This is a genomic window from Enterobacter cloacae complex sp. P47BA (assembly GCF_014930485.1).
GTDB lineage: Bacteria > Pseudomonadota > Gammaproteobacteria > Enterobacterales > Enterobacteriaceae > Enterobacter > Enterobacter bugandensis.
Window position 1 is genome coordinate 1 of the sequence record NZ_JADBRF010000013.1, and the last position, 56,612, is coordinate 56,612.

Sequence of the window (56,612 nt, forward strand, 5' to 3'; positions counted from 1 at the left end):
CCGGACTCGGAATCGAACCAAGGACACGGGGATTTTCAATCCCCTGCTCTACCGACTGAGCTATCCGGGCAACGGAGCGCATTAAACCGCAATCGCGCCTTATCGTCAACATTATTTCAGGAAAAGCTGTTCAACTGCTTAAGTTTGCGGCAATCTGTACGTTTTCACCGTGAAAATGCACAAATCTTCCAGACAATACCAGGCCGTGCGGCAATGCTGATGACAACAGGAGGGCAGTATGGCAAACGACTGGCTTGAGCTCCGTCAGCATGCGGATACCGGCATTGAAACGATTAAAGCGCACTTCGAAGGCCATGCCTTCGATCCCCACTGGCACGATAGTTATCTGGTCGGGATTACCCTTTCAGGCACCCAGCAGTTCCACTGTCGTCGCGAACGCCACCGCAGCCATCCTGGTGATGCGTTCTTACTGGAGCCGGGTGAAATTCACGACGGCGACGCGCCTGTGGAAGGAGGCTTTACCTATCTCACCTTCTATCTTGACGAGCAGTGGCTGACGCGTACCCTCCGTGGATTATATGAAGCCACGCCGGATCGCTACTCGCTTCACTTTGCTCAAACGCTAACGCGAGAACCTCAGCTGGTCCGTTCTATCGGCGAGACGTTTAACGCATTGCATAGCGATGAGATGAAAATTGTTCAGCAGAGCACAATGGATAAGCTGCTCTCTCAGATCACCTCCCATTGCCACTGGCGTAAGAAACTCCCGTCGCAGCTACAGAGCGCTGCCGTGGCGCACCGCGCACGCGACTATCTTTATGCGCATATCGGCGAGAACGTGGGGTTGTCAGACCTTGCGCGCGAGACGGGCACGGATCGTTTTACGCTGACGCGCTGTTTTAAGCGCGAGTTCAACCTGGCACCGCACGCCTGGCTTATTCAGCTGCGTCTGGCAAAGGCGCGACAGCTGCTGGCGCACGGCGAACAGCCTGTTAATGTGGCTACAGCGCTCGGTTTTGCCGACCAAAGCCATCTGGGACGCTGGTTCCAGCGTGCATACCGCATTTCCCCTGCCCACTACCGCCGGTTGTGCACAAACCTTCCAGACGTTTCCAGAAAATAGCGGCACAGTAATGGCTCTAATAAAAAAGGAGCCATCTGTGAGTCTGATGCCTTATCTGCTGTTTGCCTTTGTCGCGTCGATAACGCCCGGCCCGACGAATATCCTCGTTCTCACTAACAGCCAGCACTTTGGTGTGAAAAATACCATTCCCGCCATTTTGGGGGGATGTATTACGGCGAGTCTGATTGTGCTGATATCGGGTGCCGGCGCCGGGGAGGTGCTGCGTCAGTTTCCTCTGATACGCCAGGCAATGAGTTGGGCGGGCGTGCTGTGGCTAACCTGGATGAGCTGGCAACTGTATCGGGCGCCTGCGGCGAATCTTTCTGAGAAGACGCCTCATCGCTTCACCGCGCAAGCCGCAGCGCTGCTGCAGATGGTGAATCCGAAAACGTGGATGATGGCGCTGGCAGTAGTGAGTCTTTTTGCTCCCGCGAGCATTCATCCGTTAAGAGATATTGCGCTGATGACGCTATGGTTCTTACTGATTTCTGTGATGTGCCTGATGTGCTGGGCGTGGCTAGGGAAGGCGGTAAACCGAGTGTTTCGCACCACCGTGGCGATGGTGCGGTTTCAGCGCCTGATGGCGCTATGTTTGCTCGTCTCCGCCTGGGCGGGCATGCTGGTCTAGGTTAACGCCCCGCCCATACGACACTGGGCAAAGCGCAGAATGTCTTCCGCCAGGCGGTGCGCCGTATCCACATCGGCCTGGCTACGGTTCACCAGCATGCGGCTCAGGCAACCCTCCAGTACGAGCTCCATCTGCTTAGCGACCATTGCCGGGTCATCCACATCAAGCGTTGTCAGCAGTTCGTGGGTGAAGTCATGCGCCGCACGTTTTTGCTGATCCGCCAGCTGGTGTATTGGATGGCCAGGATCGGGATAAAACGTACAGGCAGCAATAAACAGGCAGCCTGGATAACGATTGTTGCTGACGCACTCTGTCAGGGCGGTGTAGCGCGCTAACAGTTTTTGCTCGGCGGTCAGCTCTTCATTCAACATTAGCTGCCTGCGCCAGATATCCACCTGCTGGCTAAGATAGCGTAGGGCATCATAAAGCAGCGCCTCTTTATCCGGCCAGAAGCGCTTAAGCTCATCCAGAGGGTAATCGATACGGTCGGCTACCATCTCAAGCGTGGTGCTGGCGATCCCTTGAATCTCAAGTAGTTGCAGGGCTTGTCCCAGTACGTCTTCGCGTTGCACGGTTATCTCCTCCGCTATTCCCAACGGTATGTCCCGTCTAAAGTGTTGTTTACGGTTGGCGATTGCGCAAATGCGCGCTGAATGCCGGTGCGTCCATAAACCCGGTTACACGCTGTTCTGGCAGCTCTTCCCCCTGCTCATTGAAGAACAGAATGGTTGGTAGCCCGAGTACGGTAAGGTGTTTAAGCAGGGCCTTATCCTGCGCATTGTTGGCTGTGACGTTTGCCTGAAGGAGTACCGTCTCTTTCAGGGCATTTTGCACCAGAGGATCGCTAAAGGTGTATTTTTCAAACTCTTTGCAGGCAACACACCAGTCGGCATAGAGGTCGAGCATCACCGGTTTGCCTTTTGCCTGCGCCAGCGCGCTGTTGAGCTCATCGACGTTCTTAACGTGTATAAAGTTTAAATGTGCCTGCGTCTGGCCCACAGGCGAGCCGAACGCCCAATCCTGAAGCGGGCGCACGCTCACCAACGCGGCGGCGAGCAGGAGAATTTGCACCAGACGCATCCACGCTTTTTTTGCCCCCAGGCTGACGATAAACGCCCAGGAGAAGAACGCCACGCCGAGCATGGCCCACAGGCGCAAACCCCACGCGTCACCCATGATGCGCTCCAGCAGGAACACCGGGAGCGCCAGGATGACAAAGCCGAACGCGGTTTTCACCGTCTCCATCCACGGGCCGCTCTTCGGCAGCAGGCGGTTGCCAAACACCGTCACCAGAATCAGCGGCAGGCCCATCCCCAGCGCGTAAAGATACAGCGTACCCCCGCCGAGCCACATATTACCGCTCTGGGCGATGTACAGCAGGATAGCGCTCAGCGGTGCTGTAGTGCAGGGGGAACAAATCAACCCGGCGATGGCGCCCATTGCGAACACGCCGCCCGCAGAGCCACCCTGCTGGCGATTGCTCATCAGCGTTAAGCGGGTTTGCAGCGAAGAGGGCAACTGAAGCGTGAACAGGCCAAACATCGACAGCGCCAGCAGAATAAATACGGCTGACAGGCCGATTAGCACGTAAGGGTGCTGGAGGGCTGCCTGGAACTGCAGTCCGGCCGCGGCGACCACGAGGCCGAGCGCGGTATAGGTGAGCGCCATGCCCTGCACATAAATAAACGCCAGGAGCAGCGCCTGGGCGGTAGAAAGACGCTGTTTGCCGCCCAGAACAATCCCGGAGATAAGCGGGTACATCGGCAGGACACAAGGGGTAAAGGCAATGCCGATACCAATCAGTAAGGCCCAAAGTGCTGAGAACGGCAGATCGGAAGCAGCTTTGGCTTCGCCTTCATCCCTCACCCTGTCCCTCTCGCCTGAGGGGAGAGGGGAGGCAGCCGCTTTAACTTCAGTAAGCGGAACGATCTTCGTTTCAGGAGGGTAGCAGAAGCCCGCGTCGGCACAGCCCTGATACGTAACCGTCAGCGTGGCATCTTTATCCGCCTGATTCACCGTAACGGGCACGCTTAAGCGCTGGCGATAAATTTCACTTTTACCGTAGAACTCGTCCTCATGCCATTCGCCAGCGGGCATCTGCAATGCGCCAACGTTAGCCTTTGCCGGCATGATGCTGACCTGCTTGCGGTAGAGGTAGTAACCCTCTTTCACCTGCCAGGTCAGATTGAGATCGTGCTGGTTTTGCTGAAAGTCGAAAATGAACGCCTGGTCGGCGGGAATAAAGTTCGAACGGCCGGGCGCGTCAAACAACCCGGCAAATACTGACGTGCTGCACAGCAGCAGGATCAGCGTAAAGAAGCGTTGAGCCATGAGAGATAGTCGTTATCGCCGTGGACCACTGGCAGCACCAGCAGCTCCGGGGTTTGATAAGGATGATGAGACTTGAGGCAGTCAAGGAGCGCCTGCTGATTCGCCAGATTGGTTTTGAGCAACATCTGGACTTCATACTCCTGCTCCAGCTTGCCTTCCCAGTAATAGAGGGAGGTCGCGCCGGGGAGCAGCGTGACGCAGGCTGCCAGTTTTTCGGCCAGCGCTTTGGCGGCGAGATCCTGGGCAGAGGCTTCATCAGGGGCGGTACACAGTACGACAACAGCATCAGGCGTGTTCACAAGTCGACCTCCTCATCACGAAAGTCTTCACTATATCACGCCATGCGATTGGTCATTAATGAAACGGGCCGCAGAGCGGCCCGATTTTAACTATTTTTACAACGGCTAACCGTTTACAGCACAATGCCACCGATGATAAAGCCGAGGACGACGCAAAGCGTAATCGCCACCACGCCCGGGATCAGGAACGCGTGGTTAAACACGTACTTACCGATGCGGGTTGAGCCGGTGTCATCCATCTCAACCGCGGCCAGCAGGGTTGGGTAGGTTGGTAGCACGAACAGGGCGGAAACGGCCGCAAAAGAGGCAATCGCCGTCAGCGGCGTCACGCCCAGCATCAGTGCCGCAGGCATCAGCGCTTTGGTGGTGGCAGCCTGAGAGTAAAGCAGCGTCGCGGCAAAGAACAGTACCACGGCCAGCAGCCACGGATAGTTGTGCAGCAGGTCGCCGGCAACGGTCTGGATGTCGCTGATGTGTGCTTTCACGAAGGTGTCACCGAGCCACGCCACGCCCAGTACGCACACGCAGGCGCTCATACCGGATTTGAAGGTGCTGGCGTTCAGCACTTCGCTGGTGTCGATTTTACAGGTGATGCTAATCAGCGTGGCGATGGTCAGCATGAATACCACAATCGCTTCGTTACGCGGCAGCACCGGGTTCTGGATCAGCCCCACGGTGTCGCTGATGGCGGTCGCGTAGAACATCACGGCGACGATACCGATCAGGAACAGCAGCACGGAGCGTTTCGCGTGCGGCTTCAGCTCGAAGACCTGGCTACCGCGCAGGCTCACTTCACCTTTTGCCAGACGCTCCTGGTAAACCGGATCGTCTTTCAGCTCGGCACCGAGGAAGTTACACAGCACGGCGGTAATCATCACCGCAATCAGCGTGACTGGAATACAGATCGCCAGCAGCGTCAGGTAGCTCACGCCCATCGGCTCAAGGATACCCGCGAAGAAGACTACGGCGGCTGAGATTGGCGACGCGGTGATCGCAATCTGCGACGCCACCACGGCAATAGAAAGCGGACGAGACGGGCGAATCCCCTGTTCTTTTGCCACCTCGGTGATCACCGGCAGCGTGGAGAACGCCGTGTGGCCGGTTCCCGCGAGAATGGTCATAAACCAGGTCACCAGCGGGGCAAGGAAGGTGATGTATTTCGGATGGCGGCGCAGCATGCGCTCCGCCAGGCTCACCAGGTAGTCCATACCGCCTGCCACCTGCATGGCCGCAATAGCGGCAATAACCGCCATGATGATTTCGATAACGTCAAAAGGGATTGCGCCGGGTTTAATCTGAAAGATAAGGGTAAGTACGAGCACCCCGAGACCGCCGGCAAAACCAATGCCGATACCCCCGAGCCGCGCGCCCAAATAAATCGCCAACAGGACGATGACGAGTTCTGCTCCAAACATAAAGACCTGCCTTGCTTATTAACAAGTTGATATTGAATTGTTGTATTTAGGTAACGCCTAAAAAGAAAAAAGGCACGTCACAAGTGACGTGCCTTTCGGAAGCCTAGCCTGAACTGTTACTGTTCGCTTTCATCGGTATATCGTTTTGCTTTATATGCCGGATGCATCAGGTTCTGGGCCGAGAAGATATCGTCCAGCTCGGCTTCGGTCAACAGTCCACGCTCCAGCACGACTTCACGCACGCTCTTACCGGTTTCGGCGCAAATCTTACCAACGATGTCACCGTTGTGGTGGCCGATGAACGGGTTGAGGTAAGTAACGATCCCGATGGAGTTATAAACATAGCCTTCACAGACTTCTTTATTCGCGGTGATGCCGTTAATGCATTTTTCCAGCAGGTTGTAACAGGCATTAGTCAGGATGTGAATGGATTCAAACATCGCCTGGCCAATCACCGGCTCCATCACGTTCAGCTGCAGCTGACCGGCTTCGGAGGCCATGGTCACGGTGGTGTCGTTACCAATCACCTTGAAGCAAACCTGGTTCACCACTTCTGGCACTACCGGGTTAACTTTGGCTGGCATAATGGAAGAACCCGCCTGCAACTCTGGCAGGTTGATTTCGTTCAGGCCAGCGCGCGGGCCGGAGGAGAGCAGGCGCAGGTCATTACAGATTTTGGACAGTTTCACCGCCAGACGTTTCAGGGCGCTGTGTACCATTACGTACGCGCCGCAGTCGGATGTGGCTTCAATCAGGTCTTCCGCAGGCACCACCGGCAGGTTAGACACTTCCGCCAGCTTCTGAACCGCCAGCTGCTGATAGCCATCCGGGGTGTTCAGACGCGTACCGATGGCGGTTGCGCCCAGGTTCACTTCCAGCAGCAGCTCGGAGGTGCGCAGCAGGTTTTTGGTCTCTTCGTTAAGCAGCACGTTAAACGCGTGGAATTCCTGACCCAGCGTCATTGGCACCGCGTCCTGCAGCTGGGTACGGCCCATTTTCAGAATGTCCTGGAACTCAACGGCCTTACGCTGGAAGCCATCGCCCAGCTGGTTGATCGCGTCGACCAGTTTGACCACGGAGGCATACACCGCGATACGGAAGCCGGTTGGGTAGGCGTCGTTGGTGGACTGGCATTTGTTAACGTGGTCGTTCGGGTTGAGGTACTGGTATTCACCTTTCTGGTGGCCCATCAGCTCAAGGCCGATGTTTGCCAGTACTTCGTTGGTATTCATGTTGACGGAGGTACCCGCGCCGCCCTGATAGACGTCAACCGGGAACTGGTCCATGCATTTGCCGTTGTTCAGCACTTCATCGCAGGCAGCGATAATCGCATTTGCCGCGCTTTTAGGAATGGTTTGCAGCTCTTTGTTCGCCAGCGCTGCGGCTTTCTTCACCATCACCATGCCACGGACAAACTCAGGGATATCGCTGATTTTGCTGTTGCTGATGTAGAAGTTTTCAATCGCTCTCAGAGTGTGAACACCATAGTAGGCATCCGCTGGAACTTCCCTGGTACCCAACAAGTCTTCTTCGATACGAATGTTGTTTAACATGTGAACCTTCTTTTCAAGCTGCCGATGGATTGTACTAAACACACAACATATATGTGGTTTTGAATATTTTCTGACCGACGATTATTCCCTCAATCGGCCAGATGTTCGAGATCATATGCTGATGATAGCGAATTGCCGTAAGCTGGATCACTTATTATCGACCCGATTCCATGATAATTATTAATCTGTGAAATGTGTCACCGCTTTAATATTTCCGAAAAAAATATCCGTGCAAACCGATTGAATTTTGGCTAACCGTCTCCATCTCTTACAGACGCGCGACGCGAACACATTCAGACAGGGGCCAGATGGCACCTGCCACACAGGAGATGCCAGTGCGCTGGATACCGTTTATAGCTTTCTTTCTCTATGTTTACATTGAGATTTCTATTTTCATTCAGGTAGCTCACGTGCTGGGCGTCCTGCTGACGCTGATTCTGGTGATCTTCACCTCCGTCATCGGCATGTCGCTGGTGCGTAATCAGGGTTTCAAAAATTTCCTGATAATGCAGCAGAAGATGGCCGCAGGCGAAAGCCCGGCAGAAGAGATGATCAAAAGCGTGTCGCTGATTATTGCTGGCCTGCTGCTGATCCTGCCGGGGTTCTTTACCGACTTCCTCGGCCTGCTGTTGCTGTTGCCGCCGGTGCAGAAGCACCTGACCATTAAGCTGCTGCCGCACCTGCGCTTCAGCCGCATGCCGGGCGGCGGGTTCAGCACAGGGCCAGGCGATACCTTCGAAGGGGAGTATCAGCGCAAGGATGAACAGCGCGACCGTTTAGACCATAAAGACGATCGATAATTTTTTTGCCCGGTGGCTTCGCTTACCGGGCCTACGGATTTTTCCGCTTCGGTAAAAACGCCCACAGCCCCGCCAGCATGACGATGGCGTACACACTCTTCCATCCCACCATCGCCAGTAGCAGCAGGCACAGCATGCCCCCGACGACCGCCAGTGCTTTATAGCGACCTTTCAGCAGACGACAGCCCGCCAGCATGCACAGCAGGTAGATCATGATGAAAATACCGTTGGCGTAGATAATTAGAGCATCGAGGTTGATGTCGAGAAGATAAATACCCAGCGAGCTCAGGACGCAGCAGCCCAGCACAGCATTCAGCGCATTCATAGGGAGTTGACGTTTAGACAACCGTGCGAGGCGGCTCTCAGGTTTGTAGCGCGCCTGTGACCACACCAGACGGGCGAAGCTCTGGATATAAATGTTGAGGCTGGCAAAGCAGGCGAGATAGCCAATCACACAGGCCACCCATAGCGCCTTCACGCCGAAAAGTTTAACCACGATACCCGGTAGCGATGCGGCGGCGGCTTTATCTTCGCCGAACGCGTTGAAGTGCAGCACCAGCACGGTACAGGCCCAATATACGGTGCCCGCCAGCAGTAAACCAATCATCAGAGCGCGGGGAAAATCACGCTCGGGCTGTTTAAACTCGGATGCCAGGTGAGCGAACGCTTCAAGGCCAACAAAACACCAGAACATGACGGATAACGCAGCGAAAAGCTGTGAATGGTCGATATCGTTTATCGCAGGGAAGGGGATATCTGCTACGGTAATGTTACCCGCAAACCAGATGGCGACGATCAGCACGACGATTAACGCTGCAACCAGCGTTTGCAGATTCGCGCTTGAACTGGCTCCGCGCGAGCCCACCCACCAGACGATCGCCAGCGTACCCAGCTCAGCCAGCAGCAGTTGCTCGTCGTGCCAGCCAAACAGCGCCTGTCCAAAGCCGGTGGCGATATGCAGGGCTGCCGGAAGGCCAACGGGTATTACCGACAAAAACAGCCAGCCGGTTACGCGCTCCATGCGCGGACCAAACGCCATGCCGACAAAATGCGCCACGCCGCCCGCGCTGGGGAAGTGCCGCCCGAGTATGGCAAACACAATCGCCACCGGGAACACCAGCAGGATCAGCACCGGCCATGCCCAAAGACTGTTATTTCCGGCGACCAGCGCTGCCAGTGCCGGTACGGCAAACACGCCCGTACCTAACAAGGAGGTTGAAAGCAGGCCAATGCCCTGCGCCAGCCCCAACTCCTGCCTGAGTCCACTCATTTACCTTGCCCTGCCACCATCAAAAGAGAGTGGATGGTAACACTTTCGCAAATTTTTTTTCGATTCCCCCTTGAAGGGGTAAAAAGCTATCCCCATCTCTCAGGGCACTAGTCGGAAAACCGCATGCGGGCCGGCGTCATCCATAACTGATAATGACTTTCTCAAAGGAGAGCTATCAATGAGTATTCGTCCGTTACATGATCGTGTGATCGTCAAACGTAAAGAAGTTGAAACCAAGTCTGCTGGCGGCATCGTTCTGACCGGTTCTGCAGCAGCCAAATCAACGCGTGGCGAAATCATCGCTGTCGGTAAGGGCCGCATCCTGGAAAACGGAACTGTGCAGCCGCTGGACGTTAAAGTTGGTGACATCGTAATTTTCAACGATGGCTACGGCGTGAAATCCGAGAAGATCGACAATGAAGAAGTGTTGATCATGTCCGAGAGCGACATTCTGGCAATTGTTGAAGCGTAATTTACGCACGAGAATTTGAGGAAATAAGAACATGGCAGCTAAAGACGTAAAATTCGGTAACGACGCTCGTGTAAAAATGCTCCGCGGCGTAAACGTACTGGCAGATGCAGTTAAAGTGACCCTGGGCCCGAAAGGCCGTAACGTAGTGCTGGATAAATCCTTCGGCGCGCCAACCATCACCAAAGATGGTGTTTCCGTTGCACGTGAAATCGAGCTGGAAGACAAGTTCGAAAACATGGGCGCGCAGATGGTGAAAGAAGTTGCCTCTAAAGCGAACGACGCTGCAGGCGACGGTACCACCACCGCGACCGTACTGGCGCAGGCTATCATCACGGAAGGCCTGAAAGCCGTTGCTGCGGGCATGAATCCAATGGATCTGAAACGTGGTATCGACAAAGCTGTCGCATCCGCTGTTGAAGAACTGAAAGCGCTGTCCGTACCGTGCTCTGACTCTAAAGCCATTGCTCAGGTTGGTACTATCTCCGCTAACTCCGACGAAACCGTAGGTAAACTGATCGCTGAAGCGATGGATAAAGTCGGTAAAGAAGGCGTGATCACCGTTGAAGACGGTACCGGTCTGGAAGACGAACTGGACGTGGTTGAAGGTATGCAGTTCGACCGCGGTTACCTGTCCCCATACTTCATCAACAAGCCAGAAACTGGCGCTGTTGAGCTGGAAAGCCCGTTCATCCTGCTGGCTGACAAGAAAATCTCCAACATCCGTGAAATGCTGCCAGTGCTGGAAGCCGTTGCGAAAGCAGGCAAGCCGCTGGTTATCATCGCTGAAGATGTTGAAGGCGAAGCGCTGGCGACCCTGGTGGTTAACACCATGCGTGGCATCGTGAAAGTGGCTGCGGTTAAAGCACCTGGCTTCGGCGATCGCCGTAAAGCAATGCTGCAGGATATCGCTACCCTGACCGGTGGTACCGTGATCTCCGAAGAGATCGGTATGGAGCTGGAAAAAGCGACCCTGGAAGACCTGGGCCAGGCGAAACGCGTTGTGATCAACAAAGACACCACCACCATCATCGACGGTGTGGGTGAAGAAGCCGCTATTCAGGGCCGTGTTGGTCAGATCCGTAAGCAGATCGAAGAAGCCACTTCCGATTACGACCGTGAAAAACTGCAGGAGCGCGTAGCGAAACTGGCTGGCGGCGTTGCGGTAATCAAAGTGGGTGCGGCGACCGAAGTTGAAATGAAAGAGAAGAAAGCACGCGTTGACGATGCCCTGCACGCGACCCGTGCTGCGGTAGAAGAAGGCGTAGTTGCTGGTGGTGGTGTCGCGCTGGTGCGTGTAGCCGCTAAGCTGGCTGGCCTGACCGCTCAGAACGAAGACCAGAACGTGGGTATCAAAGTTGCGCTGCGCGCAATGGAAGCTCCTCTGCGTCAGATCGTTTCCAACGCCGGTGAAGAGCCGTCTGTGGTTGCGAACAACGTGAAAGCGGGTGAAGGTAACTACGGTTACAACGCGGCAACTGAAGAATACGGCAACATGATCGACTTCGGTATCCTGGACCCAACTAAAGTGACCCGTTCTGCTCTGCAGTACGCGGCATCTGTAGCTGGCCTGATGATCACGACCGAGTGCATGGTAACCGACCTGCCAAAAGGCGACGCGCCTGACTTAGGTGCTGCTGGTATGGGCGGCATGGGTGGAATGGGCGGCATGATGTAATCATGTTGTTCTGAACCTCTCAGAACGAACCCCGGGCAGAAATGTCCGGGGTTTTTTATTGCCGCTACTCAAATGTTCCCTTCACGCATGCTGCGCCCTCGCACACCATCTGGCGGCCTTTCGCCCAGACCTCGCGGATCTTCAGGTCATCCGTCAGCACCAGGAAATCGGCATCGCATCCGGGCGCGAGCCGCCCCTTATGCTCCAGCCCGAGAAACTCCGCTACGTTACGCGTAAACGGCAGAAGCGCCTCCTCCAGCGGCAGGTGATACCGGCTGACCAGTTGCTGCAGCGTCTGAGGCAGAGATTCGAACCCGGCTACGCCAATGCCCACCAGATTACCGTTCGCGTCAAAATTCGGTTGGCTGCCGTTACCGTCCGAGCTGAGCGTAAGCCGGTTAAACGGCACCTGCGCTTCACGGGCCGTCGCGATGGCGGTGGCGGCATCAATGGGCTCACTGATGCTGGTGGTGATGTCGATATAGCCCCCATCGCGGGCATAATCCAGTGCGGCGAGGAACAGCGCCTGGTCGCGGTTAACGTGGGTTGGCAGCAGCTTCGTGCGTGGCACGTCGGCGTTTTTCAGGATGTTAAGCAGGGGCTCAAGCAGCTTCGGGCTGTTGCCGAGGTGAAACACGGATATGCCCGCTTTAGCGCCCAGCAGCCCGCCGACGCGCGACTGAGCGGCCATATTCGCGAGCTGGTCATTCGCTGGTGCGGAAGAGCGGTGGTCGGAAATCGCGCATTTCACGCCGATGATTTTATCAATCAGCGCCACATCCTTTTCGATGCTGCCGGTAATCGTCGGAGAAGGCAGCCCGTATGCGCCTGTCAGCATCCACGCGCTGATCCCTTCATGCTCAAGCGCCCGCGTTTTTGCCAGCAGAGATTCGGGATGGCGGGTCACGCCGTCGGTACCCAGCAGGCCAACAACGGAGGTGATGCCCGCCGCCACCAGCGCGGACAACCGTACCTCCGGCGTCCGGGTGTGCGGACCGGCTTCACCGCCGCCGCCGATCAGGTGTACGTGCTGATCGATAAAGCCCGGGCAAACCACCGCCCCGGCGAGATCGGTTTCAGGACAGTTAAGCCGCATTGCTGCGCGATCCGTTTTTTCAATCGCGACGATTTTTCCCCCGGCGATGAGCAGATCGCAACGTCCCCGATCCTCCGGCGCGTAAAGGTGCACATTGCGGAAAAGATGGGGTTCCAGCACTGAAAAATCCATTTTTATCTCCTCAGAAGAGTAGCTGCATTACCCACATTGAGAGCAGGGCGTTAATGACGCAGACGGTAATGATGTGCGGATAATACTTCGGGTTAACGCCTGCGGTGCCCAGGCAGCGGCCGGTGTTTTGCACCGGATTGCCCATCAGATAGATGGCGGGCAGCAGAACGGTGGCATCGTGGCCGTTGAGCGTGCCGGCAGCCACCAGGCTGGCGCAAACCCCCACGCCGCCGCCCATACTCATCACCGAGGCCAGCAGGACAGTTGCCGCCGCGCCCGGAAGCCCCCACAGGGCCATAATTGGCTCGCAAATATTGCCAACAATATCCAGCAGGCCGGTCACCTTGAGCGCCTGAATGATGACAAACGCCATAACCACGTTCGGCAGCAGGCTGGTAGTGGCGATGGTAAAGCCTCGGCGGGCGCCATCGATAAACATGTCCATGATATTTTTACGCGGCTGGGCGATCATTTTTTTCCTCCTGAATACGACGATCTTCCATGCGAGCGATCCACAGACGCAGGAGGTTCGCGCCAACAAATTTGAACATCAGTATGACGGCCAGCGGCGTGATTACCGGGACGGTAATAAACGTGAAGAGTGCGGCGCCGGAAGAAAAATAGTTGGTAATGATGGCGCTACCGCTGGTCTGGAAGGTGGCGAAAATGGCGCGCTCGCGATCGGTAATAGCCCCTTCGTCTGTCAACTCTTTGGTCATCCCTGCTGCGGCATCGGTATTTTGCAGGTTGGCGATGAGGGCCAGAGAGCAGACGCCCGGTACGCCAAGCAGCGGGCGCAAAATGGGCGTCATCAGCTGTTGCGCGGCACGCAGCCCGCCGAGCCCCTCGGTGACGGCAATGATCCCGAGCGATAAAATGACCGAAGGCGCCAGTTCAAGGGCAAATAAGAAACCGTCTTTCGCCCCCGTGCCGCCCTCACCGCGAAACGTGAGCGTGCCGTTCACCGGACCGAAGCTGCCGTTTAGGACGGTAAAATCCAGCACGCGCCACCATTCGGTACTTTTGGCGAAAAAGCCTGAGAAAAATACGATGGTGAGCACAAACGCCAGATAGCCCACCCATGTTACCTTTTCATCTCCTGAGGATGATGCACTCATGAAACCCCCTGTTTTAATCGCGTACAAAAGTTGTACGTCGCAACACTAAAAACGATCGAGGGCTAAAACACGATATCCCAAAGGGCATTATCAGAATTCATTTAAGATGTCGGAGGAGTGATGTACGGAATCCGGCTCGCAGAAATGCGCGGGGATTTTTCTTTTAGTCATCTTTTAGGTATAAGATTTACACACGGACAATTACTGTCCAGCTTATTGAAAACGAGGAATAACATGCGCGTAAAAGTCTGTGCAGGGATCGTAGGAGCAGCGTTGCTGCTGGCGGGTTGTAGCTCCAGCAATGAACTGTCGGCAGCGGGCCAGGGCGTTCGCTTTGTGGAAGATAAGCCAGGCAGCGAATGCCAGCTGTTAGGCACGGCCACCGGTGAACAAAGTAACTGGATGTCGGGTCAGCACGGTGAAGAGGGCGGCTCTATGCGCGGCGCGGCGAATGCCCTGCGTAACCAGGCTGCTGCAATGGGGGGGAACGTGATTTACGGCGTGAGCAGCCCGACGCAAGGAATGCTCTCCAGCTTCGTGCCAACGGCCAGCCAGATGAGCGGCCAGGTCTATAAGTGCCCGAACTGAGTTTACTTGCTGATGGCGCTGCGCCCCACCTCGTAGGGCAGGTAAGCGTAGCGCCACCTGCCTTTTAGCGCTGCCGCAGTTGCAAATCCAGCGGCGTCTTACTCGGCTCTCCGCCAATCTCGCGTGCCAGCTTCGGCACCATATAACCTGAAACCAGCGTTAACAGCTCGCGCATAATTTGTCGGGCTTCTTCATCCGTCACCATGAAATGCGCCGCGCCCTGCACGCGATCCAGTACGTGCAGGTAATAGGGCATCACGCCTGCGTCAAACAAGGCATTGCTGAGATCGGCCAGCACCCGGGCACTGTCGTTCACGCCGCGCAACAATACGCTCTGGTTGAGCAGCGTCACGCCCGCCTTACGCAGACGCGCCATTGCCGCGCGAAATTCATCGTCGATCTCGTTCGCGTGGTTGATATGGTTTACCAGCAGCACCTGTAGACGGGACTGCTCCAGGCGCGTGACCAGGGCGTCGGTAATACGCGCCGGGATGACAATCGGTAAACGGCTGTGAATGCGCAGACGTTTGATGTGCGGGATGGCTTCAAGCTGCGTCAAAAGCCAGTCCAGTTCATGATCTTTTGCCATCAGTGGGTCACCGCCGGAAAAAATAATCTCATCCAGCTCTGGATGGGCGGCGATATAGTCCAGCGCAACCTGCCAGTTGCGCTTATTTCCCTGGTTTTCGGCATACGGGAAGTGCCGACGAAAGCAGTAACGACAATTTACCGCACAGCCGCCTTTTACCAGCAGCAGGGCGCGATTGAGATATTTGTGCAGTAAACCCGGCACCACGCTGTTTTGCTCTTCCAGCGGATCGGTGCTGTAGCCCGGCGCTGTAATAAACTCATCCTGCGACGTAAGGGTTTGTTTTAATAAAGGATCGTCAGGGTTGCCTTTTTCCATGCGCGCAACAAACGCGCGGGGAACACGCAGGGCGAAAAGTCGCTTTGCCTCACGGCCAGCAAGCAACTCCGGATGCTGATCGAGGTCTAAAAGACGCAGCAATTCATCAGGACTGGTGATTACATCGGCAAGTTGCGATAACCAATCTTCTCTGGATGGGGTGTTTAGGGTTACAATATGCGCCATTTTGTGGCTTAGCTACCAGTTAACAAATTTAGAGGGCCTTATGGCAACGTACTATAGCAACGATTTTCGTGCTGGTCTTAAAATCATGATGGACGGCGAACCGTACGCGGTTGAAGCCAGCGAATTCGTTAAACCAGGTAAAGGCCAGGCATTCGCACGCGTTAAGCTGCGCCGCCTGCTGACCGGCACCCGTGTTGAGAAAACCTTCAAATCTACTGACTCCGCTGAAGGCGCTGATGTTGTCGATATGAACCTGACTTACCTGTACAACGACGGTGAGTTCTGGCACTTCATGAACAACGAAACCTTCGAGCAGCTGTCTGCTGACGCGAAAGCGATTGGCGATAACGCGAAGTGGCTGCTGGATCAGGCTGAGTGCATCGTGACCCTGTGGAACGGCCAGCCTATCGCCGTTACCCCACCAAACTTTGTTGAGCTGGAAATCGTTGAAACCGATCCAGGTCTGAAAGGTGACACCGCGGGTACTGGCGGCAAGCCAGCAACGCTCTCCACCGGCGCTGTGGTGAAAGTACCGCTGTTCGTACAGATCGGTGAAGTGATCAAAGTGGATACTCGCTCCGGCGAATACGTATCCCGCGTGAAGTAATTTACGTCATGATTCGAGGCGCAGCGCCCGCTGCGCCTGATTTTTGCAGGCAGGGATGATGAAACGTACCGTTAAAATTCTGCTTCTGTTAGCGCTCTCCAGCGTACTGCTTTCCGGCTGTAACACCGCCCGTGGCATGGGGGAAGATATCCAGGACCTCGGTCATATCATTTCTCACGCAGCCAGCTAAGTCCGTCTAATTTTCCTAAAATTGCTTCCTTTTCCGTCAATCGGCGGGATCTTGTCTATTCTTAAGTTGCTATACACAAAACAACTTTGGCTATAAAAGGAAGATATTATGGTTAAGAAAACAATTGCAGCGATCTTTTCTGTCCTCGTGCTTTCCTCCGTGTTGACTGCATGTAATACCACCCGCGGCGTAGGGGAAGATATCTCCGACGGTGGTAACGCGATTTCTGGTGCAGCAACTAAAGCTCAGAACTAATGAAGCATGGACGGTACGGCACGTGAGTTTCACCGTACCGTCAATTCTCTGCTTCCTGCAGGGATAAAAACGGTGAAAAGCGTGTATCCATATGCAGCTTCATGCGGATATTGCGTTTATAGGTATAAACCGTTTTTCCGTTAATGCTCAGGTGAGCGGCTATCTTTTGGTTGCTCGCGCCGTCCATCCATAACGTCAACACTTTCTCCTCCTGTCGTGTCAGCAAGGGGGCGGCCACCGTCGGGCGGTACGTGCTTGCGCGCGAAATTAACGCGTCATTGATAACCGTCGCGATTTCCTCAAGAGGGGCATTTTTCATTAGCGAAGACCAGACCGGGAAGTTCCCGAGCCAGATCGCCAGGTCCTTGTCCTCTCCCGATTGCAGCATAATAAAAGGTAATTTTTCGCTGGCGTTCAGCAAGGAAGAGAGTTGCTGGAAATGGTGAATATCCTGCCTGAAACCATGCAGGTCAGCGATGACCAGCTCAGGTTTCCATTGCAGAATGTGCTCCCTGGCGAGGAATAGATTGTTCAGCCCGGTCACAACGTAGTGCCCCGGGAACAAACCGGAATGATTGAGCCATGCTTCAAACCCGGTGCGGGTGAAGTGACAACGGTCAATCAAAAGAATCTTGAACATATTTTATTCGCAGTCGGCTAGTGGTTTGGCTTCCTGCCATCAGAAAGCACATCATCATAGAGAAGTCCGATGAGCTATAAATGCCTGAACTCCGCGCCATACTGCGGCTATTTCTGGGCTTAACGCATTCATCAGAAAATGATTGAAAAAAAATCACACGCTAACCAAAATATGGGGTGTTATCTGCCTTGCGGGACGACCCGTAAGTGCTTCCTTCATCGGGGACGGCCCCAACTGTTTTTAAGTTAAGGAGCCCGAGATGTCCTGGATTATTCTCTTTATTGCTGGTCTGCTCGAAGTGGTATGGGCGATTGGTCTCAAGTACACCCACGGATTTACCCGCCTGACGCCCAGCGTTATTACCGTTACGGCGATGATCGTGAGCATTGTTCTGCTATCGTGGGCAATGCGTTCTCTGCCCGTGGGAACGGCCTATGCCGTCTGGACGGGGATCGGTGCCGTAGGCGCGGCGATTACCGGCATTCTGCTGCTGGGTGAGTCAGCGAGCCTGGCGCGCATTGCCAGCCTCGCTCTGATTGTTGCCGGTATCATTGGGCTGAAGCTCAGTACCCATTAACGGGGCTGTTTTACCCAAATAAGTTTCGACACATCAAACCCCTGTCGGGTCGCGACGTCCAGCATCTGCTGTTTCATTTCTGACGAAATAGTTGGCGTGCGGGAAAGTATCCACAGATAGTCGCGATCCGGCCCGCAGACCAGCGCGTGACGGTACTCTCTGTCGAGTGCTATCACGTTATAGCCGCCATAAAACGGGCCGAAGAAAGAGACTTTGAGCGCGGCCCGTCGCGGGTCGCCAGTGAAGTAGGCTTTCCCGACCGACTGCTGCCACATCTCCCGATCGGGATTATAGCCCCTGTTGATCACCTGAATACCGCCATCATCCATTGGGCTGTAATTTGCAGTAACCTTCTCTAAGCCCTGCTCAAACCGATGGTCGAGGCGCGCGATTTCATACCATGTTCCGAGGAAGCGTTGAGCATCAAAAGGCGTGACGACGGTAACGCCAGGAGGTGGGGTAGGGGAACTGCAGGCCACCACTAAAAACGCGGCTGTCACCGCGGCGATAACAGGCAAAATGCGCATAGGAGTTTCCTTACTGTTTTTTGTTAAGTGTAGATGACGGCAAGGAAAATGTGGTTTTTGTGCGGTGTGTTTCGCCGGGTAAGCGCAGCGCTACCCGGCAATGTTTTACTGCAGCGCGTCGAGGATACGGTATGCCGCCTCAACTCGCGCCGGGTTCGGATAGCTTTTATTCGCCAGCATCACAATGCCGAGCTGCTTTTCAGGAATAAAGGCCACGTAGCTGCCAAACCCGCCGGTTGAGCCCGTTTTGTGCACCCATGAGGCCTTAACCGGGGGAACGGGTGGATTCACTTCTCTCGCAGGCAACGGTGCCAGCGCCACCTTGTTATCACTGCCTCCGACGACGGTTTTGGCATCGACCGGCCAGTTAAGCATCTCCCAACCTAACCCCTGATACATGGCACCCACGCGCCAGTAGCGAGACTGCGCCAGCGTAATGCCTTGCTTCAGGGGCGTATCCTGCAGTGCGTCAGGGGCCATATTGACCATCACCCAGCTCGCCATATCCTGCACGTTGGTTTTCACGCCATATGCCTCTGCGTCCAGCATGCCCGGTGAAACGTGGACCGCTTTACCGTCACGATATCCCCAGGCGTAATGCGTCTCCTCCGCTTTCGGAACGTTAATCCAGGTATGATCCAGCTTGAGCGGCTTAAAGACCCGCGTCGTCATGGCCTGCTCATAGCTCATGCCGGAAGGTTTGACCGCCAGCGCGCCAAAAAGACCGATGCTGGAGTTGGCGTAAAGACGCGTTGTGCCCGGCTTCCACTGAGGCTGCCAGTTTTGATAGAAGCGCAGCAGAGAAGCGTTATCTGTGACCTCATCGGGCACCTGTAAAGGCAGGCCACCGGCGGTGTAGGTTGCCAGATCCAGCATGCGAATCCCTTGCCACTGCTTGCCGGTCAGATCAGGCCAATATTTGGTTACCGGATCGCCCAGCGAAATTTCGCCGCGGGCAATAGCATCGCCCCCCAGCACGCCGGTGAAGGTTTTACTTATAGAGCCCAGCTCGAACAGGGTTTGCGGGGTGACGGGTTTGTTCGCCGCGATATCGGCCTTTCCAAAGGTAAAGTAGTGTGACTGGCCCTGATAAATCACGGCCACCGCCATGCCTGGAATACCCTGCGCTTTCATCAGGGGCGTAACGTTGCGTTCTACCACGTCAGCCAGCTGTTTTTCCGACATCGGCGCGGCGAGTACAGAGCAGGATGTGCTGAGCAGCAGGGCGCAGCAAAGGAATTTTTTCATCATCAATTATCTTCCATAATAGCAGGTCAAGGGAGTGTCCGGGCCCGGCAGACCGCTGTAGTCTGTTGGATTTGACTATGGCTGACAAACGGTTAAATTTAGCATGAGCTGTTAATTTTTCTAACGGATGGAACAATGACCCGCAGCTATCTTCCGCTTAATTCGCTTCGCGCCTTCGAAGCGGCCGCCCGGCACCTCAGTTTTACGCATGCAGCGATAGAGCTGAACGTTACCCATTCTGCCATCAGCCAGCACGTTAAGGCGCTGGAGCAGCATCTGAATTGCCAGCTGTTTGTCCGCGTCTCGCGCGGCCTGATGCTGACCACTGAGGGGGAAAATCTGCTGCCGGTGCTGAATGATTCATTCGATCGTATCGCCGGAATGCTGGATCGCTTTGCTAGCCAGCGCGCTCAGGAGAAGCTAAAAATTGGCGTAGTAGGGACTTTCGCCACGGGTATCCTGTTCTCTCATCTCGCGGACTTTCGCCGCTATTATCCGCATATCGATCTTCACCTTTCCACCCATAACAACCGCGTCGATCCGGCTGCTGAAGGGCTTGATTATACGATCCGCTACGGCGGTGGGGCGTGGCACGGCACCGAGGCGCAATTCCTGTGCCCTGCGCCGCTGGCGCCGCTTTGCTCGCCCGAAATCGCCGCCGTGCTCCAGTCTCCGGCCGACATCCTGAAGTTTACCCTGCTGCGCTCTTACCGACGCGACGAATGGTCGGCGTGGATGCAGGCGGCAGGCGAGCATCCTCCGTCGCCAACGCACCGGGTGATGGTGTTTGATTCGTCTGTCACCATGCTGGAAGCCGCACAGGCAGGTATGGGCATAGCCATTGCGCCTGTCGATATGTTTACCCATTTGCTGAACAGCGAGCGCATCGTGCAGCCGTTTACAACGCAAATTGATCTGGGCAGTTACTGGTTAACGAGACTGCAGTCGCGGGCTGAAACGTCCGCAATGCGTGAATTTGCCCAGTGGCTGGTGGGAAAGATGCAGAAATAAAAGGCCCGCCGGATGGCGGGCCAGAAGCGTCAGATAGTGACCACGGCAATCAGCGTCACCACGGTCAGGATGGTTGCCAGCCCGTAGAACACCCATTTACCGCTCGGCACATGGATTTTCAGGTCATGCATCGCATGGTGAATGCGGTGCAGGCCGCACCACAGCGGCAGGACGATCATCAGGAAGATGAACACGCGGCCAATAAAGCTGCTCGCAAACGCCAGCACGCGCTCGTAGCTCAGCGCATCGCCCGGAAACAGCCCCAGCGGCAGCATAATGCCGACCAGCAGGATGATCACCGGGGCGATGATGGCACTCCACATGCCGCCTGCGCCAAACAGGCCCCAGAAGACCGGCTCGTCTGAACGTTTTGGATTTGGATTGATCACAGTAGTCTCCTTACCAGAACAGTGCGACAAACAGAATGACAACAGTGACCAGGATCGTCACTGCCCATAGCCCTTTAATGACTGGCTCCGGCCCCATTTTTTCGTCTTTAATGATGATGTTTGCCGCTTTTGGCGCCAGTTCAAACCAGGTTTTTGTATGAAGTAGCGCCGCCGCGAGCGCGATCAGGTTCAGAACCACGATGATTGGGTTTTGCAGGAAACCGACAAAGTTCGCCCAGGTTTCCGGCCCGTGTTTAAGGGCAAAAACGCCATACATTAACTCAAGGCTGAACCAGACCGCCGGTACCGCCGTGCCTTCACGCAGCATATAGAAGCGATAAAACGGCAGGTTTTTCCACCAGGTGGACGGCACAGGCCGCACGTAGGCTTTGCGTTTAGTCGTCATCATGCACTCCTTAGCGTGGTTTCAGGGTAGCGATAAGAAAGTCTTTCGAGCTTTCCACTTTACCCTGCTGAATTGCGGCGGCCGGGTCGACGTGCTTCGGACAGACTTCGGAGCAGTAGCCCACAAACGTACAGGTCCAGACGCCGTTCTGGCCGTTTAGCTGCGCCATACGTTCTTTTTTGCCGTGGTCGCGGCTGTCTTCGTTATAGCGGTGCGCCAGGGTAATGGCGGCCGGGCCGATGAACTCCGGGTTCAGGCCAAACTGAGGACAGGCGGCGTAACACAGGCCGCAGTTGATGCAGCCGGAGAACTGATGGTATTTCGCCATCTGCGCCGGCGTCTGGGTGTTCGGACCCTGGTCCGGCGTGCGCGGGTTGCCGATGATGTACGGCTTAATCGCTTCCAGGCTTTCGATAAAGTGGGTCATATCGACCACCAGATCGCGCTCGATTGGGAAGTTGCCCAGCGCTTCAACCTTAATGCCCCTGGTGTAATCACGCAGGAAGGTTTTACAGGCCAGCTTCGGCACCTTGTTGACCATCATGCCGCAGGAGCCGCAGATCGCCATGCGGCAGGACCAGCGGTAGCTCAGGTCCGGCGCCAGGTTGTCTTTGATATAGCCGAGCGCATCCAGGAGGGAGGTTTGCTCGTCATAAGGCACTTCGTAGAAAGCGCTGTGGGGGGCGGTATCCACTTCCGGGTTGTAGCGCACCACTTCAACTTTCAATTTTTGCATCTCAGCCATTCGCCTTCTCCTTCTTCTCGGCGGCTTCTGCTTCTGCGCCATACACGCGTTTAGCCGGTGGCAGCGTGGTGATTTTCACGTCGCTGTAGTCCAGACGCGTGGTGCCATCCGCATCGCGCCAGGCGAGAGTGTGTTTCAGGAAATTGACGTCGTCACGTTCGGTGCAGCCTTCGTCCAGACGCTGGTGGGCGCCGCGAGACTCTTTACGCGCCAGCGCAGAGTGCGCCATACATTCCGCGACGTTCAGGCCGTGGCCAAGCTCAATGGTATAGAGCAGGTCGGTGTTGAAGACGCTGGAGGTATCGGTGATGCGCACGCGCTTGAAGCGCTCCTGAAGCTCCGCCAGCTTGTCGACGGTTTTCTGCATCAGTTCCGGCGTACGGTAGATACCGCAGCCTTCTTCCATCGACAGGCCCATCTCGTCGCGGATCTTCGACCAGTTCTCGTTGCCTTCCTGGTTCACCAGATCCTTCAGGCGTTTTTCAACGTCTGTGACCTGCGCATCCAGCGCCGCACCGTTTGCTTCGCCTGCGGTTGCCGCACGCTCCATGGCGCGCTCGCCCGCCATGCGGCCAAAGACGACCAGCTCTGCCAGCGAGTTAGAGCCCAGACGGTTGGCGCCGTGCAGGCCGACGGAGGAACACTCGCCCACGGCGAACAGCCCTTTAATGCGGGTTTCACACTGCTGGTCGGTTTCAATCCCGCCCATGGTGTAGTGCGCGGTTGGGCGTACCGGTATCGGCTCTTTCACCGGGTCGACGCCCACGTAGGCTTTTGCCAGTTCGCAGATAAACGGCAGACGCTCCAGCAGTTTCTTCTCGCCCAGGTGACGCAGGTCGAGATAGACCACGTCGCCGCGCGGCGTTGAGATGGTGTTGCCCTTGCGCCACTCGTGCCAGAAGGCCTGAGAAACTTTGTCGCGCGGGCCGAGCTCCATGTATTTGTTCTTCGGCTCGCCGAGCGGGGTTTCCGGGCCCATGCCGTAATCCTGCAGATAACGGTAGCCGTTTTTGTTGACCAGAATACCGCCTTCACCGCGGCAGCCTTCCGTCATCAAAATGCCGGAGCCCGGCAGGCCGGTTGGGTGATACTGCACAAACTCCATATCGCGCAACGGCACGCCGTGGCTCAGCGCCATGCCCATCCCGTCGCCGGTGACGATGCCGCCGTTGGTGTTGTAGCGATAGACGCGACCTGCACCGCCCGTTGCCATCACCACCGCATTGGCGCGGATCTGGACGAGCGTGCCTTCCATCATATTCATCGCCACCAGGCCACGTGCATGACCGTCGTCGACCAGAATGTCGAGTACAAAATGTTCATCGAAGCGCTGAATTTGTGGGAACTGAAGGGAGGTCTGGAAGAGGGTGTGCAGCATGTGGAAGCCGGTCTTATCGGCGGCGAACCAGGTGCGTTCGATCTTCATGCCACCAAAGCGGCGGACGTTAACGCTGCCGTCCGGACGGCGGCTCCACGGGCATCCCCATTGTTCCAGTTGGGTCATTTCCGTTGGGCAATGGTGCACGAAGTAGTCAACGACATCCTGTTCGCAAAGCCAGTCGCCCCCTGCAACCGTGTCGTGGAAATGGTATTCGAAGCTGTCATGATCCTGCGCGACGGCGGCGGATCCTCCTTCTGCTGCCACCGTGTGGCTGCGCATCGGATAGACTTTTGAAATCAATGCGATTTTAGCGTTCGGGTTGGCTTGTGCCGCAGCAATTGCAGCGCGTAATCCAGCCCCGCCAGCGCCTATTACGGCAAGATCGGCTTGAAAAGTTTGCACGACATTCCTCCAGATTTTTGTTTTCCCGCAATGCGATGAACTAAAGGACGTTCACCTGCCCGAACGGGCGATTGCGGAAGCGATTCCACTGCTCCTTTATGGGTATAACAGTATAACCGCGTAGTTGTGAGGGAAATTTGACGTGTTCGATTTTTTTGCTGTTCTGTGCGGTGATTTATCATCGTGATTGATGAATCGCATCACAAAATAATCCACGTAAATGAAATACGCGTTTTTACTGCGCAAAATTTGTCTCTGCCACTGCTAACGAGTAGACTTCGTGCCCTTGTCTGAAATCGGAGAAAAACTCATGAGCGAAACGGCCACCTGGCAGCCGAGCGCATCCATCCCAAATCTGTTAAAACGCGCCGCAATTATGACGGAGATCCGCCGTTTCTTTGCCGACCGCGGCGTCCTGGAGGTGGAAACCCCGTGCATGAGTCAGGCAACGGTAACGGATATTCATCTGGTCCCGTTTGAAACCCGTTTTGTTGGCCCAGGCCACTCCCAGGGCATGAATCTGTATCTGATGACCAGCCCGGAATATCACATGAAGCGCCTGCTGGCGGCGGGGTGTGGTCCGGTGTATCAGCTGTGCCGCAGCTTCCGTAATGAAGAGATGGGGCGTCACCACAACCCGGAATTCACCATGCTGGAGTGGTACCGCCCGCACTATGATATGTACCGCCTGATGAATGAGGTGGACGATCTGCTGCAGCAGGTACTGGACTGCTCAGAAGCCGAAACGCTCTCCTATCAGCAGGCCTTCCAGCGCCATCTGGAAATCGATCCGCTGTCGGCGGACAAAGCCCAGCTGCGTGAAGTGGCGGCAAAACTGGATCTGAGCAACGTGGCGGATACCGAAGAGGATCGCGACACGCTGCTGCAGCTGCTGTTCACCTTCGGCGTGGAACCGCAGATTGGCAAAGATCGCCCGACGTTTGTCTATCACTTCCCGGCAAGCCAGGCGTCACTGGCGCAGATCAGCACAGAAGATCACCGCGTGGCAGAGCGTTTTGAGGTTTACTACAAAGGCATCGAGCTGGCGAACGGCTTCCACGAGCTGACCGACGCGCGCGAACAGCAGCAGCGTTTCGAGCAGGATAACCGTAAGCGCGCCGCACGCGGTCTGCCGCAGCAGCCGATTGATGTTAACTTGCTGGAAGCATTAAAAGCCGGTCTGCCGGATTGCTCCGGCGTGGCGCTGGGCGTGGATCGTCTGGTCATGCTGGCGCTGGGCGCCGAGCAGCTGGGCGATGTGATTGCCTTTACGGTCGATCGCGCCTAAAGAATGGCCGGGTGGCGCTGTCGCTTACCCGGCATATAGTATCTGTGGCAATATTCCTTTCCATTTCTTCTCCGCAACATTAAAAACTGCCATTTTCTCTGTACACGGGTCTTTTTCTTAAATTGCCTCGTATAGCCACAATGTTAGTCTGGTCATCTGCTACCATCCGCGCAGTTTAATTCCTCTTCGGATGGTTATATGTCCCAGTCACTCAAAAAGATGACCCTCACCGGGCTCATTCTGATGATTTTTACGTCAGTTTTTGGCTTTGCCAACAGCCCGTCGGCTTTCTATCTGATGGGCTACAGCGCGACGCCGTTTTATATCGTTTCTGCTCTGTTCTTCTTTATCCCGTTTGCGCTGATGATGGCGGAGATGGGCTCGGCTTACCGGAAAGAAGAGGGCGGTATCTATTCATGGATGAACAACAGCATCGGCCCGCGCTACGCGTTTATCGGGACGTTTATGTGGTTCTCCTCCTACGTCGTCTGGATGGTCAGCACGGCGGCCAAAGTCTGGGTGCCGTTCTCCACGTTTCTTTTCGGCGCGGATAAAACGCAGGTCTGGTCTTTAGCCGGGCTGAGCTCCACGCAGGTGGTCGGAATTCTGGCGGTGTGCTGGATGGTGGTGGTGACGCTGGTGGCGTCAAAAGGCATCAACAAAATTGCCCGTATCACTGCCGTTGGCGGTATTTCCGTGATGTGCCTGAACCTGGTGCTGCTGCTGGTGAGTATCGCCATTCTGTGCCTGAACGGCGGACACTTCGCGCAGGAGGTGAACTTCGTTTCATCGCCTAATCCGGGCTATCAGTCCGGGCTGGCCATGCTCTCCTTCGTGGTATTTGCCATTTTTGCCTACGGCGGTATTGAAGCGGTAGGTGGGCTGGTCGATAAGACCGAGAACCCGGAAAAAAACTTTGCCAAAGGGATTATTTTTGCCGCCATCGTTATTTCCATCGGCTATTCGCTGGCGATTTTCCTCTGGGGCGTTAGCACTAACTGGCAGCAGGTGTTGAGTAACAATACCACTAACCTCGGGAACATCACCTACGTGCTGATGAAAAGCCTGGGAATGACGCTGGGTAACGCCATGCACCTGACGCCGGAAGCATCGGCCACCCTTGGGATCTGGTTTGCGCGCATTACCGGCCTGTCGATGTTCCTAGCCTATACCGGCGCGTTCTTCACGCTAATCTACTCGCCGCTGAAAGCAATCATCCAGGGTACGCCAAAAGCGCTGTGGCCAGCACGCATGACGCAGCTCAATACCGCAGGCATGCCTGCCAACGCCATGTGGATGCAGTGTCTGCTGGTGTGCGTGTTCATTCTGCTGGTGTCATTTGGCGGTGATACCGCGTCTGCGTTCTATAACAAGCTGACCCTGATGGCGAACGTGTCGATGACGCTGCCGTACCTGTTCCTGACGCTGGCGTTCCCGTTCTTTAAGGCGAAGCGGGATCTTGAGCGTCCGTTTGTGATCTTCAAAACTCGCGCGGCAACGCTGCTGGCGACCACGGTGGTGGTGCTGGTCGTGGCGTTTGCCAACATCTTTACCGTTATTCAGCCCGTGGTTGAGGCGAACGACTGGAACAGCGCGCTGTGGATGGTCGGTGGGCCAGTCTTCTTCTCGCTGCTGGCGATGGGGATTTATGAGAATTACCGCCGGCGCTCAATGGCGTACGTCACGGAAGTGGCGTAGCGGTAAAATGCCCCTCCCGAAAGGGAGGGGAGAACGATTACAGACTTCCCGCCGGGCGCGATCTTGCCGCCGACGTGAGCGTTTTACCCATCTTGCGTCCGTCCATGCTTTCCAGACGCATCTGGAACGGTGGGAACGGCATATCAATACCATGCTCGCGGAAGCCCGCCAGAATCAGCTGGTGGATCTCATGGCGCAGCGGCATGCGGTGTCCCATTTCGGCGGCGTAGATACGCAGTTCGAAAATCTGGATCCCCTGCTGTAAATCAACCAGGAATACTTCCGGCGCAGGGTTATCGAGCACCAGCGTACAGCGTTCAGCGGCGGTGTAGAGGATCTGCGTGACCTCTTCACTGTTGGCATCCGACGGCGCCGGTACCGTCAGCACCACGCGCGTGACGGAGTCCGACAGGGACCAGTTGATAAACTGCTCGGTAATAAATGCCTTGTTCGGCACGATGATCTCTTTACGGTCCCAGTCGCTGATCGTGGTGGCGCGGGTGTTGATCTTCGTTACGCTCCCGGTCAGATCGCGGATCGTCACCGTATCGCCAATGCGAATTGGCTTTTCAAACAGGATGATCAGGCCGGATACAAAGTTAGCGAAAATCTCCTGCATGCCAAAGCCAAGGCCAAACGTCAGCGCGGCCACCAGCCACTGCAGTTTAGACCACTCAATACCAATCATTGAAAACCCGACCATTCCGCCAAACAGCAGTATCAGGTATTTCGTAATGGTCGTAATGGCGTATCCCGTGCCGGGGGTTAAATCCAGATGCTGCAGCAGCGCCAGCTCCAGCAACGCCGGGAAGTTACGCACCAGCTGGGTGGTGATGATCAGCACCAGAATGGCAATCAGCACCGCGCCTAAGGTGATCGGCTCCAGGCTTTCAACGCCCTGCACCGTGGACGTCACGTCCCACAGAGAGATGTTCTCCAGGAAGCCAAACGCGGAATGAATTTCCGACCACAGGAAGATCACCGACAGAAGGGCAATCAGCATCAGGAGGGAGCGCACCAGGCGCAGAGACTGGGTACTGATGGCATCCAGATCCAGTTCGACCTCGTCCGCATCCATCGTGCCTTCCGTGCTGTTGACATGGGTTGGCTCTTCCTCGCCACGGGCACGCTGAGCGAGGATCTCTGCCCGGCGATGCTTGGCGCGGTCAAAGGCCAGACGGCGGCGCTGGATCAGCATCCCGCGACGGATCACGTGATACACCACCAGCAGCAGGAACCAGATCGCCACCGACGTTTCCAGTCGCGCCAGCAGCGCCTTCGAGGTTGCCAGGTAACCTACCGCCGCTGCCAGCATCGCAATCAGAGGAGCGCTCAGCAGCAGGTTCCAGAGCAGCCGGTTGAACATGTTATCGCCGCTGCCGGATTTATCCAGATAGAGCGGTATCCCCGCGCGTTTCAGGCTGAGCGTGACGATGGCCAGCGCGCCGCAGATCAGCATAAAGCAGAGGCGGCCCAGCGAGCCTGAGAATTCCCGGTCGTTGAGATTATCAAACATGATCAGCGCCATAATCAGCGGCACAATCAGCCCGATGCTCATCAGGTAATAGCGCATGGCCCGCGCCACGCGGTTACGAGGCCAGCCAAAGTGGGCGATGAACAGGCCGTTGGGTCGCGCGAACGTCGCGCAAATCATCACAACCCACAGCAACGGTACCGTGGCGGTGACGCCATCGCCAATGGCGACCGCGAGCGGATAGGGCCAGGCTTCCCGCAGGCCATAGCCAAGCGTCATCCACAGCACCGGTAGCGGAGAGGCGACGAGAATCGACCAGAACACGGTGCGCAGCGTCAGCCAGAAGTGATCCTGAGTGACTTTCCCCACCCGCGCGCTGGAACGCTCCAGGAAGCGGGTGAAATGTCTGCGCGAATAAATGCTGAAGCCCACCAGAACCAACGCGCCCAGCAGCGGGAAAATCGTCTCTTTACTGGTCAGCATCATCACGCTGGCCTGTCCGAGCTGGCTAAAGGTGTCGAGCGAAATCAGGCGGCGCAGATCCTGAACGATCTCAATTGGCCACGAGAAGGTCATTGGACGTACGTCGGATGTCCAGAAGAGATAACGGTGCGTCGCCTCGTTCACCTCTTTCAGGGCATCTTCCAGCTGGCTGTTGGACACTTTTAGCTTGGTCAGCTCAAGAATCAGCGTATCCCCGCCCTGGAGCAGTGAGTTCAGCAGTTCGCGCTGGGTGCGCAGCTGGGCTTCCAGAATACGGTTTTGCTCGCTGGTCAGAGGTTGTCCGTCAGCCTGACGGATCTGGCGTATTTGCGGCTGCTTATTGAGAAGATCTTCAAAGTGCAGTCGCTGCACGCGCAGCTGGGCCATCTCGGTATCCAGCTGCTGCGGTTTCGGCATTTCCGGCAGGCGCGCGACCTGGGCGCGTAACGCTTCGCCCAGCAGGTTTGATGACCCGAGCCACTGGGACTGCTCGCGCAGGGTGTTGAGCGCCTGGCGCACCTGCAGGGTTTGATTCGTCGCCTGACGCTGCTGGGAGGCAACCAGATCCATACGCTGCGCCTGCTGATTCAGGGCGGCAGAAAGCTCGCGGTTGACCTTAAACTGATCGACGATACCTTCCGGCAGATTGGCGCTGTTTTCCGCCAGCAGCTCGGTGCTTTCAAGCGCTCGCTCGGCTTCGCGCTGGCGCTGGCTGTTAAGCAAATTACGCAGGGCCTGAAGGTACGCATCCAGCTGCTCGCTCTGCTTCTGAGCGAGTTCAGAGCGCATCCGCGCCAGCTCCTGGCGGTTGTTGGCGGAAAGCTGCGCCAGCTCCAGCTCATCCACAAGGGCCTTCAGACGGGCAGATTCCGCCTGCAGACCCAGATTTTGCGCCTGAGCCTGCGGCGTGTTGCCGCTTTGCGTACCCACGCGGCGCTCAACGTCGTTAAGCTGGCGGCGGGCGTCGGTTTGCTGCTGCGGAAGCTGGCTGAGGGAGTCGGCAATTTCACGCGCTCGCTCCTGCTCCTGCTGAGCCTGGCGGCTCTTTTCCAGGAGCTGGCTGCTGACCTGCAGGATTTCCTGGTTCAGGGCGTCGGTGGTCATGCCTTCCGGCACTTCGCGGGGCTCATCGCGCAGATTAGCGAGCTGCGCGCGCAGCGTTTGCGAGAGTTTAGGGAAGTTGTCGATAACCTGCTGATACTGCTGAGCGCGCTCAAGCGAGCCTTTCCGCTCTTCAAGCGCGTTCAGTGCGGACTGGAGTGACTCAACGGTCTCTGGCTGAGCGGGTTTAGCCGCTTTCGCCTGCTCCAGCTCCTGGGTTATCTGTTTGGCGTCGGGGGCTGTCGCTGCGTACGCCCCCATGCTGAGGCACCAGGCCATCAGTAGAACGATAATCGGGCGCACGTCAGCGATCCTTCTGTTGTTAGCCTTCGTCTTTTTTGTCGTCAACCAGCGGACTGGCGTCGTGCTCGGCGTCGATCTCTTCTTGCGGCAGCGGAGCAGGTTCTGCATCCGGCGTCACGAAGGTTTCGGTAGAGACCGCCAGCGGCTGACCCAGTTTGGTGACCGACAGGCTTTCGAGCTGCTCAGCCAGCTTCACTTTGCCCGGCGCAAACAGGTTGATGACGGTAGAGCCCAGCTTAAAGCGACCCATCTCCTGGCCTTTCAGCAGGGCGACAGAGCCTTCTTCTTCACCGGCAGGCCACGTCCAGCGCTTGATCACGCCTTCACGCGGCGGGGTAATGGTGCCAGCCCAGACGGTTTCGATGCTGCCGACAATGGTCGCGCCCACCAGAATCTGCGCCATAGGGCCGAATTCAGTATCGAACAGGCAGATGACGCGTTCGTTACGGGCAAACAGGTTCGGTACGTTTTGCGCGGTCAGGTGGTTCACGGAGAACAGATCGCCCGGCACGTAGATCATCTCACGCAGGATACCGTTACACGGCATGTGTACGCGGTGGTAGTCGCGCGGTGACAGATAGGTGGTGGCAAAGGTGCCGTTGCGGAACAGGTCCGCCATCAGGTAATTGCCCGCCAGCAGCGCTTCCAGGCTGTAGTTATGGCCTTTCGCCTGCAGGATTTTGTCGTCTTCGATGTTACCCAACTGGCTGATCACGCCGTCTGCTGGCATCACCAGGACGTTAGGGTCGGTGTTCAGCGGGCGCACTTCGTCGCGCAGCGGGCGCACGAAAAACTCGTTGAACGTGCGGTAGCTGGCGGTGTCCGGCTTCTGCGCTTCTTTCATGTCGACCTTGTAATACTTAACGAAAAGGTCGATGACCAGTTTGGTCAGCCAGCCCGCGCGTTTGCTTGCGCCCCAGCCCGCCAGGCGAGTGAGCCACAGTTTTGGCAGAATGTATTGAAGCGAAAGTTTAAATGCGTTTAACAAGGTAGCCTCCAGGCCATTGTTTTGTCGTTCCTGATCCGGCAGTAAGCCGCCGGAACCTGAAAAAAGGGGACGATTTTAGCGATGCTTAGCTTAGTTGTCAGTTATCAGAATCAGAAAAGTTTTTACGCGTTTTTACCTGATCCATGCTCTCAAGAATGCGGTGGTAATTCTCGAAGCGGGTCTCCGCGATTTCACCTTTCTCAACCGCTTCGCGGATAGCGCAGCCTGGATCGTTATCGTGTTTGCAGTCGCGGTATTTGCAAGCGCCTAAATAATCATGGAATTCGACAAATCCATTAAAGATTTGTTCCGGCTCAAGATGCCATAAACCGAATTCACGCACGCCCGGTGAGTCGATCACATCGCCGCCGTGAGGGAAATGATAGAGACGTGAGGCGGTGGTGGTGTGCTGGCCGAGGCCCGAGACGTCAGACACATCGTTAGTGAGGATCTCCTGCTGGAGGCCGAGAAGGTTGTTTAGCAGGCTCGATTTCCCCACGCCGGACTGACCCGCAAAGATGCTGATGCGATTGGTAAGCGCCTCTTCCAGCGGTTTCAGTCCGTCTTTGGTGTAGCTGGACACCATCAGAACGCGGTAGCCAATCTTGCGGTAGATATCCATCTGCTCATTAACGAAAGCCATGCCTTCGTCATCCAGCAGATCGATTTTGTTCAGCACGATAATCGGTTCAACCTGCAGCGTTTCACAGGCGACAAGGTATCGGTCGATAATATTGAGCGAAAGTTCGGGCAAAATCGCCGATACGATGACAATCTGGTTAATGTTGGCGGCAATCGGCTTCACCCCGTCGTAAAAATCGGGACGGGTTAACACGGACGTACGCTCATGGACCGCTTCAACGATACCTTTTACCGTAACGCCCTCTGCCGCCTCTTTACCCGGTCGCCAGACGACGCGGTCGCCGGTCACCAGAGAACGAATGGTCCGGCGAATGTTACAGCGGTGGATTTCGCCATCGGCGGATTCCACGTCGGCGTGCATACCGAAACGGCTGATAACTACGCCTTCCGTTGGTTCGCCAAACAGGTTGTCGTCGTAATCGACCTTCTCCGAAGTGGTTTTAAGACGGCGCTGATGATTGGCATTCACGCGGCGCTGCTGCCCTTTGGAGAGTTTATTTTTACTCAATCGCACTGGCTCCTGGTCGCCCGTAAGGGGCAAAACCTCTATGATACACTCTAATTAATACTAGTTAACCTGCTACTGCCGGTTATGCGAGAAGGGTGGAAAATAACATGAGCGCGGATGAAAACAACCTGATTTGGATCGATCTCGAAATGACCGGGCTGGATCCCGAGCGCGATCGCATTATTGAGATTGCAACCCTGGTGACCGATGCCAACCTGAATATCCTTGCCGAAGGGCCAACGATTGCGGTGCATCAGTCCGACGACCAGCTTGCGCTGATGGATGAGTGGAACGTGCGTACCCACACCGGCAGCGGTCTTGTCGAGCGCGTGAAGGCGAGCACGCTGGGCGATCGCGAGGCGGAACTGGCGACGCTCGAATTTCTGAAGCAGTGGGTACCAGCGGGTAAATCGCCGATCTGCGGGAACAGCATCGGTCAGGATCGCCGTTTCCTCTTCAGGTACATGCCGGAGCTGGAGTCTTACTTCCATTACCGCTATCTGGACGTGAGCACCCTGAAAGAGCTGGCGCGCCGCTGGAAACCTGAAATTCTGGACGGCTTTAAAAAACAAGGTACGCACCAGGCGATGGACGATATCCGCGAGTCCGTGGCGGAACTCGCGTACTACCGCGAAAACTTTATTAAGCTGTGATTTTGAGATCCGGCACCTTGCGTGGCCGGGTTTTTGTCGTTAAATTGTTCAGCTTGCCGATTAAATAAGCACTTGAACTGAATTTCGAAAAAATCACTTTAAGGGGGGTTGCAGCTAAAAGGATTTCTCGTATAATGCGCCTCCCGTAACGACAGAGAATTACACGTTACGACAGCAACAAAAGCAGTACAGATTTGCGGGAATAGCTCAGTTGGTAGAGCACGACCTTGCCAAGGTCGGGGTCGCGAGTTCGAGTCTCGTTTCCCGCTCCAAAATTTGAAGGTGCTTCCACAGCACAGACTGCCCAAGCGGGAATAGCTCAGTTGGTAGAGCACGACCTTGCCAAGGTCGGGGTCGCGAGTTCGAGTCTCGTTTCCCGCTCCAAAATTTGAAAGTGCTTCTAAAGCACGGACCACCCAAGCGGGAATAGCTCAGTTGGTAGAGCACGACCTTGCCAAGGTCGGGGTCGCGAGTTCGAGTCTCGTTTCCCGCTCCAAATTCTTCTTCATCTCTAAAATATCCACAGCGAAAAAACGCGCTGGGGACGTTTTCTATTGCATCTGAAATACTCTTGTAAACAGAGTTATCCACAGAATTCGCGCTTTACCCAAACCGTACAGAAAGTTAGCAGGGTGAATAATATCTTCCTAAGTCACTGTATTAATTGGATAAAATTTCATTTCAAAATGTTATTGAGATCACTTGACCTCTTCTCAAGTCCAGATGGCGCTTGAGTTTTTATTTTTATTCACAGGCTGTGAATATATCACGCATCCCGCGTAAGCCCTTTTTCAATCACCCTAACCAGCCGCTGTTTCTTAGGAAGCTGCACCTCGACCACGCAGGCATTTCGCTTCTCGATTTGCTGCGCAATCGCCCATTCTATGTGTTCATCAAGAAGTGGGTGCTCACCTCTACGGCTTTCGAGCGCCTGAATATTCGCTTCATCCCACGGGGCATTGCCCAGCGCGACGGCCACGTTTCGCAGCCAGCGCAGGTGGCCGATACGCCGAATAGCGGAACCTTCCGTCACCTTCAGGAACCAGGCTTCGGTCCAGGCGAACAGTTCAATAAGCTGTGGCGCATGCAGCGCCTTACGCGGGCTGAAGTCCTCTTCGTCCGTCAGCTGTGAATAGCGGTTCCACGGGCAAATCAGCTGGCAGTCGTCGCAGCCGTAGATCCGGTTGCCGATAAGCGGTCGGAACTCTTCCGGGATCGCCCCTTCAAGCTCTATCGTGAGATAGGAGATGCAGCGGCGGGCATCAACGGTGTAAGGCTCAACGATGGCGCCCGTCGGGCAGATGGTCATGCAGGCCACGCAGCGGCCACAGCCTTCCTCCACCGGGCCATCTACCGGCAGGGGTAAATCTATCAGCAGCTCACCGAGGAAGAAGAACGATCCGGCGTCGCGGCTCAGGATAAGTGAGTGCTTACCTGTCCAGCCAAGTCCGGCTTTTTCGGCGATCGGGCGCTCAAGAACAGGCGCGGAATCGACAAAGGGTCTAAAATTCAGCGAATCACAGTGCTGCTGAATGGTTTCCCCGAGTTTTTTTAAGCGGTTACGCAGAAGCTTATGGTAATCACGTCCCAGAGCGTACCGGCTGACGTAACCCAGGGAGGGATTTTTTAGCGTGCGCGCAAAGGCCGCGTTGGCAGGCAGGTAGTTCATGCGCACGCTGATGACGCGTAGTGTACCCGGTAAAAGTTCATGTGGACGGGCGCGCATCATGCCGTGACGCGCCATCCACTCCATTTCGCCGTGGTATTGTTTGTCCAGCCAGGCCTGCAGTTTTGGCTCGCTGGCTGAGAGGTCGGTATCGGTAATGCCTACCTTCTGGAAGCCAAGCTCAGCACCCCACTGTTTTATTTTTTGCGCTAATTCATTGAGATCGAGGGGCTGTGACATGACGGACCATACGGTGAAGAAAAACCCCGCAAGTATACCACATTCCATCTGGCATGCGGATGACCTCCGGCGCGCCGAAAAAGAGGCCGCAGACAGTCTCGGCATTACCCTTTATGAACTGATGCAGCGCGCGGGAGAGGCGGCGTTTAACGTTGCCCGCAGCGCGTACCCGCAGTCCACTCACTGGCTGATTTTGTGCGGGCACGGCAATAACGGCGGCGACGGCTACGTCGTTGCGCGTCTTGCCGTTGCAGCCGGTCTCCGCGTTACCCTGCTGGCGCTGGAGAGTGATAAGCCCCTGCCGGAAGAGGCCTGCGCGGCGCGGGAGGCATGGCTGAACGCAGGCGGCGTGATTCATGCTCCTGATATCGTCTGGCCGGAAGATGTTGATCTGATTGTTGATGGTCTGCTGGGGACCGGGCTACGCAGCGCTCCTCGCGAAAACATTGCCGCGCTTATTGAACACGCTAACGGGTACTCTGCGCCGGTCGTCGCGTTGGATATTCCGTCGGGCCTGATCGCACAGACCGGCGCGACGCCTGGCGCCGTTATTCAGGCTGCGCACACCGTGACCTTTATCGCTCTGAAGCCGGGCCTGTTAACCGGAAAAGCGCGGGATGTGGTCGGCGTATTGCACCATAACGCGTTGGGGCTGGAGAGCTGGCTCGTTGGACAGGAAACACTCCTGTCGCGCTTTGATTCCTCGCAGCTAAAAGAGTGGCTTCCGCCGCGCCGCCCAACGTCTCACAAGGGCGACAACGGCAGGCTGGTGATTATTGGTGGCGATCGCGGTACGGCAGGCGCGGTTCGCATGACCGGTGAGGCGGCACTTCGCAGCGGTGCCGGGTTAGTGCGAGTACTCACTCGCATTGAAAATATTGCGCCAATCATCACAGCCCGACCGGAACTGATGGTCCATGAGCTTACGCCCCAGACGCTGGAAGAAAGCCTCGAATGGGCGGATGTGGTGGTTATTGGTCCCGGGCTTGGACAACAGACATGGGGTAAACAGGCCCTGCAAAAGGTCGAGAATTTTCGTAAACCGATGCTGTGGGATGCCGACGCGCTTAACCTTCTGGCAATAAATCCGGATAAGCGTCACAATCGCATTCTGACGCCACACCCCGGCGAAGCCGCGCGCCTGCTTAACTGCAGCGTGGCAGAAATTGAAAGCGATCGCTTACTTTCTGCTCAGCGTCTGGTAAAACGTTACGGAGGTGTTGCCGTTTTGAAAGGGGCAGGAACCGTTGTCGCCAGTGACGAGACGCAGGGCATTATTGATGCCGGAAATGCGGGCATGGCGAGCGGCGGTATGGGCGATGTGCTTTCAGGCATCATCGGCGCATTGCTTGGACAGAAACTTCCCCTTTATGATGCAGCCTGTGCGGGCTGCGTGGCCCACGGCGCGGCAGCTGACAGGCTTGCTGCGCGGGAGGGGACACGCGGTATGCTGGCCACCGATCTCTTTTGCACGCTGCGGCGTGTTGTTAACCCGGATGTGATTGACGTAGAAAATGACTAATCGAGCGATTCCTTTACCTGATGAACAAGCCACTTTAGATCTCGGCAAGCGCGTGGCGCAGGCCTGTCAGGGGGCAACCGTCATTTATCTGTATGGCGATTTAGGTGCGGGTAAAACCACCTTCAGCCGGGGTTTTTTGCAGGCGTTAGGGCATAACGGGAACGTGAAAAGCCCTACCTACACGCTGGTCGAGCCGTACACCCTCGACAATCTTATGGTGTACCACTTTGATTTATACCGCCTTGCGGATCCTGAGGAGCTGGAATTTATGGGGATCCGTGATTATTTTGCCAACGACGCCATCTGCCTGGTGGAGTGGCCGCAACAAGGTGCGGGTGTGCTGCCTGACCCGGATGTCGAAATTCACTTAGATTACCAGGCTCAAGGGCGTGAGGCTCGCATCAGTGCGGTTTCCTCATCAGGGTGTTCCTTACTGGCGCGTCTCGCCGGTTAAGAGTAGGGATGACGGGATGATTAGTCGCGTTAAAGGTTGGGTGTTGGCTGCGACGGTGCTGCTGTGCGCGCAGGCCGGGGCGGCAAGCCTTTCGGATATTCAGGTGTCAAACGGCGAAAGCCAGGCCCGGATTACGTTCAGCTTTATGGGCGACCCTGAATACGCGTTTTCACAGCCAGACAGCCACAGCGTGGCGCTGGATATCAAACAGACAGGCGTGATCCAGGGGCTACCGCTGCGGTTCAGCGGTAACAACCTGGTGAAAAGTATCCGCTCGGGTACCCCTCAGGACAGCCAGTCGCTGCGCCTGGTGGTCGATCTGACCGAAAAGGGCAAAACGAAGGCGGTGAAGCAGCAAAACGGGGCGAACTATACGGTGGTCTTCACCATCAATGCCGATGTTCCGCCGCCTCCGCCGCCACCGGTTGTCGCGAAACGCGTGGAAGAGCCGGTGTATACGCCTCGCCCATCGGAACCTGCGCGTAATCCGTTTAAATCGCAGAACGATCGCATAACCGCGGCAACCAGCAGTAACACGGTAACGCGTCCGGCGGTCAGCGCACGGCGTACGGTCAGCGGTGACAAAGTGATTATCGCCATTGATGCCGGGCACGGTGGACAGGATCCTGGAGCGATTGGCCCGGGCGGCACGCGAGAGAAAAATGTCACTATTGCGGTGGCCCGCAAGCTGCGGACGCTGTTAAACGATGATCCGATGTTTAAAGGCGTACTAACCCGCGACGGCGACTATTTTATCTCTGTGATGGGCCGCTCAGACGTGGCGCGTAAGCAAAACGCCAATTTTCTGGTCTCCATTCACGCGGATGCCGCGCCGAACCGTAACGCGACGGGCGCCTCGGTATGGGTCCTGTCGAACCGCCGGGCAAACAGCGAAATGGCCAACTGGCTGGAAGAGCATGAGAAACAGTCTGAACTGTTAGGCGGCGCGGGTGATGTGCTGGCAAACAGCCAGTCTGACCCATACCTCAGCCAGGCGGTGCTGGATTTACAGTTCGGTCATTCTCAGCGCGTCGGGTATGATGTCGCCACTAACGTATTGAACCAGTTGCAGGGCATCGGGGCATTGCATAAGCGCCGCCCTGAACATGCGAGCCTGGGCGTTCTGCGCTCGCCGGATATTCCGTCAATTCTGGTAGAGACGGGCTTTATCAGCAATAACAGTGAAGAGCGCCTGCTGGGCAGCGACAGCTATCAGCAGCAAATTGCCGAAGCGATTTATAACGGTTTACGTAAATATTTTGAGGCGCATCCTCTGCAGTCCGCGCCGCAGGGCGGAGCAGCCCAGACGGCCAGCGCCGCGCAGCCGGGTGGGTTGACCGCCACAAATTAAGGAGAATTCATGCCGATTCAGGTTCTGCCGCCGCAGCTCGCGAACCAAATCGCCGCCGGTGAGGTGGTGGAACGCCCTGCGTCGGTGGTGAAGGAGCTGGTTGAAAATAGCCTCGATGCGGGCGCCACCCGCATTGATATTGATATCGAACGCGGCGGCGCAAAGCTTATCCGCATTCGCGACAACGGCTGCGGCATCAAAAAAGAGGAGCTGGCGCTGGCGCTGGCGCGTCATGCCACCAGTAAAATTGCCTCTCTGGATGACCTGGAAGCGATTATCAGCCTCGGTTTTCGCGGCGAAGCGCTGGCCAGTATCAGCTCGGTTTCTCGTTTAACGCTGACCTCCCGCACCGCTGAACAGCAGGAAGCCTGGCAGGCCTACGCTGAAGGGCGGGATATGGACGTCACGGTCAAACCCGCGGCGCACCCTGTCGGTACTACGCTGGAAGTTCTGGACCTGTTCTACAATACTCCCGCCCGCCGCAAGTTTATGCGTACCGAAAAAACCGAGTTCGGCCATATCGACGAGATCATCCGCCGAATTGCGCTCGCCCGTTTCGACGTCACCATCAACCTCAGCCATAACGGCAAGGTGATGCGCCAGTACCGCGCGGTGGCTGAAGGTGGTCAGAAAGAGCGACGGTTAGGCGCTATCTGCGGGACGCCGTTCCTGGAGCAGGCGTTGGCTATCGAGTGGCAGCACGGCGATCTGGCTTTACGCGGCTGGGTGGCCGATCCGAACGCCAGTAGCGCGGCGTATTCTGAAATTCAGTATTGCTACGTGAATGGCCGCATGATGCGCGACCGCCTCATTAATCACGCCATTCGCCAGGCCTGCGAAGACAAGCTCGGGGCCGATCAGCAACCGGCCTTTGTGCTTTATCTGGAGATCGACCCGCATCAGGTGGATGTCAACGTCCATCCTGCCAAGCATGAAGTACGGTTCCATCAGTCGCGTCTGGTGCATGATTTTATCTACCAGGGCGTGCTGAGCGTGCTGCAACAGCAGCTTGAACCCACGCTGCCGCTGGAAAAAGAAGACTCCGCACCGCGCCCCATTCCGGAAAACCGTGTTGCTGCGGGCCGCAACCATTTTGCGGAGCCTGCCGTCGCGCGTGAACCAGACGCCCCGCGTTTTTCCTCTGCAGGAGCCGCGCCGCGTCCGACGGGCGTGAACTACCCGAACGCTCAGCCCGGCTATCAGAAGCAGCAGGGGGCGCTGTACCGTAAACTGCTGGAAACGCCCGCAGTCGAGCGCAAAGAGCACATTTCGGTGGCGACACCTTCCCTTGAAGGCCATAGCCAGAGTTTTGGCCGGGTGCTGACGATTATCGCACCGGATATGGCCCTGCTTGAGCGCGACGGCAAACTGCTGCTTCTGGCGCTTCCGGTTGCCGAACGCTGGCTCAAGCAGGCGCAACTGACGCCGGGGGAACATGCGGCCTGTGCGCAGCCGTTATTGATCCCGGTTCGCCTGAAAATATCCGCTGAAGAAACAAGGGTATTGCAGCGTGCAGAGGCCCAGCTGGCGCAAATGGGCATTGAAATTGTGCTCGAACCACAACATGTGACAATTCGCGCAGTGCCTTTACCCTTACGCCAACAAAATTTACAAAACTTGATTCCTGAACTGATAGGCTACCTGGCGCAGCAAACATCGTTGGAGGCTGCTAACACCGCGCAGTGGATCGCCCGTCATCTGGCCAGCGAACATTCACCGTGGAGTATGGCGCAGGCGATTACCGTGCTGGCGGAGGTGGAACGCCTCTGCCCACAACTGGTGAAAGCGCCGCCGGGTGGGTTATTACAACCTGTTGATTTAAAAACGGCGATGACCGCCCTGAAACATGACTGACGTAAGCAAGGCGAGCCTGCCAAAGGCAATTTTTTTAATGGGCCCAACGGCCTCTGGCAAAACAGCGTTAGCCATTGAGTTACGTAAAGTTTTGCCTGTAGAGTTGATTAGCGTTGATTCCGCCCTCATCTATCGAGGGATGGACATCGGCACGGCGAAGCCCGGCGCAGACGAACTGCGTGCGGCACCGCACCGTTTGCTGGATATTCTCGACCCGGCAGAGGCTTACTCCGCAGCGGATTTCCGCCGGGATGCCTTAGCTGAGATGGCCGAGATAACGGCGGCGGGGCGTATACCGCTGTTGGTTGGCGGAACCATGCTCTACTTCAAGGCGCTGCTCGAAGGTTTGTCACCCTTACCTTCTGCAGATCCTGAAATCAGAGCAAAGATTGAGCAGCAGGCGGCAGAGCAGGGGTGGGACGCATTGCATAAACAACTGGCAGAGATTGACCCGGTTGCGGCGGCGCGAATCCATCCAAACGATCCGCAAAGGCTTTGCCGGGCACTGGAAGTTTTTTTCATTTCGGGTAAAACTTTAACGGAACTGACGCAAACGTCAGGAGACGCTCTGCCGTATCAGGTGCATCAGTTCGCCATCGCCCCGGCGAGCCGTGAACTGCTCCATCAACGAATTGAGCAGCGTTTTCATCAGATGTTGGCTTCAGATTTTGAAGCAGAAGTGCGGGCGCTATTTGCCCGTGGAGATTTGCATACGGATATGCCTTCCGTTCGTTGTGTGGGATACCGCCAGATGTGGTCGTATCTTGAAGGTGAGATTTCATACGATGAAATGGTTTATCGAGGTGTTTGCGCCACGAGACAGTTAGCGAAGCGCCAGATCACCTGGTTGCGCGGTTGGGAGGGGGTTCACTGGTTAGACAGTGAAAAACCGCAACAGGCGTTAAACGATGTGATTGAGGTTGTTGGTGATATCGCCCACTGAATGTGTACAATTGAGACGTATCGTGCGCAATTTTTCAGAATCGCAAGGTTCTAAGTACAAAACAAGCATATAAGGAAAAGATAGAATGGCTAAGGGGCAATCTTTACAAGATCCGTTCCTGAACGCATTGCGTCGGGAACGTGTTCCAGTTTCTATTTATTTGGTGAATGGTATTAAGCTGCAAGGTCAGATTGAGTCTTTCGATCAGTTCGTGATCCTGTTGAAAAACACGGTCAGCCAGATGGTCTACAAGCACGCTATCTCTACTGTTGTTCCGTCCCGTCCGGTCTCTCATCACAGCAATAACGCTGGCGGCGGCACAGGCAGTAACTACCATCATGGCAGCAACGCGCAGGGTTCTTCTGCTCCTGCGCAGGACAGCGACGAGACCGAATAAGGTTTTAGCTGTTATCCACACGGGGAGCCAGGGATCCTGCGTTCCCCGCTGATCTTTTTAGAGAGGTTTACGCTTGTTTGACCGTTATGATGCCGGTGAGCAGGCGGTGCTGGTACACATCTATTTTTCGCAAGACAAAGATATGGAAGACCTCCAGGAGTTTGAATCTCTGGTCTCTTCCGCCGGTGTCGAAGCAATGCAGGTGATTACCGGTAGCCGTAAAGCGCCGCACCCAAAGTATTTTGTTGGTGAAGGTAAAGCAGTAGAAATTGCGGATGCCGTAAAAGCAACCGGCGCGTCAGTCGTGTTGTTTGATCATGCGCTGTCTCCAGCCCAGGAGCGCAACCTGGAAGCTCTCTGCGAGTGCCGTGTTATCGATCGCACGGGATTGATTTTAGACATTTTTGCTCAGCGTGCCCGTACCCACGAGGGGAAATTGCAGGTTGAGCTGGCGCAGTTGCGCCATCTGGCGACGCGTCTGGTGCGTGGCTGGACCCACCTTGAAAGACAAAAAGGCGGGATTGGTTTGCGCGGTCCGGGTGAAACCCAGCTCGAAACCGACCGCCGTTTGCTGCGTGGCCGTATTACCCAGATCCTCTCACGTCTGGAACGTGTCGAGAAACAGCGTGAACAGGGGCGTCGGGCGCGAACCAAAGCCGACATCCCCACGGTGTCGCTGGTGGGCTATACCAACGCCGGTAAATCCACCCTGTTTAACCAGATAACCGAGGCCCAGGTGTATGCCGCAGACCAGCTGTTTGCGACCCTGGACCCGACGCTGCGCCGCATTGACGTTGCAGACGTGGGTGAAACAGTGCTGGCGGATACCGTAGGGTTTATCCGCCATCTGCCGCACGATCTGGTGGCGGCGTTTAAGGCGACGTTGCAGGAGACGCGTCAGGCGACCCTGCTGCTGCACGTGATTGATGCGGCTGACGTACGCGTGCAGGAGAACATCGATGCGGTGAACGTGGTGCTGGAAGAAATTGACGCCCACGAAATTCCCACCCTGTTGGTGATGAATAAGATCGATATGCTGGAGGATTTCGAACCGCGTATCGACCGTGATGAAGAGAACAAACCGATTCGGGTCTGGCTTTCTGCTCAGGCCGGAATCGGTGTGCCACTGCTTTTCCAGGCTTTGACAGAACGTCTTTCCGGTGAGGTAGCTCAGCACACGCTGCGACTGCCGCCACAGGAAGGCAGGCTGCGCAGCCGGTTTTATCAGCTTCAGGCGATAGAAAAAGAGTGGATGGAGGATGACGGCAGCGTGGGGATGCAGGTGCGTATGCCGATCGTTGACTGGCGTCGCCTCTGTAAACAAGAACCTGCGCTGGCGGACTATATCGTCTGATCAGAAAGGGGAAGCCTGAAAAATTCGCCCTTGCATAACAAATATGGAGCATATACATGGCGTGGAATCAGCCCGGTAATAACGGACAAGACCGCGACCCGTGGGGAAGCAGCAATAATCAAGGCGGCAACTCTGGGGGAAATGGCAACAAAGGTGGTCGCGAGCAGGGGCCGCCGGATCTGGATGATATCTTCCGCAAGCTGAGCAAAAAGCTTGGTGGCCTTGGCGGAGGAAAAGGTTCTGGCTCGGGTGGCAGTTCCAGCCAGGGACCGCGCCCGCAATTAGGTGGCCGCCTGGTGGGCATCGTTGCTGCCGGGCTGGTGATCGTCTGGGCAGCCAGCGGGTTCTACACCATTAAAGAAGCAGAACGCGGCGTGGTCACCCGTTTCGGTAAGTTCAGCCATCTGGTGGAGCCGGGCCTGAACTGGAAGCCGACCTTCATTGATGACGTGACCGCAGTTAACGTGGAGTCCGTCCGTGAACTGGCCGCCTCCGGCGTGATGCTGACCTCGGACGAAAACGTGGTGCGCGTTGAGATGAACGTGCAGTACCGCGTGACCGATCCTGAGCGTTATCTGTTTAGCGTGACCAGCGCCGATGACAGCCTGCGTCAGGCGACCGACAGCGCCCTGCGTGGTGTGATCGGCAAATACACCATGGACCGCATCCTGACCGAAGGTCGTACCGTTATTCGTAGCGATACCCAGCGCGAGCTGGAAGAGACGATTCGTCCGTACAACATGGGTATCACCCTGCTGGACGTCAACTTCCAGGCTGCACGTCCGCCGGAAGAGGTAAAGGCCGCGTTTGACGATGCGATTGCTGCCCGTGAAAACGAACAGCAGTACATCCGCGAAGCAGAAGCGTACACCAACGAAGTTCAGCCGCGTGCTAACGGTCAGGCGCAGCGTATTCTGGAAGAGGCGCGTGCGTATAAGACCCAGACCATCCTGGAAGCTCAGGGTGAAGTGGCTCGCTTTGCGCGCATCCTGCCGGAATACAAAGCCGCCCCGGAAATTACCCGCGAGCGTCTGTATATCGAGACTATGGAAAAAGTGCTGAGCCACACCCGCAAAGTGCTGGTTAACGACAGCAAAGGCGGAAACCTGATGGTTCTGCCGCTGGATCAGATGCTGAAAGGCGGTTCTGCACCGGCAGCGAAAGACACCAGCGGAGCGAACAACCTGCTGCGTCTGCCGCCAGCCTCATCAGGCAGCTCCAGCGCGAACACAACGCCTTCTTCGAACGATGGTGACATTATGGACCAACGCCGTGCTAACGCGCAGCGTAACGACTACCAGCGTCAGGGGGAATAAGGATGCGTAAGTCAGTTATTGCGATCATCGTCATCGTACTGGTCGTGCTTTATACCTCGATCTTTGTGGTGAAAGAGGGCGAGCGTGGGATCAAGTTCCAGTTCAGCAGCGTCGTGCGTGATGGCGACAAACGTCCGGTGATTTACGAGCCGGGCCTGCACTTCAAGGTGCCGTTCATTCAGTCTGTGAAAACGCTTGATGCGCGTATCCAGACCATGGATAACCAGGCCGACCGTTTCGTGACCAAAGAGAAGAAAGACCTGATCGTTGATTCTTACATCAAATGGCGCATCAGCGATTTCAGCCGTTACTTCCTGGCAACGGGCGGCGGTGACGTGTCTCAGGCAGAAGTGCTGCTGAAACGTAAGTTCTCTGACCGTCTGCGTTCTGAAATTGGTCGTCTTGATGTGAAAGACATCGTGACCGACTCCCGCGGCCGTCTGACCCTGGAAGTGCGCGATGCGCTGAACTCCGGTACAGCGGGCACCGAAGACGAAGTGGCAACGCCAGCAGCGGATGACGCGATTGCTAAAGCGGCCGAACGCGTTCAGGCTGAAACCAACGGTAAAGTGCCGGTGATCAACCCGAACAGTATGGCGGCGCTGGGTATCGAAGTGGTTGACGTGCGTATCAAGCAGATCAACCTGCCAGCGGAAGTGTCCGAGGCGATCTACAACCGTATGCGCGCCGAGCGTGAAGCGGTAGCCCGTCGTCACCGTTCACAGGGTCAGGAAGAGGCTGAAAAACTGCGTGCGGCAGCGGACTATGAAGTGACCAAGACGCTGGCGGAATCTGAACGTCAGGGCCGTATCCTGCGCGGTGAAGGCGATGCGGAAGCGGCGAAGCTGTTTGCCGATGCATTCAGTCAGGATCCAGACTTCTACGCCTTTATCCGTAGCCTGCGCGCTTACGAGAATAGCTTTAAGAGCAACCAGGATGTGATGGTGCTCAGCCCGGACAGCGATTTCTTCCGTTATATGAAGACGCCGACCAACGCAACGCGATAAACTTAGGCTCGTTTGAGTATTCAAACCACCGCTCCCAACGGAGCGGTGGTTTTCTTTTATAAGGATGAAAAATGAATTCAACGATCTGGCTCGCGCTGGCCCTGGTTCTGGTGCTGGAAGGTCTCGGCCCGATGCTCTATCCGCGCGCGTGGCGTCGTATGATCGCGACCATGAGCCAGCTACCGGATAATATTTTGCGTCGTTTCGGCGGTGGTCTTGTGGTTGCCGGTATCGTTATCTACTACATGTTGAGGAAAACGATTGGCTGATCAAAAACTAGCCGCAATTGGCGTATTTTAAGGTCAAAAAGTGCTGTATATCTGAAAAAGCGATGGTAGAATCCATTTTTAAGCAAACGGTGATTTTGAAAAAAATGGGTAACAACGTCGTCGTACTGGGCACCCAATGGGGTGACGAAGGTAAAGGGAAGATTGTCGATCTTCTGACTGAACGGGCTAAATATGTTGTACGCTACCAGGGCGGTCACAACGCAGGCCATACTCTCGTAATCAACGGTGAAAAAACCGTCCTCCATCTTATTCCATCAGGCATTCTTCGCGAAAACGTCACCAGCATCATCGGTAACGGCGTTGTGCTGTCTCCTGCTGCGCTGATGAAAGAGATGAAAGGTCTGGAAGACCGTGGTATCCCTGTTCGTGAGCGTCTGCTGCTCTCCGAAGCCTGCCCGCTGATCCTGGACTATCACGTGGCGCTGGACGTGGCGCGTGAAAAAGCGCGTGGCGCGAAAGCGATCGGCACCACCGGTCGTGGTATCGGCCCGGCTTACGAAGATAAAGTTGCACGTCGTGGTCTGCGCGTCGGTGACCTTTTCGACAAAGCGACCTTCGCTGAAAAACTGAAAGAAGTGATGGAATATCACAACTTCCAGCTGGTGAACTTCTACAAAGCTGACGCTGTTGACTACCAGAAAGTGCTGGATGACGTCATGGCGATTGCAGACATTCTGACCGGTATGGTTGTTGATGTATCCGATCTGCTGGACCAGGCGCGCAAGCGTGGCGATTTCGTCATGTTCGAAGGTGCGCAGGGTACGCTGCTGGACATCGACCACGGTACCTATCCGTACGTTACTTCTTCTAACACCACCGCGGGTGGCGTGGCGACCGGCTCTGGCCTGGGTCCACGTTATGTGGATTACGTTCTGGGCATCATCAAAGCGTACTCTACTCGCGTAGGTGCGGGTCCATTCCCGACCGAACTGTTTGATGAAACCGGCGAGTTCCTGTGCAAGCAGGGTAACGAATTTGGCGCGACCACTGGTCGTCGTCGTCGTACCGGCTGGCTGGATGCGGTTGCCGTGCGTCGCGCAGTGCAGATCAACTCCCTGTCTGGCTTCTGCCTGACCAAGCTGGACGTACTGGACGGCCTGAAAGAAGTGAAAATCTGCGTAGGTTACCGTATGCCAGATGGCCGCGAAGTGACCACCACTCCGCTGGCTGCTGACGACTGGGAAGGTATTGAGCCAATCTACGAAACCATGCCGGGCTGGTCTGAGACCACCTTTGGTGTGAAAGAGCGTAGCGGCCTGCCGCAGGCGGCGCTGGATTACATCAAGCGCATTGAAGAACTGACCGAAGTGCCGATCGATATTATTTCTACCGGCCCGGATCGTACTGAAACGATGATCCTGCGCGACCCGTTCGACGCATAATCTTCGTGACTGCTGGCCTGCGGGGAGACCCGTAGGCCGGATAAGCGTAGCGCCAACCGGCGACCGCTCCTGGATCTCCGCTTTTTCGCCCCGTCTGTCAAATAAATTAGCCGCTAACTATCTGGCTGGTTTATCATCATTAATGAATATCTCTGCGGTTTGACCGCGTTTTCCCTTTTTCCTGAGGTTGATGTGCAGTTAACAAGTTTCACCGATTACGGCTTACGCGCGCTGATTTACATGGCGTCGTTACCCGAAGGGAAGATGACCAGTATCTCTGAAGTCACAGAGGTATACGGTGTGTCCCGTAATCATATGGTCAAAATAATCAATCAACTTAGCCGTGCCGGATACGTTGCTGCCGTCCGCGGGAAGAATGGAGGGATCCGTCTTGGTAAACCGGCACAGAGTATTCGTATCGGGGATGTGGTACGCGAGCTGGAGCCCTTGTCTCTGGTGAACTGCAGCAGCGCGTTCTGCCACATTACGCCCGCTTGCCGCCTGAAACAGGCGCTTTCTAAGGCCGTGCAAAGTTTTCTCAAGGAACTGGATAACTACACGCTGGCCGATTTGGTTGAAGAGAATCAACCGCTTTATAAATTATTGCTGGTGGAATGAAGAAAATTTCCACCGGAGCTGACAACGGAGGAACCGACATGTCACAAGATCCTTTCCAGGAACGCGAAGCCGAAAAATACGCGAATCCTATCCCCAGCCGCGAGTTCATCATTGAACACTTAACAAAACGCGAAAAACCCGCCAATCGTGAAGAACTTGCCGTTGAATTAAATATTGAAGGTGAAGAGCAAATTGAAGCCCTTCGCCGCCGCCTGCGCGCGATGGAGCGTGACGGGCAACTGGTCTTTACCCGCCGCCAGTGCTACGCGCTGCCGGAACGCCTCGATCTGCTGAAAGGGACCGTCATTGGTCACCGCGATGGCTTTGGCTTCCTGCGCGTGGAAGGCCGTAAGGACGACCTTTACCTCTCATCCGAACAGATGAAAATGTGCATCCACGGCGACCAGATCCTGGCGCAGCCGTTGGGTGCAGACCGTAAAGGCCGCCGCGAAGCACGCGTGGTTCGCGTGCTGGTGCCAAAAACCAGCCAGATTGTGGGTCGCTACTTTACCGATGCGGGCGTAGGCTTCGTGGTGCCGGACGACAGCCGTCTGAGCTTCGATATTCTGATCCCACCTGAAGAGGTGATGGGCGCGCGCATGGGCTTTGTGGTGGTGGTTGAACTCACCCAGCGTCCGACCCGTCGCACCAAAGCGGTCGGTAAAATCGTCGAAGTGCTGGGCGATAACATGGGCACCGGCATGGCCGTCGATATGGCGCTGCGTACTCATGAAATTCCGTACGTCTGGCCGAAAGCGGTCGAAGAGCAGATCGAAAACCTGCGCGAAGAAGTACCGGAAGAGTCCAAAGCGGGCCGTGTGGATCTCCGTTCCCTGCCGCTGGTCACGATCGACGGTGAAGACGCCCGCGACTTCGATGACGCGGTCTACTGCGAGAAAAAACGCGGCGGCGGCTGGCGTCTGTGGGTGGCTATCGCTGACGTAAGCTATTACGTTCGTCCGCACACGCCGCTGGATAACGAAGCGCGCAGCCGTGGTACGTCGGTCTACTTCCCGTCGCAGGTGGTACCGATGCTGCCGGAAGTGCTCTCCAACGGCCTGTGCTCCCTGAACCCGCAGGTTGACCGTCTCTGTATGGTATGTGAGATGACCATCTCCACCAAAGGGCGCTTAACGGGCTACAAATTCTACGAAGCGGTAATGAGCTCGCACGCGCGTCTGACCTATACCAAGGTCTGGCATATGCTGCAGGGCGACCAGGACCTTCGCGAGCAGTACGCGCCGCTGGTTAAACACATTGAAGAGCTGCATAACCTCTACAAAACGCTGGAGCAGGCGCGCGAAGAGCGCGGCGGGATCTCCTTTGAGAGCGAAGAAGCGAAGTTTATCTTCAACGCCGAGCGCCGCATTGAGCGTATCGAACAGACCCAGCGTAACGATGCGCACAAGCTGATCGAAGAGTGTATGATTCTGGCGAATATCTCGGCGGCACGCTTCGTTGAGAAAGCCAAAGAACCTGCGCTGTTCCGTATTCACGATAAGCCGACCACGGAAGCCATTACGTCGTTCCGCTCCGTGCTGGCTGAGCTCGGCCTGGAGCTGCCTGGCGGTAATAAGCCTGAGCCACGCGATTACGCCGAACTGCTGGAATCCATCAGCGATCGTCCTGACGCGGAAATGCTGCAGACGATGCTGCTGCGCTCCATGAAGCAGGCGATTTACGATCCGGAAAACCGGGGGCACTTCGGCCTGGCGCTGCAGTCTTACGCGCACTTTACCTCGCCGATCCGCCGTTATCCGGATCTGTCACTGCACCGTGCGATCAAGTATCTGCTGGCGCACGAGCAGGGCCATAAAGGCAACACGACTGAAACCGGTGGGTATCACTACTCGATGGAAGAGATGCTGCAACTGGGTCAGCACTGTTCCATGACCGAGCGCCGTGCGGATGAAGCGACGCGCGACGTGGCGGACTGGCTGAAGTGTGACTTTATGCTGGATCAGGTGGGCAACGTCTTTAAGGGCGTGATTGCCAGCGTGACCGGCTTTGGTTTCTTCGTTCGTCTGGATGAGCTGTTTATCGACGGTCTGGTGCACGTCTCCAGCCTGGATAACGACTACTACCGCTTCGACCAGGTCGGCCAGCGTCTGATTGGCGAATCAGGCGGCCAGACCTACCGTCTGGGCGATCGCGTGGAAGTGAAGGTCGAAGCCGTGAATATGGACGACCGTAAAATCGACTTCAGCCTGATCTCCAGCGAGCGCGCGCCGCGTAACGTCGGTAAAACCGAGCGTGAAAGGGCGAAAAAAGGCGGAAACGGCAAAGCGAGCGGTAAACGTCGCCAGGCGGGCAAAAAGGTAAACTTCGAGCCGGACAGCGCGTTCCGCGGCGAGAAGAAACAGAAGCCAAAGGCGGCGAAGAAAGAGGCTCGCTCAGCGAAAAAGCCTTCCGCGAAGACGCAGAAAATCGCTGCCGCGACAAAAGCGAAGCGCGCAGCCAAGAAAAAGCAGGCGGAATAATTCTCCCCTCACCCTGACCCTCTCCCCAACCGGGAGAGGGGAAATACTTATTACGAGAACCATCAATGAGTGAAATGATTTACGGCATCCACGCGGTGCAGGCCCTTCTCGATCGCGCACCGGAGCGTTTTCAGGAAGTGTTTATTCTGAAAGGGCGTGAAGACAAACGTCTGATGCCGCTGATCCACGCGCTGGAAGCGCAGGGCGTGGTGATCCAGCTGGCGAACCGCCAGTTCCTGGATGAGAAAAGCGAAGGCGCGGTGCACCAGGGGATCATTGCCCGCGTGAAGCCGGGCCGTCAGTATCAGGAAAACGATCTGCCGGATCTGATTGCCGCGCTGGAAAACCCGTTTTTCCTGATTCTGGATGGCGTCACCGACCCACATAACCTCGGCGCGTGCCTGCGCAGCGCGGATGCGGCGGGCGTGCACGCGGTGATCGTACCGAAAGATCGCTCTGCCCAACTTAACGCGACGGCGAAGAAAGTGGCCTGCGGCGCGGCGGAAAACGTTCCGCTGATCCGCGTGACCAACCTGGCGCGCACCATGCGTCTGCTGCAGGAAGAAAATATCTGGATCGTCGGTACAGCGGGCGAAGCGGATCATACTCTGTATCAGAGCAAAATGACCGGCCGTCTGGCGCTGGTGATGGGGGCGGAAGGTGAAGGCATGCGTCGCCTGACGCGCGAGCACTGCGACGAGCTGATTAGCATCCCGATGGCGGGCAGCGTGTCGTCTCTGAACGTTTCCGTTGCAACGGGTATCTGCCTGTTTGAAGCGGTGCGCCAGCGCGGGTAGCCTGTTGTGCCGGGTGGCGGCTTCGCCTTACCCGGCCTACAAAAGCATGGTACCGTAGGCCCGGTAAGCGCAGCGCCACCGGGCAACAATCTCATTCCTCTAACGACCGTAAATGGTCATCCTTCCTGAGCGTCATCAGCGCGAAAATACTCACCACCGCCGTTGCCATCACGTAATATGCCGGAATGTCCAGGTTGCCCGTCTGCTTAATCAGCCCGGTAATGATTAACCCCGCACAGCCCGAAAAAATCGCGTTCGATAACGAATAGGCCAGCCCCAGTCCCGTATAGCGCACGCGCGTCGGGAACATCTCAGACAGCATCGCCGGGCCCGGCCCCGCCAGCATGCCCACCAGACCGCCCGCAATCAGCACCACAATCGCTTTGACCGCCATCGTACTGGACTCCGCCTGCAAAATTTTCAGCAGCGGCAGGGCGAGGATCAGCAGGAGCACGGTGGCGATAATCATCACCGTTCGCCGCCCGATCCTGTCGCTCAGCGTTCCCGACGGAATGATGGTGAGCGCAAACCCAATGTTAGAAATCACCGCTATCAGCAGCGCCTGATTAAACCCGGTGTGCAGCGCAGACTGCAGATAGGTCGGCATGAGCACGAGGTAGGTATACCCCGCCGCGGACCAGACCATCACGCGGCCAATGCCCATCAGGATGGTTTTGAGCGTGGCGGAAGTACTGGCCTGAGCAATGACCGCTTTTTCCTTCTGTTGCACAAAGCTCGGCGTCTCTTCCATGCTCACCCGCAGCCACAGCGCGACCACGCCCATCGGCAGCGCCAGGAAGAAAGGAATGCGCCAGCCCCAGTCGTGCAGGGCTTCAGGCGTGAGGAGGGCAGAGAGCAGCGCGACAATACCTGCGCCCGCTAACAGCCCGAGCGCGACGGTAAAGGACTGCCACGCGCCGTACAGACCGCGCTTGCCACGCGGGGCGAACTCCGTCATCAGTGAGACCGCACCGCCGTACTCGCCGCCCGCGAACAGGCCCTGCAGGATGCGCAGCAGCGTAACGATCAGCGGTGCAGCAATGCCGATGCTGGCGTAGACGGGCACGATGCCGATGGCCGTGGTGGCGAGCGTCATTAGCACCAGCACAATAATCAGCGTCGGTTTTCGGCCTATCCTGTCACCAATCCGGCCAAATACCACCGCACCCAGCGGACGGAAGAAGAAGGCAATGGCAAACGAGGCCCAGGTGAGGATCAGACTGGTCAGTCCCGCCTCTCCCTCAAGCTGGAAGAAGTTCTTCGCAATCACGGTCGCCAGAAAACCGTAGACCGCAAATTCATACCACTCGATAAAGTTACCAATGGAGCCTGCAATTAATGCTCGCTTGTGCGCATCCTGTTGCATAACGATCCTCACAAAGACGGGTTAAGAATAAATTATTCAACATAAGCGGAGTAATGAAATAGTTTATTCTTATGTTCTGTGAGCTATTTCACGAATGATATCAGCGGGATCGCCATCGTGTGACCTCACTCCCATGCAGCGTTCATACGGTCTGTCCATACTTACCTTCATTGCCACTGAAGGAGGGAGACAGCATGCACTGGCAGACCCATACCGTTTTTAATCAACCAGCCCCACTCTCTAACAGCAACCTTTTCCTCTCTGACTGCGCCCTGCGCGACGCGGTTGCGCGCGAGGGTGCCGAGTGGGATATGGATCTTCTTGCCAGCATTGGACAGCAGTTAGGCACGGCGGAGTCGCTGGAGCTGGGCAGGCTGGCGAACGTGAATCCGCCGGAGCTATTACGCTACGACCCCACGGGAGAGCGGCTGGATGACGTCCGCTTTCATCCGGCATGGCACCTGCTGATGCAGGGGCTCTGCGCTAACCGGGTACATAATCTGGCATGGGAGGAAGAGGCACGAAAAGGTTCTTTCGTCGCCAGGGCCGCGCGCTTCGTGCTCCATGCTCAGGTAGAAGCGGGGACGTTATGCCCGGTGACCATGACCTTCGCCGCCACGCCGCTGTTGCAGCAGTCGCTGCCCAAACCGTTTCATGAATGGTTAACGCCGCTGATGAGCGACCGTTACGATCCCCATCTCGCGCCGGGTGGGCAAAAGCGCGGCCTGCTGATCGGCATGGGAATGACGGAAAAGCAGGGCGGCTCGGACGTGCTCAGCAACACCACCAGAGCGGAAAAATGCAGCGACGGCAGCTACCGTCTGGTGGGCCACAAGTGGTTTTTCTCCGTGCCGCAGAGCGATGCGCATCTGGTGCTGGCGCAGGCGAAAGGCGGTTTGTCCTGCTTCTTTGTCTCGCGTTTCTTACCCGACGGACAGCGCAACGCCGTACGGCTGGAACGTCTGAAAGACAAGCTCGGCAACCGCTCGAACGCCAGCAGCGAGGCGGAGTTCCTCGATGCCTCCGGCTGGCTGCTGGGTGAAGAGGGAGAAGGCGTGCGGCAAATCCTGAAGATGGGCGGGCTGACGCGCTTCGACTGCGCGCTGGGCAGCCACGGGCTAATGCGCCGGGCGCTTTCCGTGGCGCTGTACCACGCCCATCAGCGTCAGACCTTCGGCAAAAATCTTATCGATCAGCCGCTAATGCGTGAAGTGCTAAGCCGTATGGCGCTGGTGCTGGAGGGACACACGGCGCTGTTGTTCCGTCTGGCCCGAGCGTGGGATAACCGCACCGACCCGCAGGAGGCCGCCTGGGCGCGGCTTTTTACCCCGGCCGCAAAATTCAGCGTGTGCAAAGCGGGCATTCCGTTCGTGGCGGAGGCGATGGAGGCACTCGGCGGGGTCGGGTACTGCGAGGAGAATGAACTTCCACGCCTGTATCGCGAAATGCCGGTGAATAGCATCTGGGAAGGATCGGGCAATATCATGTGCCTGGACGTGCTGCGTGTGCTGGCGAAGCAGTCAGGTATCCACGACCTGCTTGCCGACGAGTTTGCCCAGGTCAAAGGACAGGACAGACACTTTGACCGCAGCTGGCGGCAGCTTCAGCAAAAGCTGCGTAAACCGCAGGAGGCGCAGGGGAGGGAGATCGCTCAGCAGCTCTTTTTGCTGGGGGCCGGCAGCCAGATGCTGCGGCACGCATCGCCGCCCATGGCGCAGGCGTGGTGCCGCATGATGCTGGATACCCGTGGCGGTACGCTCATGAATGAGCAGGTGCAAAGCGATCTGCTGCTGCGCGCCACGGGCAGGGTTGGCTAGCGTTTAAGCTGGAACAGGCTGACCAGTTGGGTAAGGTGTGACCCTTTCTCGCGCAGCGTGCGTGCGGTTTGCTCGCTGCGTGAGATGCGATCGGCATTGATATGCGACGCTTCGCCAATGTGGGTCATGGCAAGATTGACCTGGCCGATCCCCGCGGACTGCTCGCGTGACGCGTGGTTAATCTCCGTGACCAGCTGGCTGATGTTGTCGATATGAACGATGATGGAATCCATCGCCAGACGCGTCTGTTCAGACAGCGCGTGGCCTTCGCCCACTTTTCGCAGGGTATCGCCAATCAGATGTTCAATCTCCTTCACCGCGTTGGCGCTTCGACCTGCCAGGGCGCGAACTTCCTGCGCGACCACAGCAAAACCTTTTCCATGCTCGCCTGCGCGTGCCGCTTCTACCGCCGCATTCAGCGCCAGAATATTAGTCTGGAACGCGATGGACTCGATCACGCGGGTGATGTCTTCGATACGTTTTGACGCTTCGCGAATGTCGTCCATGGTGGCAACCGCATGGGTCACCGTTTCACCACCCTGATGAACCGCGCGCGAGGTTTCACCTACCAACTGCTGCGTTTGCTCCATGTTGGCGGCATTTTGCTGCACGGTCGCGGCCAGTTGCTCCATGCTGGCGGAAGTCTCTTCAACGCTGCTGGCCTGCTTGTTGATCTGCTCGGAGATGTCTCCGGTATCGGAGGCCAGCGCATTGGTGCCCAGATGGATCTCGCCCGCGGCCTCGCGGACCTGCAGGACAATTTTTTGTAGCCCATCACCGATACCGTTAATGGCTTCAACCAGCTGGCCAACCTCATCCTGGCGGGTCACGGGCAGGCTGGAGCGTAAATCGCCCGCGGCATACTGGCGGGCAAGGTCAATCACGTTACGCAGCGGACGGGTCAGCATCCGGCGAATAAGCACCACAAACAGGCCCGCGAAGAGGACGGACAACGCTACGCCGGCCAGCAGGAAACGGTCGCGCATAGCGTTAACGCTTGAGAGCAGGACTGATTTATCCACTTCACCGACGATGGTCCAGTTCCAGCCGGGCAGCGGCGTATAGGCCATTTTCAGCGTGCGACCGTCGTCGCTTACGCGTTCCAGCGAGCCTGAGGAATCGCTCAACAGCTGCTGTTGGGTGGCGCTATCCCACTTCGGCAGTTTTCCCTCTTCGCTGGCGTGGAACAGATACTGACCGCGCGTTTTGCCGTTGCTGCGGTCCAGCACGAAGAAGTGCCCGCTCTCGCCCAGGCGGCGGTTGAGGATTTTCTCGCGCATGACATTCCAGGAGTGAGTGATATCCACCCCAACGAAGATAATCCCGATAACCTGACCTTCACTGTTCTTCACGGGCTGGTACTGGGTTATGTAGCGCTTGCCAAACAGGAGCGCCAGGCCGCGGTACACCTCGCCTTTCGAGACGGAGGCAAACGCTGGGCTGCTCGTGTTCAGAACCGTCCCCATAGCGCGATCGCCATTCTCTTTGCGCAGGGAGGTGGCAACGCGAATGAAGTCGTTACCGCTGCGAACAAACAGCGTTGAGATCGCTCCCGTACGGCTCAGAAAATCATCAGAAAACGTTGTATTTTCATGGAGTTCAGCGTCGCCTCCTTTCAGCAGGGGAACGGCGAGCCCGTTTATGGTCCGGGTCTGCTGAGTATCGACGCTAAACGGCTGAGGCAGAAATGTTGTAAACAGTCTGGTGTAGCTTTCGACTTCTTCGCTCAGGCTGGTATTAAACATCTGCACCATGTCGACCATACCGGTGGACTGATTATGCAGATCTTCGACCGCGAGGGCTTCAAGCTGCTGGCTGGCTTTTTGGCTGAGCAGGAAAGTGAAAAGCAGAAACAGCGTGGCGACACTGACGCCCGTCAGCAGCGACAGCTTTGTTCCAAGGCCCGCACGGCGGAAAACATTGATCATAAATTGCTCATCATTGAAAAGGTATGGTTCTTCAACGGCAGAGCGGAGATTACGTTTACTGAATTAATGTAACAAAATGTTATTTTATTGTTTTAGGGTGGTTTTAAATTAGATAAAAAATTTGCAAAAACGAAAAGCCACTAAAAATAAGTGGCTTTTATCAGGAAGGATTTATACGTAGAGAATGGCCTGTACCCGCCACTGGTCGATATGGTTATCTTCCTGCATCTGGATGATGCGATACCATGACGCGCCCTGTTCATCGGCCTTTAATGCCACGATACGTTCAACGTCTTGCGGGCTCCCCGGAATGTTATTGACGGAGATCTGGCCTATTTCATTCAGACCTGTTACGCAATCCGCACTGGCGAATTCTGCTGACTGCGCGGTGGTGCTCACCAGGCCTGCAGAGAGCAACAGAGAGGTCAAAGCAAGAGTTCGTTTCATCGTCAGCTCCATTTCACATATTTCCGGTATCCGCCGGGCAATCCTTCGCGAATAAACTCCCATTCCTTGTCGCTGGCATGGAGTTTATTGTGGACAGGAAAATGTCTATGGACGCAAAGCAGTGTAAATGTCGTTCAAAGGTAAACCATTATTTCCGGTACAAAATGGCTTGTGAATACCACTGTCCCGTTATGATGGTTTCGTCGATCATAATAATGACGTAATAATCTGCTTTGGCAGCGACGGCTTGTGCCTTTATTGCGTCTTCTGCGTCATCCGGCGAACCGCGAACGAGCGCGGAGACGGTGCCCAT

Annotated in this window: 54 protein-coding genes and 3 tRNA genes (1 of these 57 running past the window's edge); 32 read left to right on the forward strand and 25 right to left on the reverse strand. The window is 56.2% G+C overall.

The genetic code is table 11. The features are described 5' to 3' along the window. Nucleotides 1–238: 238 nt before the first annotated feature. Entirely contained in the window at nucleotides 239–1,084 is an 846-nt protein-coding gene (locus IM299_RS14115) for an AraC family transcriptional regulator (protein WP_041911503.1), read from the forward strand. Between the two features lie 37 nt (nucleotides 1,085–1,121). Then, nucleotides 1,122–1,712: a LysE family translocator gene (locus IM299_RS14120; RefSeq protein ID WP_193357663.1), complete on the forward strand. Its 591-nt coding sequence runs from the start codon at nucleotides 1,122–1,124 to the stop codon at nucleotides 1,710–1,712. Here IM299_RS14120 and IM299_RS14125 read toward each other — a convergent pair. The 5 genes from IM299_RS14125 to aspA form a co-directional block, all read right to left on the reverse strand. Next, nucleotides 1,709–2,284, reverse strand: coding sequence for a transcriptional regulator (locus tag IM299_RS14125; RefSeq protein WP_193357664.1), 576 nt, complete (start codon nucleotides 2,282–2,284; stop codon nucleotides 1,709–1,711). The genes IM299_RS14120 and IM299_RS14125 overlap by 4 nt on opposite strands. A gap of 49 nt (nucleotides 2,285–2,333) precedes the next feature. Next, entirely contained in the window at nucleotides 2,334–4,043 is a 1,710-nt protein-coding gene (locus tag IM299_RS14130) for a protein-disulfide reductase DsbD (protein WP_193357665.1), read from the reverse strand. Further along, the gene (gene cutA / locus IM299_RS14135; RefSeq protein ID WP_028015227.1) at nucleotides 4,019–4,342 is read right to left on the reverse strand and encodes a divalent cation tolerance protein CutA; all 324 of its coding nucleotides are present in this window, start codon (nucleotides 4,340–4,342) and stop codon (nucleotides 4,019–4,021) included. The genes IM299_RS14130 and cutA overlap by 25 nt, the downstream gene beginning before the upstream one ends. Nucleotides 4,343–4,455: 113 nt before the next feature. Next, on the reverse strand, nucleotides 4,456–5,757 hold the full coding sequence (locus IM299_RS14140; RefSeq protein ID WP_008502949.1) for an anaerobic C4-dicarboxylate transporter: 1,302 nt from the start codon (nucleotides 5,755–5,757) through the stop codon (nucleotides 4,456–4,458). A gap of 116 nt (nucleotides 5,758–5,873) precedes the next feature. Then, the gene (gene aspA / locus IM299_RS14145) at nucleotides 5,874–7,310 is read right to left on the reverse strand and encodes an aspartate ammonia-lyase (protein WP_003855923.1); all 1,437 of its coding nucleotides are present in this window, start codon (nucleotides 7,308–7,310) and stop codon (nucleotides 5,874–5,876) included. Nucleotides 7,311–7,645: 335 nt separating this feature from the next. On the opposite strand from aspA, the gene IM299_RS14150 reads away from it, so the two are divergent. Further along, a complete protein-coding gene (locus IM299_RS14150) occupies nucleotides 7,646–8,110 on the forward strand; it encodes an FxsA family protein (RefSeq protein WP_193357709.1) in 465 nt (154 codons plus the stop codon). 31 nt (nucleotides 8,111–8,141) lie between these two features. On the opposite strand, the gene yjeH is transcribed toward IM299_RS14150, so the two are convergent. Then, nucleotides 8,142–9,380, reverse strand: a complete 1,239-nt coding sequence (yjeH, locus tag IM299_RS14155; protein WP_193357666.1) for an L-methionine/branched-chain amino acid transporter — start codon at nucleotides 9,378–9,380, stop codon at nucleotides 8,142–8,144. A gap of 178 nt (nucleotides 9,381–9,558) precedes the next feature. Here yjeH and IM299_RS14160 point away from each other — a divergent pair, with 178 nt between their 5' ends. Further along, nucleotides 9,559–9,852, forward strand: a complete 294-nt coding sequence (locus IM299_RS14160) for a co-chaperone GroES (protein ID WP_003855929.1) — start codon at nucleotides 9,559–9,561, stop codon at nucleotides 9,850–9,852. 31 nt (nucleotides 9,853–9,883) lie between these two features. After that, nucleotides 9,884–11,527 (forward strand): chaperonin GroEL, encoded by a 1,644-nt coding sequence (gene groL / locus IM299_RS14165; protein WP_023310114.1) that lies wholly within the window; start codon nucleotides 9,884–9,886, stop codon nucleotides 11,525–11,527. Between the two features lie 64 nt (nucleotides 11,528–11,591). On the opposite strand, the gene iadA is transcribed toward groL, so the two are convergent. Genes iadA through IM299_RS14180 form a run of 3 tightly spaced genes read right to left on the reverse strand, consistent with a single transcriptional unit; the run spans nucleotide 11,592 to nucleotide 13,873 of the window. Further along, nucleotides 11,592–12,755 carry a beta-aspartyl-peptidase gene (gene iadA / locus IM299_RS14170; protein WP_193357667.1) on the reverse strand — a complete coding sequence of 388 codons (1,164 nt, stop codon included), beginning with the start codon at nucleotides 12,753–12,755 and terminating at the stop codon, nucleotides 11,592–11,594. Nucleotides 12,756–12,765: 10 nt separating this feature from the next. After that, complete coding sequence (locus IM299_RS14175; protein ID WP_028015231.1) at nucleotides 12,766–13,227, reverse strand: YjiG family protein; 462 nt, start codon at nucleotides 13,225–13,227, stop codon at nucleotides 12,766–12,768. Continuing rightward, complete coding sequence (locus IM299_RS14180; protein ID WP_193357668.1) at nucleotides 13,208–13,873, reverse strand: nucleoside recognition domain-containing protein; 666 nt, start codon at nucleotides 13,871–13,873, stop codon at nucleotides 13,208–13,210. The genes IM299_RS14175 and IM299_RS14180 overlap by 20 nt, the downstream gene beginning before the upstream one ends. A 234-nt stretch (nucleotides 13,874–14,107) precedes the next feature. Here IM299_RS14180 and IM299_RS14185 point away from each other — a divergent pair, with 234 nt between their 5' ends. After that, a complete protein-coding gene (locus tag IM299_RS14185) occupies nucleotides 14,108–14,461 on the forward strand; it encodes a DUF4156 domain-containing protein (RefSeq protein WP_014882205.1) in 354 nt (117 codons plus the stop codon). Between the two features lie 64 nt (nucleotides 14,462–14,525). On the opposite strand, the gene epmB is transcribed toward IM299_RS14185, so the two are convergent. Further along, nucleotides 14,526–15,554, reverse strand: coding sequence for an EF-P beta-lysylation protein EpmB (gene epmB / locus IM299_RS14190; RefSeq protein WP_028015233.1), 1,029 nt, complete (start codon nucleotides 15,552–15,554; stop codon nucleotides 14,526–14,528). A gap of 40 nt (nucleotides 15,555–15,594) precedes the next feature. On the opposite strand from epmB, the gene efp reads away from it, so the two are divergent. From efp to ecnB, 3 genes are all read left to right on the forward strand, one after another. Then, nucleotides 15,595–16,161 (forward strand): elongation factor P, encoded by a 567-nt coding sequence (efp, locus tag IM299_RS14195; protein ID WP_003855940.1) that lies wholly within the window; start codon nucleotides 15,595–15,597, stop codon nucleotides 16,159–16,161. A gap of 58 nt (nucleotides 16,162–16,219) precedes the next feature. Then, nucleotides 16,220–16,351, forward strand: coding sequence for an entericidin A/B family lipoprotein (locus IM299_RS14200; protein WP_028015234.1), 132 nt, complete (start codon nucleotides 16,220–16,222; stop codon nucleotides 16,349–16,351). 108 nt (nucleotides 16,352–16,459) lie between these two features. Beyond that, the gene (ecnB, locus tag IM299_RS14205) at nucleotides 16,460–16,606 is read left to right on the forward strand and encodes a lipoprotein toxin entericidin B (RefSeq protein ID WP_003855942.1); all 147 of its coding nucleotides are present in this window, start codon (nucleotides 16,460–16,462) and stop codon (nucleotides 16,604–16,606) included. A gap of 40 nt (nucleotides 16,607–16,646) precedes the next feature. On the opposite strand, the gene IM299_RS14210 is transcribed toward ecnB, so the two are convergent. After that, nucleotides 16,647–17,246, reverse strand: coding sequence for a LuxR C-terminal-related transcriptional regulator (locus IM299_RS14210; RefSeq protein WP_193357669.1), 600 nt, complete (start codon nucleotides 17,244–17,246; stop codon nucleotides 16,647–16,649). Nucleotides 17,247–17,505: 259 nt separating this feature from the next. On the opposite strand from IM299_RS14210, the gene sugE reads away from it, so the two are divergent. Further along, nucleotides 17,506–17,823: a quaternary ammonium compound efflux SMR transporter SugE gene (gene sugE / locus IM299_RS14215; RefSeq protein ID WP_006178944.1), complete on the forward strand. Its 318-nt coding sequence runs from the start codon at nucleotides 17,506–17,508 to the stop codon at nucleotides 17,821–17,823. Here sugE and IM299_RS14220 read toward each other — a convergent pair. Next, a complete protein-coding gene (locus IM299_RS14220; RefSeq protein WP_028015236.1) occupies nucleotides 17,820–18,350 on the reverse strand; it encodes a lipocalin family protein in 531 nt (176 codons plus the stop codon). The two genes, sugE and IM299_RS14220, sit on opposite strands and share 4 nt — an antisense overlap. 105 nt (nucleotides 18,351–18,455) lie before the next feature. Next, nucleotides 18,456–19,601, reverse strand: coding sequence for an ACT family cephalosporin-hydrolyzing class C beta-lactamase (blaACT, locus tag IM299_RS14225; protein WP_193357670.1), 1,146 nt, complete (start codon nucleotides 19,599–19,601; stop codon nucleotides 18,456–18,458). A gap of 132 nt (nucleotides 19,602–19,733) precedes the next feature. On the opposite strand from blaACT, the gene ampR reads away from it, so the two are divergent. After that, nucleotides 19,734–20,609 (forward strand): LysR family transcriptional regulator AmpR, encoded by an 876-nt coding sequence (gene ampR / locus IM299_RS14230; RefSeq protein WP_193357671.1) that lies wholly within the window; start codon nucleotides 19,734–19,736, stop codon nucleotides 20,607–20,609. Nucleotides 20,610–20,638: 29 nt separating this feature from the next. On the opposite strand, the gene frdD is transcribed toward ampR, so the two are convergent. From frdD to frdA, 4 genes are read right to left on the reverse strand one after another with little or no spacing between them, the layout of a single operon-like run. Then, nucleotides 20,639–20,998, reverse strand: coding sequence for a fumarate reductase subunit FrdD (gene frdD, locus IM299_RS14235; protein WP_000609653.1), 360 nt, complete (start codon nucleotides 20,996–20,998; stop codon nucleotides 20,639–20,641). 10 nt (nucleotides 20,999–21,008) lie between these two features. Then, a complete protein-coding gene (gene frdC, locus IM299_RS14240; RefSeq protein WP_028015239.1) occupies nucleotides 21,009–21,404 on the reverse strand; it encodes a fumarate reductase subunit FrdC in 396 nt (131 codons plus the stop codon). Between the two features lie 10 nt (nucleotides 21,405–21,414). Then, a complete protein-coding gene (locus tag IM299_RS14245) occupies nucleotides 21,415–22,149 on the reverse strand; it encodes a succinate dehydrogenase/fumarate reductase iron-sulfur subunit (protein ID WP_045261280.1) in 735 nt (244 codons plus the stop codon). Further along, on the reverse strand, nucleotides 22,142–23,932 hold the full coding sequence (frdA, locus tag IM299_RS14250; protein WP_028015241.1) for a fumarate reductase (quinol) flavoprotein subunit: 1,791 nt from the start codon (nucleotides 23,930–23,932) through the stop codon (nucleotides 22,142–22,144). Before frdA ends, IM299_RS14245 begins: the two co-directional genes overlap by 8 nt. 310 nt (nucleotides 23,933–24,242) lie before the next feature. Between frdA and epmA the strand changes: the two genes are divergently transcribed. Further along, a complete protein-coding gene (epmA, locus tag IM299_RS14255) occupies nucleotides 24,243–25,220 on the forward strand; it encodes an elongation factor P--(R)-beta-lysine ligase (RefSeq protein WP_041911493.1) in 978 nt (325 codons plus the stop codon). Nucleotides 25,221–25,418: 198 nt separating this feature from the next. Next, the gene (gene yjeM, locus IM299_RS14260; RefSeq protein ID WP_045261278.1) at nucleotides 25,419–26,918 is read left to right on the forward strand and encodes a glutamate/gamma-aminobutyrate family transporter YjeM; all 1,500 of its coding nucleotides are present in this window, start codon (nucleotides 25,419–25,421) and stop codon (nucleotides 26,916–26,918) included. Nucleotides 26,919–26,955: 37 nt separating this feature from the next. Here yjeM and mscM read toward each other — a convergent pair whose 3' ends face one another. The 3 genes from mscM to rsgA all read right to left on the reverse strand — a co-directional run bounded on the left by mscM (nucleotide 26,956) and on the right by rsgA (nucleotide 32,417). After that, nucleotides 26,956–30,279 carry a miniconductance mechanosensitive channel MscM gene (gene mscM / locus IM299_RS14265; RefSeq protein ID WP_048957160.1) on the reverse strand — a complete coding sequence of 1,108 codons (3,324 nt, stop codon included), beginning with the start codon at nucleotides 30,277–30,279 and terminating at the stop codon, nucleotides 26,956–26,958. A 19-nt stretch (nucleotides 30,280–30,298) separates the two neighbouring features. Next, entirely contained in the window at nucleotides 30,299–31,267 is a 969-nt protein-coding gene (gene asd / locus IM299_RS14270) for an archaetidylserine decarboxylase (RefSeq protein WP_028015245.1), read from the reverse strand. Nucleotides 31,268–31,364: 97 nt separating this feature from the next. Beyond that, nucleotides 31,365–32,417 carry a small ribosomal subunit biogenesis GTPase RsgA gene (gene rsgA, locus IM299_RS14275; protein ID WP_193357672.1) on the reverse strand — a complete coding sequence of 351 codons (1,053 nt, stop codon included), beginning with the start codon at nucleotides 32,415–32,417 and terminating at the stop codon, nucleotides 31,365–31,367. Nucleotides 32,418–32,524: 107 nt separating this feature from the next. On the opposite strand from rsgA, the gene orn reads away from it, so the two are divergent. From orn to IM299_RS14295, 4 genes are all read left to right on the forward strand, one after another. Beyond that, nucleotides 32,525–33,070, forward strand: a complete 546-nt coding sequence (gene orn / locus IM299_RS14280; protein ID WP_193052622.1) for an oligoribonuclease — start codon at nucleotides 32,525–32,527, stop codon at nucleotides 33,068–33,070. Between the two features lie 196 nt (nucleotides 33,071–33,266). Next, nucleotides 33,267–33,342, forward strand: a tRNA-Gly gene (locus IM299_RS14285). A gap of 36 nt (nucleotides 33,343–33,378) precedes the next feature. Next, a tRNA-Gly gene (locus IM299_RS14290) sits at nucleotides 33,379–33,454 on the forward strand. 36 nt (nucleotides 33,455–33,490) lie between these two features. Then, a tRNA-Gly gene (locus IM299_RS14295) sits at nucleotides 33,491–33,566 on the forward strand. Nucleotides 33,567–33,836: 270 nt separating this feature from the next. Here the strand turns inward: IM299_RS14295 and queG are convergent. Then, nucleotides 33,837–34,976 carry a tRNA epoxyqueuosine(34) reductase QueG gene (gene queG / locus IM299_RS14300; protein WP_028015248.1) on the reverse strand — a complete coding sequence of 380 codons (1,140 nt, stop codon included), beginning with the start codon at nucleotides 34,974–34,976 and terminating at the stop codon, nucleotides 33,837–33,839. On the opposite strand from queG, the gene nnr reads away from it, so the two are divergent. The 14 genes from nnr (at nucleotide 34,975) to rlmB (ending at nucleotide 50,741) form a co-directional block, all read left to right on the forward strand. Next, on the forward strand, nucleotides 34,975–36,498 hold the full coding sequence (nnr, locus tag IM299_RS14305; RefSeq protein ID WP_048961000.1) for a bifunctional ADP-dependent NAD(P)H-hydrate dehydratase/NAD(P)H-hydrate epimerase: 1,524 nt from the start codon (nucleotides 34,975–34,977) through the stop codon (nucleotides 36,496–36,498). The two genes, queG and nnr, sit on opposite strands and share 2 nt — an antisense overlap. Beyond that, a complete protein-coding gene (gene tsaE / locus IM299_RS14310; protein ID WP_028015250.1) occupies nucleotides 36,491–36,952 on the forward strand; it encodes a tRNA (adenosine(37)-N6)-threonylcarbamoyltransferase complex ATPase subunit type 1 TsaE in 462 nt (153 codons plus the stop codon). Before nnr ends, tsaE begins: the two co-directional genes overlap by 8 nt. 16 nt (nucleotides 36,953–36,968) lie before the next feature. Beyond that, complete coding sequence (gene amiB / locus IM299_RS14315) at nucleotides 36,969–38,303, forward strand: N-acetylmuramoyl-L-alanine amidase AmiB (RefSeq protein WP_028015251.1); 1,335 nt, start codon at nucleotides 36,969–36,971, stop codon at nucleotides 38,301–38,303. A gap of 9 nt (nucleotides 38,304–38,312) precedes the next feature. Continuing rightward, the gene (gene mutL, locus IM299_RS14320; protein ID WP_047364110.1) at nucleotides 38,313–40,157 is read left to right on the forward strand and encodes a DNA mismatch repair endonuclease MutL; all 1,845 of its coding nucleotides are present in this window, start codon (nucleotides 38,313–38,315) and stop codon (nucleotides 40,155–40,157) included. Continuing rightward, nucleotides 40,150–41,100, forward strand: coding sequence for a tRNA (adenosine(37)-N6)-dimethylallyltransferase MiaA (miaA, locus tag IM299_RS14325; RefSeq protein WP_193357673.1), 951 nt, complete (start codon nucleotides 40,150–40,152; stop codon nucleotides 41,098–41,100). Before mutL ends, miaA begins: the two co-directional genes overlap by 8 nt. 85 nt (nucleotides 41,101–41,185) lie before the next feature. Continuing rightward, nucleotides 41,186–41,497 carry an RNA chaperone Hfq gene (gene hfq / locus IM299_RS14330; protein ID WP_013095287.1) on the forward strand — a complete coding sequence of 104 codons (312 nt, stop codon included), beginning with the start codon at nucleotides 41,186–41,188 and terminating at the stop codon, nucleotides 41,495–41,497. A gap of 73 nt (nucleotides 41,498–41,570) precedes the next feature. Further along, a complete protein-coding gene (gene hflX, locus IM299_RS14335) occupies nucleotides 41,571–42,851 on the forward strand; it encodes a ribosome rescue GTPase HflX (RefSeq protein WP_023331851.1) in 1,281 nt (426 codons plus the stop codon). Nucleotides 42,852–42,907: 56 nt separating this feature from the next. Further along, entirely contained in the window at nucleotides 42,908–44,167 is a 1,260-nt protein-coding gene (gene hflK / locus IM299_RS14340) for an FtsH protease activity modulator HflK (RefSeq protein WP_028015254.1), read from the forward strand. 2 nt (nucleotides 44,168–44,169) lie between these two features. Next, nucleotides 44,170–45,174, forward strand: a complete 1,005-nt coding sequence (hflC, locus tag IM299_RS14345) for a protease modulator HflC (protein ID WP_028015255.1) — start codon at nucleotides 44,170–44,172, stop codon at nucleotides 45,172–45,174. A 71-nt stretch (nucleotides 45,175–45,245) separates the two neighbouring features. After that, nucleotides 45,246–45,443: a DUF2065 domain-containing protein gene (locus IM299_RS14350; protein ID WP_003855996.1), complete on the forward strand. Its 198-nt coding sequence runs from the start codon at nucleotides 45,246–45,248 to the stop codon at nucleotides 45,441–45,443. Between the two features lie 104 nt (nucleotides 45,444–45,547). Continuing rightward, nucleotides 45,548–46,846 carry an adenylosuccinate synthase gene (locus IM299_RS14355; protein ID WP_006178975.1) on the forward strand — a complete coding sequence of 433 codons (1,299 nt, stop codon included), beginning with the start codon at nucleotides 45,548–45,550 and terminating at the stop codon, nucleotides 46,844–46,846. Nucleotides 46,847–47,038: 192 nt separating this feature from the next. Continuing rightward, a complete protein-coding gene (gene nsrR, locus IM299_RS14360) occupies nucleotides 47,039–47,464 on the forward strand; it encodes a nitric oxide-sensing transcriptional repressor NsrR (RefSeq protein WP_028015256.1) in 426 nt (141 codons plus the stop codon). 38 nt (nucleotides 47,465–47,502) lie between these two features. Beyond that, on the forward strand, nucleotides 47,503–49,944 hold the full coding sequence (gene rnr, locus IM299_RS14365; protein ID WP_163332749.1) for a ribonuclease R: 2,442 nt from the start codon (nucleotides 47,503–47,505) through the stop codon (nucleotides 49,942–49,944). Nucleotides 49,945–50,009: 65 nt separating this feature from the next. Beyond that, nucleotides 50,010–50,741 carry a 23S rRNA (guanosine(2251)-2'-O)-methyltransferase RlmB gene (gene rlmB / locus IM299_RS14370; protein WP_193357674.1) on the forward strand — a complete coding sequence of 244 codons (732 nt, stop codon included), beginning with the start codon at nucleotides 50,010–50,012 and terminating at the stop codon, nucleotides 50,739–50,741. A gap of 91 nt (nucleotides 50,742–50,832) precedes the next feature. Here the strand turns inward: rlmB and IM299_RS14375 are convergent, their stop codons facing one another. Continuing rightward, a complete protein-coding gene (locus IM299_RS14375) occupies nucleotides 50,833–52,107 on the reverse strand; it encodes an MFS transporter (RefSeq protein ID WP_193357675.1) in 1,275 nt (424 codons plus the stop codon). 194 nt (nucleotides 52,108–52,301) lie between these two features. Here IM299_RS14375 and IM299_RS14380 point away from each other — a divergent pair, with 194 nt between their 5' ends. Continuing rightward, on the forward strand, nucleotides 52,302–53,924 hold the full coding sequence (locus IM299_RS14380; protein WP_193357676.1) for an isovaleryl-CoA dehydrogenase: 1,623 nt from the start codon (nucleotides 52,302–52,304) through the stop codon (nucleotides 53,922–53,924). On the opposite strand, the gene IM299_RS14385 is transcribed toward IM299_RS14380, so the two are convergent. From IM299_RS14385 to bsmA, 3 genes are all read right to left on the reverse strand, one after another. Next, nucleotides 53,921–55,852 carry a methyl-accepting chemotaxis protein gene (locus IM299_RS14385; RefSeq protein ID WP_193357677.1) on the reverse strand — a complete coding sequence of 644 codons (1,932 nt, stop codon included), beginning with the start codon at nucleotides 55,850–55,852 and terminating at the stop codon, nucleotides 53,921–53,923. The two genes, IM299_RS14380 and IM299_RS14385, sit on opposite strands and share 4 nt — an antisense overlap. 171 nt (nucleotides 55,853–56,023) lie before the next feature. Next, a complete protein-coding gene (gene yjfN / locus IM299_RS14390) occupies nucleotides 56,024–56,311 on the reverse strand; it encodes a DUF1471 family protease activator YjfN (protein ID WP_032644956.1) in 288 nt (95 codons plus the stop codon). Between the two features lie 136 nt (nucleotides 56,312–56,447). Next, nucleotides 56,448–56,612, reverse strand: partial view of a biofilm peroxide resistance protein BsmA gene (bsmA, locus tag IM299_RS14395; RefSeq protein WP_028015263.1) — the 3' end only. 165 nt of this gene lie beyond the right edge of the window; the window shows 165 of its 330 coding nt (coding positions 166–330); its start codon lies off the right edge, out of view — the gene reads right to left on this strand; it ends in the stop codon at nucleotides 56,448–56,450.

Excerpts from the sequence above, each read along its gene's own strand:
- IM299_RS14115 (WP_041911503.1), top strand. The coding sequence starts at position 239 with ATGGCAAACGACTGGCTTGAGCTCCGTCAGCATGCGGATACCGGCATT.
- IM299_RS14130 (WP_193357665.1), bottom strand. The coding sequence starts at position 4,043 with ATGGCTCAACGCTTCTTTACGCTGATCCTGCTGCTGTGCAGCACGTCA.
- IM299_RS14140 (WP_008502949.1), bottom strand. The coding sequence starts at position 5,757 with ATGTTTGGAGCAGAACTCGTCATCGTCCTGTTGGCGATTTATTTGGGC.
- aspA (WP_003855923.1), bottom strand. The coding sequence starts at position 7,310 with ATGTTAAACAACATTCGTATCGAAGAAGACTTGTTGGGTACCAGGGAA.
- yjeH (WP_193357666.1), bottom strand. The coding sequence starts at position 9,380 with ATGAGTGGACTCAGGCAGGAGTTGGGGCTGGCGCAGGGCATTGGCCTG.
- IM299_RS14160 (WP_003855929.1), top strand. The coding sequence starts at position 9,559 with ATGAGTATTCGTCCGTTACATGATCGTGTGATCGTCAAACGTAAAGAA.
- groL (WP_023310114.1), top strand. The coding sequence starts at position 9,884 with ATGGCAGCTAAAGACGTAAAATTCGGTAACGACGCTCGTGTAAAAATG.
- iadA (WP_193357667.1), bottom strand. The coding sequence starts at position 12,755 with ATGGATTTTTCAGTGCTGGAACCCCATCTTTTCCGCAATGTGCACCTT.
- IM299_RS14175 (WP_028015231.1), bottom strand. The coding sequence starts at position 13,227 with ATGATCGCCCAGCCGCGTAAAAATATCATGGACATGTTTATCGATGGC.
- IM299_RS14180 (WP_193357668.1), bottom strand. The coding sequence starts at position 13,873 with ATGAGTGCATCATCCTCAGGAGATGAAAAGGTAACATGGGTGGGCTAT.
- IM299_RS14185 (WP_014882205.1), top strand. The coding sequence starts at position 14,108 with ATGCGCGTAAAAGTCTGTGCAGGGATCGTAGGAGCAGCGTTGCTGCTG.
- epmB (WP_028015233.1), bottom strand. The coding sequence starts at position 15,554 with ATGGCGCATATTGTAACCCTAAACACCCCATCCAGAGAAGATTGGTTA.
- efp (WP_003855940.1), top strand. The coding sequence starts at position 15,595 with ATGGCAACGTACTATAGCAACGATTTTCGTGCTGGTCTTAAAATCATG.
- IM299_RS14200 (WP_028015234.1), top strand. The coding sequence starts at position 16,220 with ATGAAACGTACCGTTAAAATTCTGCTTCTGTTAGCGCTCTCCAGCGTA.
- ecnB (WP_003855942.1), top strand. The coding sequence starts at position 16,460 with ATGGTTAAGAAAACAATTGCAGCGATCTTTTCTGTCCTCGTGCTTTCC.
- IM299_RS14210 (WP_193357669.1), bottom strand. The coding sequence starts at position 17,246 with ATGTTCAAGATTCTTTTGATTGACCGTTGTCACTTCACCCGCACCGGG.
- sugE (WP_006178944.1), top strand. The coding sequence starts at position 17,506 with ATGTCCTGGATTATTCTCTTTATTGCTGGTCTGCTCGAAGTGGTATGG.
- IM299_RS14220 (WP_028015236.1), bottom strand. The coding sequence starts at position 18,350 with ATGCGCATTTTGCCTGTTATCGCCGCGGTGACAGCCGCGTTTTTAGTG.
- blaACT (WP_193357670.1), bottom strand. The coding sequence starts at position 19,601 with ATGATGAAAAAATTCCTTTGCTGCGCCCTGCTGCTCAGCACATCCTGC.
- ampR (WP_193357671.1), top strand. The coding sequence starts at position 19,734 with ATGACCCGCAGCTATCTTCCGCTTAATTCGCTTCGCGCCTTCGAAGCG.
- frdC (WP_028015239.1), bottom strand. The coding sequence starts at position 21,404 with ATGACGACTAAACGCAAAGCCTACGTGCGGCCTGTGCCGTCCACCTGG.
- IM299_RS14245 (WP_045261280.1), bottom strand. The coding sequence starts at position 22,149 with ATGGCTGAGATGCAAAAATTGAAAGTTGAAGTGGTGCGCTACAACCCG.
- epmA (WP_041911493.1), top strand. The coding sequence starts at position 24,243 with ATGAGCGAAACGGCCACCTGGCAGCCGAGCGCATCCATCCCAAATCTG.
- yjeM (WP_045261278.1), top strand. The coding sequence starts at position 25,419 with ATGTCCCAGTCACTCAAAAAGATGACCCTCACCGGGCTCATTCTGATG.
- orn (WP_193052622.1), top strand. The coding sequence starts at position 32,525 with ATGAGCGCGGATGAAAACAACCTGATTTGGATCGATCTCGAAATGACC.
- nnr (WP_048961000.1), top strand. The coding sequence starts at position 34,975 with ATGACGGACCATACGGTGAAGAAAAACCCCGCAAGTATACCACATTCC.
- queG (WP_028015248.1), bottom strand. The coding sequence starts at position 34,976 with ATGTCACAGCCCCTCGATCTCAATGAATTAGCGCAAAAAATAAAACAG.
- tsaE (WP_028015250.1), top strand. The coding sequence starts at position 36,491 with ATGACTAATCGAGCGATTCCTTTACCTGATGAACAAGCCACTTTAGAT.
- amiB (WP_028015251.1), top strand. The coding sequence starts at position 36,969 with ATGATTAGTCGCGTTAAAGGTTGGGTGTTGGCTGCGACGGTGCTGCTG.
- mutL (WP_047364110.1), top strand. The coding sequence starts at position 38,313 with ATGCCGATTCAGGTTCTGCCGCCGCAGCTCGCGAACCAAATCGCCGCC.
- miaA (WP_193357673.1), top strand. The coding sequence starts at position 40,150 with ATGACTGACGTAAGCAAGGCGAGCCTGCCAAAGGCAATTTTTTTAATG.
- hfq (WP_013095287.1), top strand. The coding sequence starts at position 41,186 with ATGGCTAAGGGGCAATCTTTACAAGATCCGTTCCTGAACGCATTGCGT.
- hflK (WP_028015254.1), top strand. The coding sequence starts at position 42,908 with ATGGCGTGGAATCAGCCCGGTAATAACGGACAAGACCGCGACCCGTGG.
- hflC (WP_028015255.1), top strand. The coding sequence starts at position 44,170 with ATGCGTAAGTCAGTTATTGCGATCATCGTCATCGTACTGGTCGTGCTT.
- IM299_RS14350 (WP_003855996.1), top strand. The coding sequence starts at position 45,246 with ATGAATTCAACGATCTGGCTCGCGCTGGCCCTGGTTCTGGTGCTGGAA.
- IM299_RS14355 (WP_006178975.1), top strand. The coding sequence starts at position 45,548 with ATGGGTAACAACGTCGTCGTACTGGGCACCCAATGGGGTGACGAAGGT.
- rnr (WP_163332749.1), top strand. The coding sequence starts at position 47,503 with ATGTCACAAGATCCTTTCCAGGAACGCGAAGCCGAAAAATACGCGAAT.
- rlmB (WP_193357674.1), top strand. The coding sequence starts at position 50,010 with ATGAGTGAAATGATTTACGGCATCCACGCGGTGCAGGCCCTTCTCGAT.
- IM299_RS14375 (WP_193357675.1), bottom strand. The coding sequence starts at position 52,107 with ATGCAACAGGATGCGCACAAGCGAGCATTAATTGCAGGCTCCATTGGT.
- IM299_RS14380 (WP_193357676.1), top strand. The coding sequence starts at position 52,302 with ATGCACTGGCAGACCCATACCGTTTTTAATCAACCAGCCCCACTCTCT.
- IM299_RS14385 (WP_193357677.1), bottom strand. The coding sequence starts at position 55,852 with ATGATCAATGTTTTCCGCCGTGCGGGCCTTGGAACAAAGCTGTCGCTG.
- yjfN (WP_032644956.1), bottom strand. The coding sequence starts at position 56,311 with ATGGAGCTGACGATGAAACGAACTCTTGCTTTGACCTCTCTGTTGCTC.